The 54,505-nt window shown below is 61.1% G+C and carries 59 protein-coding genes, 6 pseudogenes and 1 other annotated feature (1 of these 66 cut by a window edge); of the genes and pseudogenes, 49 read left to right on the forward strand and 16 right to left on the reverse strand.

Annotated features, from left to right (window positions below):
- Positions 1-93: 93 nt before the first annotated feature.
- The 16 genes from AC5XE7_RS14525 (at position 94) to arsH (ending at position 11,616) form a co-directional block, all read left to right on the forward strand.
- Positions 94-609 (forward strand): terminase TerL endonuclease subunit, encoded by a 516-nt coding sequence (locus tag AC5XE7_RS14525; protein ID WP_495366679.1) that lies wholly within the window; start codon positions 94-96, stop codon positions 607-609.
- A gap of 27 nt (positions 610-636) precedes the next feature.
- On the forward strand, positions 637-1,935 hold the full coding sequence (locus AC5XE7_RS14530) for a phage portal protein (protein ID WP_495366678.1): 1,299 nt from the start codon (positions 637-639) through the stop codon (positions 1,933-1,935).
- Entirely contained in the window at positions 1,932-2,783 is an 852-nt protein-coding gene (locus AC5XE7_RS14535; protein ID WP_495366677.1) for a head maturation protease, ClpP-related, read from the forward strand. The genes AC5XE7_RS14530 and AC5XE7_RS14535 overlap by 4 nt, the downstream gene beginning before the upstream one ends.
- An 11-nt stretch (positions 2,784-2,794) precedes the next feature.
- Complete coding sequence (locus AC5XE7_RS14540) at positions 2,795-4,069, forward strand: phage major capsid protein (RefSeq protein WP_495366676.1); 1,275 nt, start codon at positions 2,795-2,797, stop codon at positions 4,067-4,069.
- 64 nt (positions 4,070-4,133) lie between these two features.
- Entirely contained in the window at positions 4,134-4,520 is a 387-nt protein-coding gene (locus AC5XE7_RS14545; protein WP_495366675.1) for a hypothetical protein, read from the forward strand.
- 75 nt (positions 4,521-4,595) lie between these two features.
- Positions 4,596-5,165: a head-tail connector protein gene (locus AC5XE7_RS14550; protein WP_495366674.1), complete on the forward strand. Its 570-nt coding sequence runs from the start codon at positions 4,596-4,598 to the stop codon at positions 5,163-5,165.
- Positions 5,165-5,512, forward strand: a complete 348-nt coding sequence (locus AC5XE7_RS14555; protein WP_495366673.1) for a phage head closure protein — start codon at positions 5,165-5,167, stop codon at positions 5,510-5,512. Before AC5XE7_RS14550 ends, AC5XE7_RS14555 begins: the two co-directional genes overlap by 1 nt.
- A 42-nt stretch (positions 5,513-5,554) precedes the next feature.
- Positions 5,555-5,842, forward strand: a complete 288-nt coding sequence (locus tag AC5XE7_RS14560) for a DUF6127 family protein (RefSeq protein ID WP_035029101.1) — start codon at positions 5,555-5,557, stop codon at positions 5,840-5,842.
- Positions 5,843-5,915: 73 nt separating this feature from the next.
- Positions 5,916-6,590, forward strand: a complete 675-nt coding sequence (locus AC5XE7_RS14565; RefSeq protein WP_495366672.1) for a YcbK family protein — start codon at positions 5,916-5,918, stop codon at positions 6,588-6,590.
- Positions 6,587-6,844: a hypothetical protein gene (locus AC5XE7_RS14570; protein ID WP_495366671.1), complete on the forward strand. Its 258-nt coding sequence runs from the start codon at positions 6,587-6,589 to the stop codon at positions 6,842-6,844. The genes AC5XE7_RS14565 and AC5XE7_RS14570 overlap by 4 nt, the downstream gene beginning before the upstream one ends.
- A 538-nt stretch (positions 6,845-7,382) precedes the next feature.
- A complete protein-coding gene (locus AC5XE7_RS14575) occupies positions 7,383-7,697 on the forward strand; it encodes a PadR family transcriptional regulator (RefSeq protein ID WP_121987334.1) in 315 nt (104 codons plus the stop codon).
- The gene (gene chrA, locus AC5XE7_RS14580; protein ID WP_121987333.1) at positions 7,666-8,892 is read left to right on the forward strand and encodes a chromate efflux transporter; all 1,227 of its coding nucleotides are present in this window, start codon (positions 7,666-7,668) and stop codon (positions 8,890-8,892) included. The genes AC5XE7_RS14575 and chrA overlap by 32 nt, the downstream gene beginning before the upstream one ends.
- Before the next feature lie 115 nt (positions 8,893-9,007).
- On the forward strand, positions 9,008-9,349 hold the full coding sequence (locus AC5XE7_RS14585) for an ArsR/SmtB family transcription factor (protein WP_121987332.1): 342 nt from the start codon (positions 9,008-9,010) through the stop codon (positions 9,347-9,349).
- Entirely contained in the window at positions 9,346-9,783 is a 438-nt protein-coding gene (gene arsC, locus AC5XE7_RS14590; RefSeq protein ID WP_495366670.1) for an arsenate reductase (glutaredoxin), read from the forward strand. Before AC5XE7_RS14585 ends, arsC begins: the two co-directional genes overlap by 4 nt.
- Complete coding sequence (gene arsB, locus AC5XE7_RS14595; RefSeq protein ID WP_495366669.1) at positions 9,780-10,892, forward strand: ACR3 family arsenite efflux transporter; 1,113 nt, start codon at positions 9,780-9,782, stop codon at positions 10,890-10,892. The genes arsC and arsB overlap by 4 nt, the downstream gene beginning before the upstream one ends.
- Positions 10,885-11,616 carry an arsenical resistance protein ArsH gene (gene arsH, locus AC5XE7_RS14600; RefSeq protein ID WP_495366668.1) on the forward strand — a complete coding sequence of 244 codons (732 nt, stop codon included), beginning with the start codon at positions 10,885-10,887 and terminating at the stop codon, positions 11,614-11,616. The genes arsB and arsH overlap by 8 nt, the downstream gene beginning before the upstream one ends.
- A gap of 349 nt (positions 11,617-11,965) precedes the next feature.
- Here the strand turns inward: arsH and AC5XE7_RS14605 are convergent, their stop codons facing one another.
- Positions 11,966-12,616, reverse strand: coding sequence for a DUF924 family protein (locus tag AC5XE7_RS14605; protein WP_367944472.1), 651 nt, complete (start codon positions 12,614-12,616; stop codon positions 11,966-11,968).
- A gap of 215 nt (positions 12,617-12,831) precedes the next feature.
- Between AC5XE7_RS14605 and AC5XE7_RS14610 the strand changes: the two genes are divergently transcribed.
- The gene (locus AC5XE7_RS14610) at positions 12,832-13,230 is read left to right on the forward strand and encodes a cupin domain-containing protein (RefSeq protein ID WP_035029077.1); all 399 of its coding nucleotides are present in this window, start codon (positions 12,832-12,834) and stop codon (positions 13,228-13,230) included.
- A 227-nt stretch (positions 13,231-13,457) separates the two neighbouring features.
- Positions 13,458-15,395, forward strand: coding sequence for a heavy metal translocating P-type ATPase (locus AC5XE7_RS14615; RefSeq protein WP_495366690.1), 1,938 nt, complete (start codon positions 13,458-13,460; stop codon positions 15,393-15,395).
- Positions 15,396-15,678: 283 nt separating this feature from the next.
- Here AC5XE7_RS14615 and AC5XE7_RS14620 read toward each other — a convergent pair whose 3' ends face one another.
- From AC5XE7_RS14620 to AC5XE7_RS14630, 3 genes are read right to left on the reverse strand one after another with little or no spacing between them, the layout of a single operon-like run.
- A complete protein-coding gene (locus tag AC5XE7_RS14620; protein WP_239800552.1) occupies positions 15,679-16,326 on the reverse strand; it encodes a response regulator transcription factor in 648 nt (215 codons plus the stop codon).
- The gene (locus AC5XE7_RS14625) at positions 16,323-18,134 is read right to left on the reverse strand and encodes a sensor histidine kinase (RefSeq protein ID WP_495366667.1); all 1,812 of its coding nucleotides are present in this window, start codon (positions 18,132-18,134) and stop codon (positions 16,323-16,325) included. Before AC5XE7_RS14625 ends, AC5XE7_RS14620 begins: the two co-directional genes overlap by 4 nt.
- Complete coding sequence (locus AC5XE7_RS14630; protein ID WP_239800554.1) at positions 18,131-18,754, reverse strand: putative pterin-binding protein; 624 nt, start codon at positions 18,752-18,754, stop codon at positions 18,131-18,133. Before AC5XE7_RS14630 ends, AC5XE7_RS14625 begins: the two co-directional genes overlap by 4 nt.
- A 79-nt stretch (positions 18,755-18,833) precedes the next feature.
- Between AC5XE7_RS14630 and AC5XE7_RS14635 the strand changes: the two genes are divergently transcribed.
- From AC5XE7_RS14635 to AC5XE7_RS14650, 4 genes are read left to right on the forward strand one after another with little or no spacing between them, the layout of a single operon-like run.
- Positions 18,834-19,817 carry a hypothetical protein gene (locus tag AC5XE7_RS14635; RefSeq protein WP_239800555.1) on the forward strand — a complete coding sequence of 328 codons (984 nt, stop codon included), beginning with the start codon at positions 18,834-18,836 and terminating at the stop codon, positions 19,815-19,817.
- A 23-nt stretch (positions 19,818-19,840) separates the two neighbouring features.
- Entirely contained in the window at positions 19,841-21,871 is a 2,031-nt protein-coding gene (locus AC5XE7_RS14640; RefSeq protein ID WP_495366666.1) for a vWA domain-containing protein, read from the forward strand.
- 2 nt (positions 21,872-21,873) lie between these two features.
- On the forward strand, positions 21,874-22,686 hold the full coding sequence (locus AC5XE7_RS14645) for an SH3 domain-containing protein (protein WP_354150205.1): 813 nt from the start codon (positions 21,874-21,876) through the stop codon (positions 22,684-22,686).
- A gap of 36 nt (positions 22,687-22,722) precedes the next feature.
- Complete coding sequence (locus AC5XE7_RS14650; RefSeq protein ID WP_495366665.1) at positions 22,723-23,193, forward strand: hypothetical protein; 471 nt, start codon at positions 22,723-22,725, stop codon at positions 23,191-23,193.
- 82 nt (positions 23,194-23,275) lie between these two features.
- Here the strand turns inward: AC5XE7_RS14650 and AC5XE7_RS14655 are convergent.
- From AC5XE7_RS14655 to AC5XE7_RS14670, 4 genes and pseudogenes are all read right to left on the reverse strand, one after another.
- Positions 23,276-23,701, reverse strand: a pseudogene (locus tag AC5XE7_RS14655) (trypsin-like peptidase domain-containing protein); the annotation flags it as partial.
- 133 nt (positions 23,702-23,834) lie between these two features.
- Positions 23,835-24,059, reverse strand: a complete 225-nt coding sequence (locus tag AC5XE7_RS14660) for a hypothetical protein (RefSeq protein WP_495366664.1) — start codon at positions 24,057-24,059, stop codon at positions 23,835-23,837.
- 71 nt (positions 24,060-24,130) lie between these two features.
- Positions 24,131-25,759, reverse strand: coding sequence for a chaperonin GroEL (gene groL, locus AC5XE7_RS14665; protein ID WP_495366663.1), 1,629 nt, complete (start codon positions 25,757-25,759; stop codon positions 24,131-24,133).
- A 56-nt stretch (positions 25,760-25,815) separates the two neighbouring features.
- Complete coding sequence (locus AC5XE7_RS14670) at positions 25,816-26,130, reverse strand: co-chaperone GroES (protein WP_495366662.1); 315 nt, start codon at positions 26,128-26,130, stop codon at positions 25,816-25,818.
- A 339-nt stretch (positions 26,131-26,469) separates the two neighbouring features.
- On the opposite strand from AC5XE7_RS14670, the gene AC5XE7_RS14675 reads away from it, so the two are divergent.
- Together AC5XE7_RS14675 and AC5XE7_RS14680 are read left to right on the forward strand one after the other, a co-directional pair.
- Entirely contained in the window at positions 26,470-26,814 is a 345-nt protein-coding gene (locus AC5XE7_RS14675) for a hypothetical protein (RefSeq protein WP_201744670.1), read from the forward strand.
- Positions 26,815-26,833: 19 nt separating this feature from the next.
- Positions 26,834-27,112 carry an usg protein gene (locus tag AC5XE7_RS14680; protein WP_091523882.1) on the forward strand — a complete coding sequence of 93 codons (279 nt, stop codon included), beginning with the start codon at positions 26,834-26,836 and terminating at the stop codon, positions 27,110-27,112.
- Here the strand turns inward: AC5XE7_RS14680 and AC5XE7_RS14685 are convergent.
- Positions 27,106-27,492, reverse strand: coding sequence for a DUF982 domain-containing protein (locus AC5XE7_RS14685; protein WP_495917814.1), 387 nt, complete (start codon positions 27,490-27,492; stop codon positions 27,106-27,108). The two genes, AC5XE7_RS14680 and AC5XE7_RS14685, sit on opposite strands and share 7 nt — an antisense overlap.
- A 33-nt stretch (positions 27,493-27,525) precedes the next feature.
- Complete coding sequence (locus AC5XE7_RS14690; RefSeq protein ID WP_495366661.1) at positions 27,526-27,741, reverse strand: hypothetical protein; 216 nt, start codon at positions 27,739-27,741, stop codon at positions 27,526-27,528.
- 217 nt (positions 27,742-27,958) lie between these two features.
- Here AC5XE7_RS14690 and AC5XE7_RS14695 point away from each other — a divergent pair, with 217 nt between their 5' ends.
- The 6 genes from AC5XE7_RS14695 to AC5XE7_RS14720 all read left to right on the forward strand — a co-directional run bounded on the left by AC5XE7_RS14695 (position 27,959) and on the right by AC5XE7_RS14720 (position 32,924).
- Positions 27,959-28,435: an Hsp20 family protein gene (locus AC5XE7_RS14695; protein WP_367717691.1), complete on the forward strand. Its 477-nt coding sequence runs from the start codon at positions 27,959-27,961 to the stop codon at positions 28,433-28,435.
- A 96-nt stretch (positions 28,436-28,531) separates the two neighbouring features.
- Entirely contained in the window at positions 28,532-29,044 is a 513-nt protein-coding gene (locus AC5XE7_RS14700; protein WP_495366660.1) for an Hsp20/alpha crystallin family protein, read from the forward strand.
- A gap of 98 nt (positions 29,045-29,142) precedes the next feature.
- Complete coding sequence (locus AC5XE7_RS14705) at positions 29,143-29,847, forward strand: NADH dehydrogenase ubiquinone Fe-S protein 4 (RefSeq protein ID WP_495366689.1); 705 nt, start codon at positions 29,143-29,145, stop codon at positions 29,845-29,847.
- A gap of 354 nt (positions 29,848-30,201) precedes the next feature.
- Positions 30,202-30,561, forward strand: a complete 360-nt coding sequence (locus AC5XE7_RS14710) for an SPW repeat protein (protein WP_495366659.1) — start codon at positions 30,202-30,204, stop codon at positions 30,559-30,561.
- 122 nt (positions 30,562-30,683) lie between these two features.
- Complete coding sequence (gene ftsH, locus AC5XE7_RS14715; protein ID WP_495366658.1) at positions 30,684-32,303, forward strand: ATP-dependent zinc metalloprotease FtsH; 1,620 nt, start codon at positions 30,684-30,686, stop codon at positions 32,301-32,303.
- A gap of 159 nt (positions 32,304-32,462) precedes the next feature.
- A complete protein-coding gene (locus tag AC5XE7_RS14720) occupies positions 32,463-32,924 on the forward strand; it encodes a Fur family transcriptional regulator (protein WP_495366657.1) in 462 nt (153 codons plus the stop codon).
- A gap of 584 nt (positions 32,925-33,508) precedes the next feature.
- Here AC5XE7_RS14720 and AC5XE7_RS14725 read toward each other — a convergent pair.
- Genes AC5XE7_RS14725 through AC5XE7_RS14740 form a run of 4 tightly spaced genes read right to left on the reverse strand, consistent with a single transcriptional unit; the run spans position 33,509 to position 37,021 of the window.
- Positions 33,509-34,354 carry a metal ABC transporter permease gene (locus AC5XE7_RS14725; RefSeq protein ID WP_287943104.1) on the reverse strand — a complete coding sequence of 282 codons (846 nt, stop codon included), beginning with the start codon at positions 34,352-34,354 and terminating at the stop codon, positions 33,509-33,511.
- Entirely contained in the window at positions 34,351-35,214 is an 864-nt protein-coding gene (locus AC5XE7_RS14730; RefSeq protein WP_495366656.1) for a metal ABC transporter permease, read from the reverse strand. Before AC5XE7_RS14730 ends, AC5XE7_RS14725 begins: the two co-directional genes overlap by 4 nt.
- The gene (locus AC5XE7_RS14735; protein ID WP_495366655.1) at positions 35,211-36,116 is read right to left on the reverse strand and encodes a manganese/iron ABC transporter ATP-binding protein; all 906 of its coding nucleotides are present in this window, start codon (positions 36,114-36,116) and stop codon (positions 35,211-35,213) included. The genes AC5XE7_RS14730 and AC5XE7_RS14735 overlap by 4 nt, the downstream gene beginning before the upstream one ends.
- On the reverse strand, positions 36,113-37,021 hold the full coding sequence (locus AC5XE7_RS14740; protein ID WP_495366654.1) for a metal ABC transporter substrate-binding protein: 909 nt from the start codon (positions 37,019-37,021) through the stop codon (positions 36,113-36,115). Before AC5XE7_RS14740 ends, AC5XE7_RS14735 begins: the two co-directional genes overlap by 4 nt.
- A 94-nt stretch (positions 37,022-37,115) precedes the next feature.
- On the opposite strand from AC5XE7_RS14740, the gene irrA (AC5XE7_RS14745) reads away from it, so the two are divergent.
- The 6 genes and pseudogenes from irrA (AC5XE7_RS14745) (at position 37,116) to AC5XE7_RS14770 (ending at position 40,701) form a co-directional block, all read left to right on the forward strand.
- Positions 37,116-37,643 carry an iron response transcriptional regulator IrrA gene (gene irrA / locus AC5XE7_RS14745; protein ID WP_353736841.1) on the forward strand — a complete coding sequence of 176 codons (528 nt, stop codon included), beginning with the start codon at positions 37,116-37,118 and terminating at the stop codon, positions 37,641-37,643.
- A 13-nt stretch (positions 37,644-37,656) separates the two neighbouring features.
- Positions 37,657-38,109, forward strand: a pseudogene (irrA, locus tag AC5XE7_RS14750) (iron response transcriptional regulator IrrA); the annotation flags it as partial.
- Positions 38,110-38,237: 128 nt separating this feature from the next.
- Positions 38,238-38,852: a carboxymuconolactone decarboxylase family protein gene (locus tag AC5XE7_RS14755; RefSeq protein WP_287943100.1), complete on the forward strand. Its 615-nt coding sequence runs from the start codon at positions 38,238-38,240 to the stop codon at positions 38,850-38,852.
- An 88-nt stretch (positions 38,853-38,940) separates the two neighbouring features.
- Entirely contained in the window at positions 38,941-39,480 is a 540-nt protein-coding gene (locus AC5XE7_RS14760; protein ID WP_287943099.1) for a peroxiredoxin, read from the forward strand.
- 12 nt (positions 39,481-39,492) lie between these two features.
- Complete coding sequence (locus tag AC5XE7_RS14765; protein ID WP_287943098.1) at positions 39,493-40,071, forward strand: DUF2753 family protein; 579 nt, start codon at positions 39,493-39,495, stop codon at positions 40,069-40,071.
- Between the two features lie 27 nt (positions 40,072-40,098).
- Positions 40,099-40,701: a superoxide dismutase gene (locus AC5XE7_RS14770; RefSeq protein WP_287943097.1), complete on the forward strand. Its 603-nt coding sequence runs from the start codon at positions 40,099-40,101 to the stop codon at positions 40,699-40,701.
- A 394-nt stretch (positions 40,702-41,095) separates the two neighbouring features.
- Positions 41,096-41,208: a sequence feature (AL1L pseudoknot), on the reverse strand.
- Here the strand turns inward: AC5XE7_RS14770 and AC5XE7_RS14775 are convergent.
- Positions 41,122-41,492 (reverse strand): annotated as a pseudogene (locus tag AC5XE7_RS14775) (transposase); the annotation flags it as partial. (Overlaps the previous feature by 87 nt.)
- 710 nt (positions 41,493-42,202) lie before the next feature.
- Between AC5XE7_RS14775 and AC5XE7_RS14780 the strand changes: the two are divergent.
- The 11 genes and pseudogenes from AC5XE7_RS14780 to AC5XE7_RS14830 all read left to right on the forward strand — a co-directional run.
- Positions 42,203-44,290 (forward strand): TonB-dependent hemoglobin/transferrin/lactoferrin family receptor, encoded by a 2,088-nt coding sequence (locus AC5XE7_RS14780; RefSeq protein ID WP_495366653.1) that lies wholly within the window; start codon positions 42,203-42,205, stop codon positions 44,288-44,290.
- Between the two features lie 56 nt (positions 44,291-44,346).
- On the forward strand, positions 44,347-45,189 hold the full coding sequence (locus AC5XE7_RS14785; RefSeq protein WP_287943095.1) for an MbnP family copper-binding protein: 843 nt from the start codon (positions 44,347-44,349) through the stop codon (positions 45,187-45,189).
- A gap of 2 nt (positions 45,190-45,191) precedes the next feature.
- The gene (locus tag AC5XE7_RS14790) at positions 45,192-46,349 is read left to right on the forward strand and encodes a methanobactin export MATE transporter MbnM (protein WP_287943094.1); all 1,158 of its coding nucleotides are present in this window, start codon (positions 45,192-45,194) and stop codon (positions 46,347-46,349) included.
- Complete coding sequence (locus AC5XE7_RS14795; RefSeq protein ID WP_287943093.1) at positions 46,346-47,212, forward strand: copper uptake system-associated protein; 867 nt, start codon at positions 46,346-46,348, stop codon at positions 47,210-47,212. Before AC5XE7_RS14790 ends, AC5XE7_RS14795 begins: the two co-directional genes overlap by 4 nt.
- A 613-nt stretch (positions 47,213-47,825) precedes the next feature.
- Positions 47,826-48,404, forward strand: coding sequence for a copper chaperone PCu(A)C (locus AC5XE7_RS14800; RefSeq protein ID WP_287943091.1), 579 nt, complete (start codon positions 47,826-47,828; stop codon positions 48,402-48,404).
- Between the two features lie 22 nt (positions 48,405-48,426).
- Positions 48,427-49,023, forward strand: a complete 597-nt coding sequence (locus AC5XE7_RS14805) for an SCO family protein (protein WP_495917818.1) — start codon at positions 48,427-48,429, stop codon at positions 49,021-49,023.
- Complete coding sequence (locus tag AC5XE7_RS14810; protein ID WP_287943089.1) at positions 49,020-49,253, forward strand: hypothetical protein; 234 nt, start codon at positions 49,020-49,022, stop codon at positions 49,251-49,253. Before AC5XE7_RS14805 ends, AC5XE7_RS14810 begins: the two co-directional genes overlap by 4 nt.
- 118 nt (positions 49,254-49,371) lie before the next feature.
- On the forward strand, positions 49,372-49,899 hold the full coding sequence (locus AC5XE7_RS14815) for a YcnI family copper-binding membrane protein (protein ID WP_495366652.1): 528 nt from the start codon (positions 49,372-49,374) through the stop codon (positions 49,897-49,899).
- A 60-nt stretch (positions 49,900-49,959) separates the two neighbouring features.
- Positions 49,960-51,573 (forward strand): copper resistance CopC/CopD family protein, encoded by a 1,614-nt coding sequence (locus AC5XE7_RS14820; RefSeq protein ID WP_495366651.1) that lies wholly within the window; start codon positions 49,960-49,962, stop codon positions 51,571-51,573.
- A gap of 25 nt (positions 51,574-51,598) precedes the next feature.
- Positions 51,599-52,093 carry a copper uptake system-associated protein gene (locus AC5XE7_RS14825; protein WP_495366650.1) on the forward strand — a complete coding sequence of 165 codons (495 nt, stop codon included), beginning with the start codon at positions 51,599-51,601 and terminating at the stop codon, positions 52,091-52,093.
- Between the two features lie 342 nt (positions 52,094-52,435).
- Positions 52,436-52,764 (forward strand): annotated as a pseudogene (locus tag AC5XE7_RS14830) (IS630 family transposase); the annotation flags it as partial.
- A gap of 3 nt (positions 52,765-52,767) precedes the next feature.
- On the opposite strand, the pseudogene AC5XE7_RS14835 reads toward AC5XE7_RS14830, so the two are convergent.
- Positions 52,768-53,450, reverse strand: a pseudogene (locus AC5XE7_RS14835) (IS5 family transposase); the annotation flags it as partial.
- A gap of 50 nt (positions 53,451-53,500) precedes the next feature.
- On the opposite strand from AC5XE7_RS14835, the pseudogene AC5XE7_RS14840 reads away from it, so the two are divergent.
- Together AC5XE7_RS14840 and ltrA are read left to right on the forward strand one after the other, a co-directional pair.
- Positions 53,501-53,596: pseudogene (locus tag AC5XE7_RS14840) on the forward strand (IS630 family transposase); the annotation flags it as partial.
- Positions 53,597-54,142: 546 nt separating this feature from the next.
- Positions 54,143-54,505, forward strand: partial view of a group II intron reverse transcriptase/maturase gene (gene ltrA, locus AC5XE7_RS14845; RefSeq protein WP_495366688.1) — the 5' portion only. 897 nt of this gene lie beyond the right edge of the window; 363 of the gene's 1,260 nt are visible here — the first part of the coding sequence; it begins with the start codon at positions 54,143-54,145; its stop codon lies beyond the right edge, outside the window.

Raw genomic sequence — 54,505 nt, forward strand, 5'->3', positions numbered from 1 at the left:
GCGTCGGATAACGCTCAGTAACGCCATGTCTATCACTCCAAAGTCCCCTGCAATCAACCAGCAGGGGTGGGTTCAAACATGGGTCACTTCTCAATGGAAAAATCCCTCAATCCCGGGTCAGCTCTCAGCGGAAATCAACACTATGATGTCTGGCGTGATCAGGGATTTCTGACCGCGACGCCCGGCAACGCCACCGACTTCGCCTTCGTCGAAAAGGAAATCCTCGATCTTGCCGGCCGTTACGATCTGCGCGAGCTCTCCTACGACCGCACTTTTGCCGGTGAAATCGTCCAGCATCTACAGGACGAAGGGCTGAGCCTGGTCCAGTTCGGGCAAGGGTTTTTGAGCATGGCCGCCCCGACGGCCGAACTGGAGCGGCTGTCAGTATCGCGCGCGCTTTGGCACGGTGGCCATCCGGTACTTAGGTGGAACGCCTCCAACGTTGCCGTGCGCCACGATCCGGCTGGCAACATCAAGCCGGACAAGGAACGCTCGACCGAACGCATCGACGGCATTGTCGCCATCTGCAACGCGCTTGGTCGGGCCTTGGCTCGCGACGTCAATGCTGGCCGCTCGGTTTATGAGTCCCGCGGCATCCTGATGCTGTAGGCGCAGGCGCGAAAGAAACGGGAAAAAATGGCATTCTGGTCGAACTGGTTCGGCGGGGCAAAACCGCCGGCTGCATCCCCGCGTGCGTCGTTCCAGGATGCTGGCGCCGGCTTGGTCATTGCAACGAGCCAGCAGTTGGAAGAGGCGCTCCGCTCCGGAGCGGTGACGGCATCGGGAACCACGGTGACGCCGAACAGCGCCATGCGGGTGGCGGCTGTCTATGCCTGCGTGCGCATTATCTCCGGTGCGGTGGCAACATTGCCTTTACACATCAAGTGCCGGGTGGATGAGCGTACCCGGCAGGACGCCTCCGACACGCCGATCTGGACCGTGCTGCGGAGAAAACCCAATCGCTGGCAGACGCCATCGCAGTTCCGCCGCATGCTGCAGGCGCATCTGCTCTTGCGTGGCAATGCCTATGCGATGATCGTGCGCTCACGCGGTCAGGTTCAGGAACTAATCCCGCTGCATCCGGATCGGGTCGAAGTAAAGCAGGCTGACAACCTGGGGCTGGAATACATCTACACCCGCCAGGACGGACGGCGCATCCGGCTCCATCAGGACGAAGTGTTCCATCTCGTGGGCCTGACGCTGGATGGCGTCCATGGTGTTTCGCCGATCACTTATGCCCGCGAGACCATCGGTCTGTCGCTGGCCATGGAAGATCACGGCGCTGCCACCTTCCGCAATGGCGCCCGTGTCAGCGGGGTGCTGAAGCATCCCAACAAGCTCGGGCCGGAGGCCGTCGCCAATCTCAAGGCCGGGCTCGAGGAATTCCGCTCCGGTGGCGAGCAGGAGGGAAAGAACCTGATCCTCGAAGAGGGCATGGACTATGCCCGCATCGCCATGACGGCCGAGGATGCGCAATGGCTGGAGGCCAGAAGGTTCAGCCGCACCGACATCGCCATGTTCTTCGGGGTGCCGCCGCACATGATCGGCGACACGGAAAAATCCACCAGCTGGGGCACCGGCATCGAGCAGCAGTCGATCGGCTTTGTCGCCTATACGCTCGAAGACCACCTGACCATGTGGGAAGAGGCGATCAACCGCGACCTGATCGGCCCAGAGGGAACGCGCGACGACAATCTCTATGCCCGCTTCAACCGGGCGGCGCTCGTCAAGGGCGACATCAAGGCGCGCTGGGAGGCTTACGTCAAAGGCCTGCAATGGGGCGTCTACAGCCCGAACGAAATCCGCGCGCTCGAAGACCAGAACCCGCGCGATGGGGGCGATGTCTTTTATCCGCCGCCCAACACGGCGGGAACGCCGATCACCGACGACAGCGACCACGACAGGTCGTCGCTCGAAGAGGACACTGACACATGAGCCTTCGCAAACTGCCCGAGGCGCAGGTCTTTGCGCGTCCGTGCAATTACCAGTGGGACGCACCCTCCGACGTGCTGACGAAATGGGCCGAGCACCCGCTGGCCGCGGTGCCCGGTGCAGATGGAGACACCACCATCTCGATATTCGACGTCATCGGCGAGGATTTTTGGACCGGAAGCGGCGTCACGGCCAACCGCATCTCGGCCGCACTGCGCTCGATCGGGAACAAGGACATCACCGTGCGCATCAACTCGCCGGGCGGCGACATGTTCGAGGGGATCGCGATCTACAATCTGCTGCGCGCCCATCCGGCGAAAGTCACGGTCGAGGTGCTGGGCTGGGCGGCATCGGCTGCCTCGATCATCGCCATGGCCGGTGACGACATCCGCATGGGGCTCGGCTCCTTCATGATGGTGCACAATGCGTGGGGCATGGTGATCGGCAACCGCCATGACATGCGCGAGGCCGCCGAACTGTTCGACCAGTTCGATGCGGCTATTGCCGACATCTACCAGGCCCGCACCGGCATGAAGCGCGCCGATATCGAACAGCTGATGGATGCGGAAACCTTCATGGCACCAGCACAGGCTGTCGAATACGGCTTTGCCGATGTCGTCGACGATGCCGAAATCCACACAGAGACCAATGCGTCCGCGCCGATCCGCCCTGAAATCCGCGCCAAGCGCCGCATCGATGCCGCCTTGGCGCAACAGGGTATCTCGCGCACGGAGCGGCGCAAGATGTTCAACCAGATTGCCGGCATGCACGACGCTGCCGAAACCGCCATGCACGACGCTGGCTCCCATGCAGCCGCCATCCAGCGGCTGATCGACACCATCAGATCATAGGAGATCCCGTCATGGGTATCGAATTCACCCCACGTGCGCGCGGGATCCTTGCCGTTCGCGCTGATTCCGGCAGCACCACAAAGATCCTCGCCGAACTGCAGAAGACTTTTGAGGACTTCAAACTCGAGCGTGACAAGGAGCTGGCCGACATCAGGGCCGGCATGGCCGATGTCGTCCAGACCGAAAAGGTCGACCGCATCAACGCCGAAATCACCACCCTGCAAAAGGCCCTCGACGAGACCAACGCCATGCTGGCAGCGGTGAAGGTCGGCGGTGTTGGCGGAGTGGAAGACCCGGACAAGCGCGAACACGCGCAAGCCTTCGACCGCTTCTTCCGTCGCGGCGTCGATGCCGGCCTGCGTGATCTGGAGGTCAAGGCCAAGCTGACGACGCAATCCGACCCCGATGGCGGCTATCTGGTGCCGGAAGAAACCGAGGCCGGGATCGACCGTGTTCTCGGCACGGTGTCTACGATCCGTTCGCTGGCCCGCACCATCTCGATCTCGACCAATAGCTACAAGAAGCTGGTCAATATGGGTGGCGCAACGTCCGGATGGGTCGGCGAGGAACAGGATCGTCCTGGTACGGCCACCCCGACCTTGCGCGAGATCGCCATCAATACCGGCGAGATCTACGCCATGCCCGGCGCCACGCAGACATCGCTCGACGATGCCCGCATCGATCTGGCGGCCTGGCTGGCCGATGAAGTGTCGATCGAGTTCGCCGAGCAGGAAGGGGCAGCTTTTGCCAATGGCGATGGCATCAACAAGCCGCGCGGCATTCTCGCCTATGACACGGTGGCCAATGCTTCCCATGCGTGGGGAAAGATCGGCTTCATTGCCTCGGGCAAAGCGGATGGCTTCCTCGCCGCGACCGCTTCGGTCAGCCCGGCCGATTGCCTGATCGATCTCTACTATGCGCTCAAGTCCGGTTACCGGAACGGGGCGTCGTGGCTGATGTCGGATGCGACCATGAACACGGTTCGCAAGTTCAAGGATGCGGAGGGTGCCTATATCTGGGCGCCACCTTCAGGCGCTGCCGAAGTCGCTACCATCCTCGGCAAGCCGGTCTACACCGACGACAACATGCCGGCGGTCGAGGCCAGCAAGTTTCCCATCGCCTTCGGTGACTTCAGCCGCTCCTATTTGATCGTCGACCGTATCGGCATCCGGGTGCTGCGCGATCCGTTCACCTCCAAGCCGAACGTCTTGTTCTACACGACCAAGCGCGTCGGCGGCGGCGTGGTCAACTTCGAAGCCCTCAAGCTTCTCAAGATCAGCACCTGATCGAACTGGCGGGCGGCTTCGGCCGCCAGCTTTCCTCTCATCCATCTTTAAAAGGACTTCTCCCATGAAGGACGGTATCTCCGGCCTCGGCCTCGTTGCATCTCTGGTTCCCGCCGTGGTCACGGCCACCACCAAGGGCAGCCATGCCGATCTGCAAGGCTTCAACGCGGCCACGCTGATCATCAACACCGGCGCGATTGCCGGCGATGGCCTCTACGCTATCGCCATGCAAGAGAGCAGCACGACCACGGATGGCGATTTTACCGATGTGGCGGTCGGCGATCTGCTTGGGGTCCTGCCGGCAGCGCTCGAGGCCAGCACGGTCTACAAACAGGGCTACAAGGGCACGAAGCGCTATATCCGCGCCGTCATCACCAAAACCTCCGGCACGTCGATTGCCGCCGGTGCGGTCTTTGCGCTCGGCCATCCCCACGACGCGCCGGTCACCTGACATCGTTCGAAGCGATCAGCCCATAGGTCGCCCGAACGGCTGGTCGCTTCTCTTTATTATAATGGATCGCAAAACGTGCTCGCACCCGTTCGCACCGCCGCCCCGGCCAACATGCCGGTGTCGCTCAGCGAGGCCAAGGCCCATCTGCGTGTTGATCATGATGATCAGGACGATCTGATCACCGCCCAGATCAAGGCGGCGACGGCATATCTCGATGGTTATGCCGGCATTCTCGGCCAGGCGCTGATCACACAGACCTGGCGGCAGGATTTTGCCGGCTTTGCCGATCGCTTGCCGCTGCCGGTCTCGCCGGTGATCGCGGTCGTCGGCGTCAGCTACTTCGACGCCGACAATGTGCAGCAGACGCTGGATCCCGGCTTCTACGATCTGTTTGCCGAGGCGCGCGGTGCCCATGTCACCCTGCGACCGGGGCAATCCTGGCCGGTTACCTTCCGTCGCACTGACGCAGTCTCCGTCACCTTCACCGCAGGCTATGGTGTGGCGGCCGACGTGCCTGAACCCATCCGCCAGGCCATCCTGCTGATCGTCCAGCGCCTGTTCGATGGTGCTGACACCGAGATCGACATCGCCATCGAGCGCACCGTTCATGCGCTGATCGCACCCTACCGAAAAAGTCCGCTCTGATGGCCAGGATCACCGGCAACGACCTGCGCGACCATGTCAGCCTGGAAAAGCGCGAGGAAATCGATGACGGCTATGGCGGGGTTGTCGGTCAATGGGTCACCCAGTTCGAGCGCAATGCCTGCATCCTGCTCTCCAAGGGCGGCGAGACCGTCATTGCCGCGCGTCTGCAAAGCGTTCAGCCGGCGCTGATCATCGTGCGCCACGATGCCGAAACCGCCACCATCACCGCCGCATGGCGGCTGATCGAGACACGCTCCGGCACCGTCTACAATATCCGCACGTCCGCCGACATGGAGCGGCGCGGCCGATTCATCACCATGCTGTGCGAATCGGGGGTGGCGACCTGAGCGCCAAGGGCAAGCCGGAACCAGAGTCTCGGGGAGACCGCCATGACACCATCCAAAGCCGGCGATCACTTCCGTGTGTCCGAGACTGAGCTTGAAGCGCTCCTGGTTCGCGCTTCCGAAACCGGCGCTCGCCGCGCCCTGCAAGAAGTCGGGCTTGAGGGCAAGGATGCCGCAGAAGATATCCGCGACCTGCGCTCGCTGCTGGCCGGATTCAGGCTGGCCAGGCGCACTGCCGTGCAGACGACAGTCCGCATCCTCACCACCGGCATCCTGATCGCGCTGATGGCCGGCTTCGCCATCAAGCTGAAGCTCTTCGGACCGACGCCTTAACCCATCCACCCGTCCCATCAGACCATCGCCTGCCCTCGCAGAGGAGCGGGCTTTTTATGCCTGGAGACCTGCGATGTCGATCATGACCTACAAACACTGGCGCGACGTGCCTGAGAACACCTGGCGCTGGCCGAACTTCTCTCCCGCCGAGATCGCCTGCCGCGGCACCGGCAAGCTGCTGATCAACAAGCCCGCGCTCGACAAGCTACAGGCGTTGCGCGACCGGCTCGGCAAGCCCCTGATCGTCCGTTCGGCCTACCGCAGCCCCGAGCACAACCGCGCCGTCGGCGGCGCGACCCGGTCGAAGCATCTCGACGGCGCTGCCTTCGACATCGCCATGGCGAACCACGACCCGGTGACCTTCGAGGCAGCGGCGCGGGAGGTCGGGTTCCTTGGCTTCGGCTTCTACCGGCGCTCGGGGTTCATCCATGTCGATCTCGGGCCCGCACGGCAGTGGGGCGAGCGGTTCCCGGTCCGGGCGACGGCATTTGCTGCCGAGACGCCGCCCGCGCGCGAGGTGCTGGCTGACAGCCGCACTATGAAGGGTGGTGGAGCGGCCGGTGTCGCCACGCTGGGCGCGGCCGGGGTCGAGGTGGCGCAGAACGTCCTGTCCGAGACCCAGACCGCGATCGTGCCGCTGGTGCCGTATCTCGATACGCTCCGCTGGGTGTTCATCGTCGTGGCACTCGGTGGCATCGCGGTCACGATCTACGTCCGGATCGACGATTGGAAGCGGAGCCAGCGATGATCACCGCTCTCCTCACCGGAATTGCCGCCAGCCCGTGGGCGCGGACCGCCCTGCGCTACGGCACCATGTCGCTCGCCGTGCTCCTTTTCCTGCTCTCGCTCCGACGCTCCGGTGAGCGCGCCGGACGCGTCGCCGAGCGCCTCGAAACTGTGGAGAGAACCCATGACGTTCAGCGTCGGATGTTGGAGGCTGCGGCTCGCCGTCCTCGTGATCGCGACGACCTCGCTGACCGCCTGCGCGACGGGCGGTTCTGAACCAGAACGCATTGCGGCGTGTCCGCCGGTAGTGGAATACAGTCGCAATCTCCAAGCGCGTGCGGCTGATGAGCTTATGCTGCTACCGGACCCCTCGGCGGTCGCCGAGATGATGAGCGACTATGCTGTCATGCGTGAGCAGTCTCGGAAGTGCGCCTCACCCTAAGGCCATTCCTGCTTCAGACCTCGAGCTCAGCCGCGCCAAGCACTGTCGTTCTTCCGCTCGTAATCGCTGAACGCCTTCTTCAGTCCGCCCAGCACCTCGGCGGCTGTCTCGAACATTGCCTTCAGCTGAGGTTCGTCCACCTTCTCGAAGTCCTCGCCAGGTGATCCATCGTCTCCTGCAGGCGCGTCTGCATTTTCTAGGTGTGGTGGCGCGGATCGCGATCTGCTTCGCTGACCGTGTCGCCCTCCTATCACTACGTCGACATCACCCGCCGGACCCTCCCCGGGCAGGTTGCACGGCGAACAATCCACTATACCATCGGTTCCCGAAATCGAGATTCGATAATGGGGCCGGCTTTGAGGACTTCAGCAGATGGAACATCAGGAGCTCCTCTCCGGATTCATTCGGCTCCACGTCCTGCACCATGCCGCCGAGGGCGACCTGTACGGACAGTGGATGATCGAGGAACTGGCTCGGCATGGCTACCGCGTCAGCCCGGGCACGCTCTACCCGATGCTCCACGCGATGGAGCGCAAGGGGTATCTCGAATCCCGCACCGAACGGGCGGGCCGCTCGCATCGGCGCATCTACAGGGCGACGCCCTACGGGACCGAGGCGCTGAACCTCGCGCACGACAAGATCCGGGAGCTATTTCGTGAGGTCGTTCCGGGAAGCGACGGCGCCTGAGCGTGCCGGCCCGCAGGGCTCGGCGGGCGAGGTGTTCCGAGCTTTTCTGAAGCTCGGGCTCACCTCGTTCGGCGGCCCGATCGCGCATCTCGGCTATTTCCGCGACGAGCTCGTCACACGACGCAAGTGGATCGACGAGGCGGGTTATGCCGACCTCGTCGCGCTCTGCCAGTTTCTGCCCGGGCCGGCCTCGAGCCAGGTCGGCTTCGCGCTGGGCCTGCTTCGCGGCGGTCCGCTCGGGGCAGCCGCGGCGTGGGCGGCGTTCACGCTGCCGTCCGCTCTGCTGCTCGTGCTCTTCGCGTTCGGTGCATCCGCCTTCGACGGGCCGATCGGAGCGGGCCTCCTGCACGGGCTCAAGATCGTCGCCGTGGCGGTTGTCGCGCAGGCTGTCTGGGGCATGGCCCGAACGCTCGCGCCCGATCGCGGGAGGGCCAGCATCGCCCTTGCGGCGGTGCTGATCGTGGTCTTCGCCGCCGGATCGGTCGGACAAATCGTGGCCATCGTCGTCGGCGGTCTTGCCGGTCTCTGGCTCTGCCGGGGCGGCGCCGCTCCGACGACGGGGCATCTGACCTTCGCGGTCTCCAGGACGGTGGGAGCCGCTGCGCTCGGACTGTTCTTCCTGCTGCTGTTTCTTCTGCCGGTCCTGTCGACAGCGGCGGGATCGCAGGGGCTGGCGCTCTTCGACGCTTTCTATCGGGCGGGCTCGCTGGTGTTCGGCGGCGGTCATGTCGTCCTGCCGCTGCTCGAGGCGGAGGTGGTCCGGCCCGGCTGGGTCGGCGAGGACGCGTTCCTGGCCGGATATGGCGCGGCGCAGGCCGTTCCGGGGCCGCTCTTCACCTTCGGCACCTATCTGGGCGCGGTCATGGTGCCGGAGCCGAACGGCCTTGCCGGCGCGGCCATCGGCCTCATCGCGATCTTCCTGCCCGGGTTCCTACTGCTGATCGGCACGCTTCCCTTCTGGGACGCCTTTCGGACGCGGCCGCTGGCGCAGGCGGCCATGCGCGGCGCAAACGCCGCCGTCGTCGGCATCCTCGGCGCGGCTCTCTATGATCCCGTCTGGACGAGCGCGATCTTCAGCCCGCAGGACTTCGCGCTTGCTCTGGTGGGGTTCGTGCTGCTGACCGTGTGGAAGGCGCCGCCGTGGGTAGTGGTGGTGCTGATCGCGACAGGCGGGATTGCGCTCGCTCTCCTCTGATCACCGGCATCGGTCCGCGCCTCAGCGCTGCAGGATCAGCCGTGCGCCGAGCTGACACCGCGGGGCGGCCGCAGGCGGGATTGATCTCGCTCTACATCTCCACTATTGTGGAGAGATGGAAAAACAGGCCACACTCGCTGCGCTTGCCGCGCTCTCGCAGGAGACGCGTCTCGACATCTTCCGCCTGCTGGTGGAGGCCGGTCCGGAAGGGCGTGCAGTGGGGCGGATCGGCGAGGCGCTGGATCTCCCTTCGGCCACGCTCTCGTTCCACCTCAAGGAACTGAAGCACGCCGGGCTGGTGACGGTCCAGCGCGAAGGACGCTCGCTGATCTACTCAGCGGACTTCGCCACCATGACAGGCCTCATCGACTATCTGACCCGCCACTGTTGCGCCGGCGATCCGGCAGCATGCGGGATCGCCCCCTCGACGCACGCCGCCCGGAAAGAGACCGCATGACCACCACGATCTATCACAACCCGAACTGCGGCACGTCGCGCAACGTGCTGGCGCTGATCCGCAACTCCGGCGAGGAGCCGGAGGTTATCGAGTATCTGAAGACGCCCCCGAGCCGCGAGCGGCTCGTGGCGCTGATCGCCGCGATGGGGATCCCCGTGCGCGACCTCCTGCGCCGGAAGGGCACGCCCTACGACGAGCTCAAGCTCGATGCCCCCAAGTTCTCCGACGACGAGCTGATCGACCTGATGCTGGAGCATTCCATCCTCATCAACCGCCCCATCGTCGAGACGCCGCTCGGAACACGGCTCTGCCGCCCCTCCGAGGCGGTGCTCGACATCCTGCCGAACCCGCAGCGCGGGGAGTTCCGCAAGGAGGACGGCGAGCTCGTGGTGGACGCCGACGGGCGCCGCGTAAACGAGAGCCCCGCCCGATGAGCAACGACACCTACGCGCCCACGGCCGAGGCCATCGCAGCGGCGCCTGCCGGCATCGGCTTCTTCGAAAAGTGGCTCTCTGTCTGGGTGGCGCTCTGCATCGGCGCCGGGCTGCTGCTCGGCAACGTGCTGCCGGGCCTGTTCGAGACGCTCGCCGCGCTCGAGATCGCGTCCGTCAACCTGGTCGTTGCCGTCCTGATCTGGGCGATGGTCTATCCGATGATGGTGGCGGTCGACTTCGCGAGCCTGCGCCACATCGGCGATCGGCCGAAAGGGCTCGTGCTGACGATCGTGGTGAACTGGCTGATCAAGCCCTTCACCATGGCAGGGCTCGCCGTCCTGTTCTTCGAGGTCCTGTTCGCGGACCTGATCGCACCGGCCGATGCGCAGCAGTACATTGCCGGTCTGATCCTGCTGGGCGCGGCACCCTGCACTGCGATGGTGTTCGTCTGGTCGCAGCTCACTCGGGGCGACGCCACCTACACGCTGGTGCAGGTCTCGGTGAACGACGTCATCATGATCTTTGCCTTCGCGCCCATCGTGGCGCTGCTCCTCGGCGTCACCGATATCGTCGTGCCCTGGGAGACGCTCATCCTCTCGGTCGGGCTCTACATTCTGATCCCGCTCGCTGCCGGCGCCGCCACGCGCCAGTGGCTCGCGCGGGGCCGACGGGGGGCGGACGCCGAGGCGGCGGTCGCGCGCTTCACGGCGGCGGTCAAGCCCTTCTCGGTGCTCGGCCTGCTGGCGACGGTCGTGCTTCTATTCGGGTTTCAGGGGCAGATCATCCTGGAGCAGCCGCTGCTGATCGCGCTGATCGCGCTGCCGCTCCTGATCCAGTCCTACGGCATCTTTGCGCTGGCCTATGCTGCGGCCTGGGCGTGGCGCGTGCCCTTCAACGTCGCCGCGCCCTGCGCGCTGATCGGTACGTCCAACTTCTTCGAGCTCGCGGTGGCCGTCGCGATCAGCCTCTTCGGACTGCAATCCGGCGCTGCGCTCGCGACCGTGGTCGGTGTTCTCGTCGAGGTTCCGGTCATGCTGTCACTTGTCGCCTTCGCCAATCGGACTTGTCACCATTTTCCCGCGGATGACGGAGGCGCGCGGCATGGCTGACCATCCCGTCCCGATCGAAGACCTGCCGAACATCGACCCAGCATCGCTCCGGCCGATCGACGTGGCTGCGCTCGCCGGGCCCGGCGCGCCGGCGCACCCGCCCCGCATCCTGATGCTCTATGGATCGCTCCGGACGCGCTCCTACTCGCGCTTTGCCTCGGAGGAGGCGGCGCGCCTGCTGCGCTGGTTCGGCGCCGAGACCCGCGCCTTCAACCCGTCCGGCTTGCCGCTGCCGGACGCGGAAGACCCCGACCACCCGAAGGTCAGGGAGCTGCGTGAGCTCGCCACTTGGTCGGAGGGCATGGTCTGGTGCTCGCCCGAGCGGCACGGCGCGATGACCGGCGTCATGAAGGCGCAGATCGACTGGCTGCCGCTGTCGCTCGGCGGCGTGCGGCCGACGCAAGGCAAGACGCTCGCGGTCATGCAGGTCTCCGGCGGCTCGCAGAGCTTCAACGCCATCAACCAGATGCGCATCCTCGGCCGCTGGATGCGCATGGTGACGATCCCAAACCAGTCCTCGGTGGCGAAGGCGTGGGGCGAATTTGATGAGGGCGGCCGCATGCGGCCGTCGCCGTACTACAATCGCATCGTCGACGTCATGGAGGAACTCGTGAAGTTCACCCATCTCACGCGCGGCCGTTCGGCCTATCTAACCGACCGCTACTCGGAGCGGGTGGAAAGCGCTGAGCAGCTGTCCAAGCGCGTCAACCAACGCTCGATCTAGCATTTTCCTCTGCCGCTGAGGTGCTTGCGCGGAGCGGGGCCATTAATATCGCAGCATCGCACTCACTGAGACGAGGCGCTTGTCGACATCATCGCAAGAGGCGCAGCGGGTCGCTCCCGACCAACAACTACGAAGAAGCGCTACATTGCGTTGATCGACGCAGCGCGCGTGGTCAGTCGAGGAACTCGGGCTACCCCCGGACGCGTACGCCATCACCGACCGCGCCCCGTCACGCCAGAGCGCCATGAGGACCAGTACTTTCTCGATGGAGAAACCGTGCCCCTGAACGGGGCGGATAAAGCGCAACGTGTGACGCGCCGCAGGTCTCCTCTGGGCCGGGGGCCAAGCATCACCCTTGAAACGCCCGCTCATGAGGGAAATCGCCTTCCTTCAGATATGCAACTTCCGCCCGCGACGAGCGGCGGCCAAGAACCTGATTGCGATGGGGATGACGGCCGAACGCCGCGATCACTTGCTTCACGTCCAGGGCCTGCTTCACGAGCGAACGGTAAATCGGCTGCAGGTGCGTGGGGGCTTCTGCGGCGATCTCCTCGCGAAGTCCGATGAGAAGGTCCAGGCGCTGGAGATGGTCTGGCCCTTCGCAGTGGCCGAGTGGCAGACCATGAACGACCTTGAACCATGGCGTTGATAGCGCGGCGTAGTGGCCATTCAACAATCCGTTCATTGCCAGCGCCAGCGCCGCCTTGTCCTGCGCGAAAGCGTGGGCATTGCCTCGCCAGACCGATCGCGAGAACTGATCGAGCACGATGATGAGCGCGAGCCTGCCTTCGGGATCGGAGGCCCAGTGGTCAAGATTTCCCGCGGCTCCTTCAACTGTGAGTTCCGCGAAGCGGGCCGTGATTTCGTCGTCCGCGCCGCCCCGCATCCGCCAAGACCAATGGCTGCGATGGACGTCCGCATCTATGTCGAACGAGTTCCCCTCAGGGAACCAGAATTCGAGTACGACCTGCCATTCATTGCGTTTGTTCGTGTTCTTCATCGCAAAACGTGTGCGCCGAGGGACTGAACATCGAGACTAACGCCCATCCATGTCAACAGGTCCAAAACGAAACACTCCATTTGGCCAACAGGTTTATACGAGGCCAATGTGGAGGCAAATTCAGGCCAGCTGGTGTCGCAGCAGCACGCGGACTGGTCATCCACACGTGATGGACCTATGGTTAAAGAGGCCTGCCAAAATACAAGGAGCACACCATGCGCGGATTTGTCGATGACATCGAAAAGTTGACCGAGGAGAACGCCGACTATCGGCGGGTCCTCTATACGGCGAGGAACATGCAGTTGGTCCTGATGGCGCTACAGCCCGGCGAAGAGATTGGCGAAGAGGTGCATGACGGTGGCGACCAGTTCTTCCGTGTCGAGAAGGGGCAAGGCGAGATCCTGATCGATGGCGCCGCACACAAGATAAAGTCGGACATGGCGATGATCGTACCGGCGGGCGCGCGACACAATGTCAGGAATACGGGCGACGAGCCCCTCAGGCTTTACACGATCTACAGTCCTCCCGAACATGTCGATGGCGTCGTCCATTCGACCAAAGGCGAAGCCGACGCTGCCCACGAGCACTTCGACGGAAAGACGACCGAAGAATAGCTCGGCTTTGCCGACTCTGTCGGAAACCGGCACCAGTCTCACTGACAGGAGCCAGCGGCGACCATCGTCGAACGTTCATGATCTCGTCGCTACGGCGGGCGGCGCGCGTTGTTGCGCCCGGAAGCATAGTTTCGGCATGAGAGCCTGCGCCGCGATTAGGAGATGAAGTGGGAAAAGCATTCGAGATCGATCGTTCGTTCGTTTTGACGGTCCTGACCGTCGCTGGGATGCTTCTGGCCATACTCGCTCTTTGGCCGCTGCAGGGTGCCGCCGCCGCGTACTTTTCCCTCGCAGGTCTGTTGCTCGTTTATCTAGCGGGCGGACTGCCAGCCGCTTGGCGGGCGGCCGCCACCTTGTGGGAGGAGCGGATCCTCGACATCGACCTCTTGATGGTCGTTGCAGCGGTCGCGGCTGCGGCCGTCGGGGCGCCTTTCGAGGGCGCCGTCCTGCTGACGCTCTTCAGCATCTCCACGACGCTGGAGGAACGGGCGCTCGGCCGCGCGCGCCGGGCCATCGAGGCGTTGATGGAGCTTCGGCCGGAGACGGCACTTCGCAAGGCGCCGGACGAGTCAGTCTCGGAAGTCCCTGCTGCCGATCTTCAGGTGGATGACGTCGTGGTGCTGCGGCCTGGCGCGCGGGTTCCGGCGGACGGGGTGATCGTCAGCGGCCGGGGCTCTCTCGATGAAGCCCATATCACCGGCGAGTCCATGCCCGTCGCCAAACAACCCGGCGCCCCGGTCTTCGAGGCGACGGTCAACCTCGACGGCGTGCTCGAGATGGCCGTAACGAAGACGATCGAGGAAAGCACCGTCGCCCGCATGATCGCACTCGTGACCGAGGCGCAGGCGGCCAAGGCTCCGTCGGAGCGCTTCAGTGCCTGGTTCGGGCAACGCTACACGGTCGCGGTCATGGTCGGAGCCGTCCTGGCCTTCGCCGCGTTCTACTGGCTGGGGCGCGACTGGGAGGAGGCGCTCTACCGATCAGCGACCCTGCTGGTAGCGGCGAGCCCCTGTGCAATCGTGATCTCCGTCCCTGCCGCGATCCTCTCCGCCCTGTCGGCTGCCGCGCGCGGAGGTGTATTGTTCAAGGGCGGCGCCGCGCTCGAGACGCTGGCGGCGGTCGAAACCTTCGCCTTCGACAAGACGGGAACGCTGACGACCGGCAGGGCCTCGATCACGAAGGTGGTGGCGCTCGACGGCAATGAGCGACGCTTCCTCTCGCTGCTGGCTGGACTTGAGGCCCACTCGGAACATCACAGCGCGGCAGCCATCCGGCAGGAAGCCGTCAGCCGCGGTGTTGAACCGGCCAAGGTACTTAACGTGATCACCCGGCCGAGTGCCGGCATCGTCGGCGACGACGGCGGGAGGCAGGTATGGGCAGGCAATCCGCGCCTCGCCAGGCAAATGGACGCTTCCATCGATCACTCGATGCTGAAGGCGTTGGCTGCGGACACCGAGACGGTCATCTATTTCGGGCGGGATCAGCAGGTGATGGGAGCTGTTACCATCGCGGATCAGGCCCGCCCGACCTCTGCGGCGGCGCTTGCCGCATTGCGGGAAGGTGGGGTCACCGCAATCATCATGATGACCGGCGATCGCCGTCCGGTTGCGTTGCGGATTGGCGAAGAGCTCGGATTGAAGCCCGAGGAAATCCATGCCGACATGCTGCCGGAGGACAAAGTCAGGATGGCGGGGGAGTTGGCTGCAAGAGGCAAGGTCGCCTTCGTCGGCGACGGGGTAAATGACGCCGCCGCGCTGGCCCGCGCCGATGTCGGGATCGCCATGGGTGCTGCGGGCTCCGACGTCGCGCTCCAGGCAGCCGATGTGGCGCTTCTGTCGGAAGACATGGGACGGCTCGCGGAGGCGCATCGACTGGCGCGGCGCACGGCGCGGATCATTCGGCAGAACCTCGCCTTCGCCATGGGTGCCATGGTCATTCTGGTGACGGGCGCGCTGTTCTTCGAGCTGCCTCTGCCGCTCGCAGTGATCGGTCACGAGGGCGGAACGGTTCTGGTGGTGCTCAACGGGCTGCGTCTGCTGCGGGACCCCATCCGCCGCAACGAAAACAAGTCAGCGTCACCAGATCAGGTGGTGACGGTCGACAGCATCAGCGCCCCCGTCCAACGTCATGCCTATCGCAGAAAAATCCCGCGGCGCGCGGGTTGAAGACAACGACTTCAACTCGTTTCCGGCCCAGAGAAGGTTGGACGTCAGGCCCATCCCCTCCGATTGATGGTTTTTCGCAAACGACGTTGTGCATGAGGCTCTGAATGGCAGTTGCCTGCCTTCATCGGTCGATAGCAAAGTCGAGACCTCCTATCGAGTGTGGTTATACTTTTGTCTCGGCACCTCTCACTTGGGAAGTAGCGGCAGTAAAAGAAACGGCGGAGAAAACACCGGCTCGGTGGTCACATGACGACCTCCATATACGAAAGCCTCGCAGGCGCTGTTATTTCTTGAGCAATAGAGCAACCAGTTCCGCCTGCCTGCCGGTATCAGTCTTCTGGAATATATTGCGCATATGGAAGGCAACGGTGGACCGGGATACACCAAGGTCAGCCGCGATCTGCATCAGCTTCCTGCCTTGTGTAAGCGCTTGGGTTATCCGTATTTCTGCGGGCGTGAGGCCGTATGACTGCGCCAGCGTTGAAAAATCTGGACCCGTCGTCTCCGGTGGGCGTGCCGAACGGATACGTTCGATCTGGCGCAAACGCGCTTCGATGGTCGCCAGCAACAGGTCATAATCGATTGGTTTGACAAGATAATCATCGGCACCAAGCCGCTTACCATCCACAATATGCCTTGGATCCGCAAGGGCAGAGAGGAACACGAACGGAATTTCGGCATAGTCCGGCCCCCTTTCATGCAGGGCCTTAAGCACGCCATAGCCGTTAAGTTCGGGCATGGAGATGTCGCAAAGAACCAGATCGGGGCAGACACGCGCCAGCTTGCCGAGCGCATGCTTGCCATTGTCGGCTTCTACCACATCATAGCCTGCCTCGACCAGTTCATCCCTGATGTCACGCCTCAGTTGCGCTTCATCCTCGATGCAAAGGATCACAAAGCGCTTCCGGTTCGGAGACGGCGCGAATGTCATGCCGGTTCCTTTCGTAGGGCCATGGCTGTAACGGAGCCGGAACCGGAGGCACTACTGGGCAGCAGCATCGCCATTCGAACCATGCCAGGCTCCGAATTTTGCAATTGCACATCACCGCCCTGCAAGCGGGCAAGCGCTCTGGCCATATAGAGGCCGACTCCGATACCGGGACGGCCTTCCGTATTGCTGCCGCGATAATAGCGTTCGAACAGCGCCTCCCGTTCGAATGACCCCTCCTGAGGTCCAGTGTTGGCTACTACGCATTCGATCTGCGTGCCGCTGTCGGTGAGGGTAATGCTTATCGGTGTCTTTGCCGGTGAGTATTTGACGGCATTGGACAGCAGATTGGTGAGGATGTGTTCCGCATGCACGGGATCACAATAGGCAATGGGAGAAGCGCCGTCTGGAAGCGTGACAGTGATCCGCCCCGAGCCAGTGTTTTCTGTCGACCGGGAGCAGATCTCTGCTACGAGGTCACCGAGATCGCAAAGCTGACTGCGGACTTCGATCTGGCCGGCATCGAGGCGTGCGGCGTCGAGGGTGCTTTCCACCAACCTGACCAGACGCGCGACAGCGCTGCGGGCTTCCTCGCCCCGTTCCAGGATTTCTTCCGGAGTCAGCCGGTCACGCCGGCGCATCAGGCGCTGAAGCGCGGAATCGACAAGGGCGAGCGGCGTGCGGAACTGGTGCGAGATCATGGTGCCGAAGTTCCGATAAAGATCCGCTGTAGCCCGCTCCCGGGTCAGGGCCGCGTCAAGCTCCTGCGTACGGGCCTGAACCAATTTCTCCAGATGATCGCGATGATCGGCAATCTCCCGTTGCGCCGCCCTGCGTTGCGTCACATCAGACGCCAACAGGATCGTGCCGATGATGCGTTCGCCGTCACGCAGAGAGAAGCAGCGCAAGTCGACATAAAGCGGCTCGCACTGGTGGGATGGGAAGAACGGTTGGTCCAGCAGTGCAACAGCCTGTCCCTGAAGGGCATCGCTGATCGCCTGCTCAATCCTGACGACCTCGAAAAAGCCTGAGACGTCGCTCAACATCGCGCCTGTAGCCACGTCAGCGTTAACCCCAAACAACCGTTCGGCAGCCTCGTTCCAGACCGTGCAGCGCCGATCCATATCCACAGCGATGATGCCTTCACCGCTGGAGCCGATCAAAAGTTCGGAGAACGCCTTTTCCTGGTTGAGCAGACGGGACCGTTGCCTTGCATCGCGGATCGCCAGCAGAAAATGGATGCAAAGCACGGTGCCCGCCAGCGATATGCCGATCATGGAGATGATGATCTGCCATAACTGCTTGCGTGTGGCGTCCAGCGTAGCGCCAAGATCGTCCCATTCGGCCACCATTGCCTTGTTGGCCGCCTGCGTGAGGGCGGCATTGTAAGGAGCAAGCAGAGCCCTGATGCGGGGTACTACCTCTGGTCTACCGCTCATCAACAGCGAGCCAAGTTCGGGCAGGCTTCCCCGCAGGGTACCAAGCGCGGCGGCGGCACCCAGCGCTTCCATCCGCCGCCGCTGCGGGCCATCATCAAGCAAGGCAAGCCGGCTGAGAAATACGTTGTAACGCAATTCCAGCTGCGCGTGATCAACCTCACCGGCAACGCTGCCTGCGGCGGCCTCGCCCAACTGGAGGCTTGAAATATGCGCCCTGGAGATCACCCACAGCATATTCTGAGTGGCCTCGATGCGCATATCCCGCTCAAGGTCGGAAAGACGCATCAGCGAAAACGCCAGCAGGGCAACGAAGATGACGATGGCCGAAACCGGCAGGGCGACGCCAAGCAATGCACGCGCCTGACGGCTCATTGAATATCCAGCCATCGCAATTGCCAGACCCAGCGATAGTCGAAGCGGATATCCTGCAACTCCGCATGCTGGTCACGCGGATAGATTATCCACAACGGCCCCTTGTCACTCGGCAACAACGGTTCGCCATCCATTTCATAGGCTACGAGGACATCAAACCGGTCGAATTCCTCGATCGCAATGTCAATTGCGTAATCGTTCAGGGCTCTCGCCGTCACGGTTGTGCCCCGGGCACCGATATGCGCCAGAAGGTCTCTCATCAGAAATCCGCTAAAGCGACGCACACCATCTGTGACGGCTGTCGCTGTTTCCAGCCGGGCGACAGGCAACGCCCTCAGCATCTCCATGTCGAAATACGCCGCTCCTTGCGTATTGATCCTGGAAATGGCACCCCGAACCTCAAGTATTGGGGGAGACATTGGCGGCGGGATTTTTTCCATGTCACGTCCATGGACGTCAGAGGAAAAGTGAAACAACGTGGCCGCCAGGATAGAAAAGAAAAATCTTCGCAAATTGACGCGCCGCCTCCCAGGCTTTTCCGTGTATTTTTTCTGCCAGTTTATTCCATCCGTTCTGCAGCTCGGATAGCTGGGGCCAATTATACCCAGGCTTGCCGGCATGTCCCTATCCAAATGAACGGGGCATATTGGGTTTGCGCCTGCTAAGCTTGCGCAACAGGCATATAGGGCGGAGCAGAGCATGTGGGATTTCAATGTCGGCAATGCGCTGGCAATGATGGCGCGGACCATGCCGTTCATCGTGCTGCGGATGGTCGTCTATTTCGGCATCGCCGCTGGCTACGTTCTGGTAACCGGAACCGGTGCGGGCATCGGCTATGGCGTTGGCGGCTTCGGTGACGAAGGATTTCAGGCCAATACGACCATGTGGGGCGCCATCATGGGGTTCGGCCTGTTTGGCGCCATCATGTACTGGGCGCGCGAATACATCCTTTATATCGTCAAGGCGGGCCATATAGCGGTGCTGGTCGAGCTGATCGACGGCAAGCCAATGCCAGACGGAAAGTCGCAAGTCAGCCATGCGACAGCGGTGGTAAAGGAGCGTTTCGCTCAGGCCAGCGTGCTGTTTGCCATCGATCAGCTCGTCAAGGGCGTGATCGGCGCGATCACGGGGCTGGTGCGCGGAATTCTGACCATCCTGCCCATACCTGGCGCGCAGCAGCTTTCCGGTATCCTGCATGCCTTCCTGCGGGTCGCCGTCGGCTTCATCGACGAGGTCATCCTCGCCTACGCAATTCGCACTGGTTCGACCAACCCATGGGGATCGGCCAGGGAAGCGCTGGTGCTCTATGGCCAGAATTACAAGGTGATGCTCAAGAACGCCGCCTGGCTTGCGATCATTGTCTACCTCATGAGCTTTCTCGTGTTTCTGGTCATGCTCGCGCCGGCGGCTCTCGTCGTCTATCTGATGCCGGGAGCCTGGGCGGCAGGCGGCTTCGTCTTCGCACTGCTGTTTGCCTGGAGTGTCAAGGCGGCGCTTCTGGAACCCTTCGCCATCGCCTGCATGATGCAGGTCTACTTCAGGACCATTGAAGGCCAGCAGCCAAACCCCGAATGGGACGCAAGGCTGGAACAGATGTCGGCCAAATTCCGCAAGCTGAAGGCCCGGGCCCTGGGTGAAGCACGACCTTCCGCCGCAGCCGAAAGCAGCTGGCGTCAGGCGTGACGCGCCATTCACGACAGGAGACAATGATGAAAGTTCTGAAGGCAGCGCTGGTCGCGGCCACGGCAGTCACGATGTCCATTTCGGACGCCTCGGCGGCTGAGGATGTGGTGATCGTCTATGACGCCTCCGGCTCGATGTGGGGCCAGATCGACGGCACCAGCAAGATCGAGATCGCGCGCGACGTGATGGCCGATCTCGTGACCGGCTGGTCCGACGACATCAATCTCGGCCTCGTCGCCTACGGGCATCGCTCGGAAGGCGACTGCCGCGACATCGAGACCCTGATCGAGCCGGGGCCGCTCGATCGGCCAAGCTTCATCAGCACGGTGAACCGCATCCGCCCGAAAGGAAAGACGCCGATTTCCGCCGCGGTTCAGCACGCGGCGGAACTCCTGTCCTATCGCGACAACCCCGCCACCGTGGTGCTCATTTCCGATGGTCTGGAAACCTGTCAGGCCGACCCTTGCGCGCTGGCCGAACAACTGGCCCGGCAGGGCGTGAAGTTCACGACCCATGTCGTCGGCTTCGACCTTGAGGATCAGGCCCATGAAAGCCTTGCCTGTATTGCCGAAAACACCGGCGGCGTGTTCGTTCCGGCGCAGAATTCCGATGAATTGAAGGCCGCACTGGCCCATGTCCAGTCGGTAATGGATTTGCAGCCAATGACGCCGCCAGAGGCCGAAGTGGCGCCTGAGCCGGAGCCGGAGCCACAAGCGGAAATAGCGATCCAGGCGCCGGAACAGGTGACGACCGGATCAAGCTTCAAGGTAACCTGGTCGGCGTCGATCCATCCGGAAGACTATGTCACCATCGTTCCGGTCGGAGCCGAGGAAGGAAAATACACCAACTATCAGCGCGTGCGTGATGTCACCGAAAACAGGTTGATCGCGCCCGCCCAGCCCGGTTTGTACGAGGTACGTTACGTCACACGGAAAGATGGCCATACGCTGGGAGCAACTCCCGTCGAGGTCGTCGAGGCCGAAATCGGTATCACTGCGCCGCAACAGGTGACCACAGGCGCAAGCTTCAAGGTGACATGGTCGACGTCGATCCATCCGGAAGACTATGTCACCATCGTTCCCACCGGAACCGAGGAAGGAAAATACACCAACTATCAGCGCGTGCGCGATGTCACCGAAAACAGACTGACCGCGCCCGCAGAGCCCGGCCTTTACGAAGTACGCTACGTGCTGCGCGAAGGAGGCCGCACCATGGCGTCTACCCCTGTGGAGGTCGTTGAGGCCGAGATAGGGGTCGCGGCACCGAAAGAGGTGACCACTGGTGCAAGCTTCAAGGTGACCTGGTCGGCGTCGATCCATCCGGAAGACTATGTCACCATCGTTCCAGTGGGAGCCGAGGAAGGAAAATACACCAACTATCAGCGCGTGCGCGATGTCACCGAAAACCGATTGATCGCGCCCGCAGAGCCGGGTCTTTACGAGGTACGCTATGTGCTGCGCGAAGGGGGACGCACCATGGCGTCCGCCCCTGTGGAAGTCGTTGAGGCCGAAGTGACGGTGAGCGGCCCCGATGTCGTCCGGGCCGGAACCAAGATTCAGGTGAACTGGTCGATCTCGATCCACCCGGAAGACTATGTCACCATTGTTCCCGCCGGGACTGCCGAGGGCAAATATGCCGACTATATCCGGGTTCGGGATGCACGTGCCGGCGAGATGAAGGCGCCAGCCGAAACAGGGCTTTACGAAATCCGCTATGTGTTGCGCGAAGGGGCCCGCACTCTTGCCAGCCACCAGCTGGAAGTGGTGGCGCAAGACGCGCCGCTGGATGACGGGGCTGGACTGGCGGCACCGGCAGAGGCCGGGGCCGGCGAGACGATCACCGTGTCGTGGCGCGCGGAAGCCGGCAGCGCGGACCAGCGCGTTGCCCTTGCCCGCGCCGATCAGGCCGATTTCAGCTGGATTGCCGCGCACAAGGTCGGAGCAGAAAAATCGCTGGAGCTGCAGATGCCGGCACAGGCTGGAACCTATGAAATCCGATTTCTTGACGTCAGCGGCCGCAAGGTTCTGGGCCGTGCGATCGTAGAGGTGAAATGACCATGCCACACACATTCAAGGCCACATTGCTTGTCATGGCGCTCGGCCTGGCCGTGTCTGCCGCCCATGCCGAAATCGATGGTCACGGACCGGATGCCTGGCGTGTCACGGGCGTCTCCGGCAACGATGTTCTCAACGCTCGGATGGGCCCCGGCACCAACTATCCGGTGATCGAGACATTCGCCCACAATGAACGCAACATGCAGCAGATCACCTGTGTTCCGTTCTACACCGCTGCCCACTACATGGCGATGACGCAGGCGCAAATCAGCGCGCTGCCGCCCCGCTGGTGTCTGATGCGCAACAAGGCGATGAGCAAGGCGGGCTGGGTGGCGCAACGCTATATCACCCCCGATGGCAGCGAGCCCATCGCCGCAGCGACGAAGCCCCGCCCGGCACAGCCAGCGCCCGAACCCTATGCAGCAGCCCCCGGCATCGATCCGGTTGCTCAGGCGCAGGACCTGGTGCGTGAGCTCTACGAACGCCAGTTCCAGTCGGAAAACAGCAATCTGCCGAGCGCATTCGATCCTGCCGTATCCAGAAACTACTTCACCGACGACATCGTCGCCTGGCTGGCCTCCGGCAATGTCGGTGCGCATCCTCTTTATGGCGCGCAGGACTTCGACGGCGCCATCGAAGACCCCATGCCCGACCCCGACCAGCCGATGCTGCGCGGCATGATCACCATCAATGTCGATTTCACCAATTTCGGCAAGGACCAGCGCGCGGTCTTCTACCTGCGCGCCGACACCACCAAACCCGGCGCGCCGTTACGCATTTTCCGCGTCGAACACAACGGTTGGTCCTATCCGTAGGCAATGGAGAAAGAAGTGATCACAGGAAACTTCGGAATGGACGAGCGTAGAACCGGATCCGTTGTCATGATCGGCTTGTTCAGCAGCTTGGTGCTGACAGGTTGTAGCGCGGAGGCGGAAGCGCCGACATCCGAAAGCGCCGCCGTCGCAATAAGTGTTTTGGAAACATCCGCAGGGCGCTACGAATTTACGCCGACCACATGCGGCATCCATAGCCAGGATGGTTTCGACGATATTGAAATCCAGGGGCCAGGGACGACACCGGATGGAGAAAAGTTCTTTTTCGAACTGTCGTCTACTGCAAATGCAATGACCATCGGCCTCGGCGTCGATGGCCCGTTCGCCAGTCCCGAGCGTCGGATCCAGGCCGGACGTGTCTATTCACAGGAGTTCACAATCGTGGCTTCCGGGAGACAGCTGTCCGTTGCCGGTCTGGTCTTGGTGGACGAAAATGGCGCATCTATCGATGACGGTGCTACACTAACCATCGATTGCGGCGCGCAGTAAGGAACAGGGTCTTGATTTCCTGCGAGGTTTAACACGTAGTTTTCGCCCAGAAATGAAAGCTTTCATGGATTGGGTTGCGTGTCTTGTCGCTGCCGACCAGTTCGGCATTGAAGCGGCGGCGATCTTTCAGCGTCACCGCGATCTCGCTCGCGCCGTCGACGACATGGTGGTTGGTGAGAATGTAACCCTTATCCGCGTCAACGATGACGCCGGACCCGGCGCTCATGCGGGGCCTTTGCTGCGGCATCTGAGACAGATCGAAGTAGCGTCGGAAATAGGGATCGTTGAAGAGCGGGTTGGTTTCGGCAGGCGCGCGCGATGTGACGGCGATGTTGACGACCGCCGGCGTGATCTCCTCCAGAACATCGGGCAACGAACGCTCGACATGCCTGCCGGATGCCACATCCTGTGCGGCAGCGGGCTGCACGGCGCCACCGGAAAATGACAATGTAAGGCACGTGACAAGGATGGCGGCAATCTGCGGGGCGCGAGGCAGGCCGATGAACATTGTCGATCTCCCGATATGGTTCCTTCGTGTTGGATGCGGCGATGCCGTCGCGCCGGAAGAGATCTTCCGGCGCCGCCCTTCGCGCATCTGGTTCGAGTGGAAATGAACCCCGCCCGGAGGCGAGGTTCCTGGATCATTGCGGCCGGCCGACTCGCGAGAGGGCCGACACCTGCCCCGCCGCATGGAACATCAGCGCGGAGGCCGCCGTGCGCCGATCCCATCCAGCCATCACGAGCCTGTCGAGCAGGGTTTCGATCAGCGGGGCCAATGCCGTCCGCGCCTCCGCATCGTGCGACAGGAACTCGGACGGCGGATGATGCGGCACAGGTACATGGTCAAAGTCTGGCATGAGGCTCATGTCAGTCTCCGATCTATGCGTTGCTCCTGACCGCTCCCGACATGGGAGCGGTCACTTTCCGCGCCAGATCGTCAGAAATCCATTCCGGCGCCCGCAGGCATCGCTGGGGCTGCTTCCTTCTTCGGCTTCTCTGCGATCATCGCCTCGGTGGTGACGAGCAGGCCGGCGACGGACGCCGCGTCCTGCAAGGCAGTACGCACCACCTTGGCCGGGTCTATGACCCCCTGTGCGAAGAGATCGCCATACTCGTCGGTCTGGGCGTTCCACCCGTAAGCAAAATCGGGCTTCTCCCGCAGCTTGCCGACGATGATCGAACCTTCGGCGCCGGCATTTTCGGCAATCTGGCGCACCGGTGCCTCGATGGCCCGGCGCACGATCTCCACGCCGTGCTTCTGGTCCGAGTTCTCGGTCTCTACGGCATCGAGCGCCTTCTGCGCACGCAGCAGCGCCACGCCGCCACCGGGCAGAATGCCTTCCTCGACCGCCGCGCGGGTCGCATGCAACGCGTCGTCGACGCGGTCCTTCTTCTCCTTGACCTCGACCTCGGTCGCACCGCCGACGCGGATCACCGCGACGCCGCCGGCGAGCTTGGCCAGCCGCTCCTGCAGCTTCTCGCGGTCGTAATCGGAGGTCGTCTCCTCGATCTGCGCCTTGATCTGCTTCACGCGGCCTTCGATCTCGGCCTTTGAACCGGCGCCATCGACGATGGTGGTGTTCTCCTTCTCGATCACCACCTTCTTGGCGCGCCCGAGCATCTCCAGCGTGACGTTCTCCAGCTTGATGCCGAGATCCTCACTGATCGCCGTGCCGCCGGTGAGGATGGCGATGTCCTCCAGCATGGCCTTGCGGCGGTCGCCGAAGCCCGGCGCCTTGACGGCCGCGACCTTCAAGCCACCGCGCAGACGGTTGACGACGAGCGTGGCCAGCGCCTCGCCCTCGACATCCTCGGCGATGATGACGAGCGGCTTGCCGGACTGGACGACCGCTTCGAGCACGGGAAGCATGGCCTGAAGGTTGGAGAGCTTCTTTTCATGAATAAGGACATAGGGATCCTCGAACTCGACCCGCATCTTGTCCTGATTGGTGATGAAGTAGGGCGAAAGATAGCCGCGGTCGAACTGCATGCCCTCGACCACCTCGAGCTCGGTCTCGGCGGTCTTGGCTTCTTCGACGGTGATGACACCCTCATTGCCGACCTTATGCATGGCTTCGGCGAGGAAGCGACCGATCTCCGAATCGCCATTGGCCGAGATGGTTCCGACCTGGGCGATCTCGTCATTCTTCGAGATCTTCCGCGCATTGGCCTTGAGTTCGGCGACAACCGCATCCACGGCCTTGTCGATGCCGCGCTTCAGATCCATCGGGTTCATGCCGGAGGCGACGGCCTTGGCGCCTTCCTTGACGATGGCCTGCGCCAGAACGGTCGCGGTGGTTGTGCCGTCGCCGGCGAGATCGTTGGTCTTCGAGGCCACCTCGCGCACCATCTGCGCGCCCATGTTCTCGAACTTGTCCTCAAGCTCGATCTCCTTCGCGACCGACACGCCGTCCTTGGTGATGCGCGGCGCGCCGAACGACTTGTCGATGACGACATTGCGCCCCTTAGGGCCGAGCGTCACCTTCACCGCATTGGCGAGAATGTCGACGCCGCGCAGCATCTTCTCGCGGGCTTCGGTGTTGAACTTGACTTCCTTGGCAGCCATTGGATCACTCCTTCAATAGGCAGCTTTCATTGACTGGTTGATGGTCGAAGAATCCGTCAGGCGGCCTTCTTCAGTGCGGCGGTCTGTTCGATCACACCCATCACGTCGCTTTCCTTCATGATGAGCAGGTCTTCGCCGTTCAGCCTGATCTCGGTGCCGGACCATTTGCCAAACAGAATGCGGTCGCCGACCTTTACGTCGAGCTCAATGATCTTGCCCGCATCGTCGCGGGCACCGGGCCCGACCGCAATCACTTCGCCTTCGCTCGGCTTTTCCTTGGCGGTATCGGGAATGATGATGCCGCCTGCGGTTTTCTCGTCGGCTTCGATGCGGCGAACCAGGATACGGTCATGCAATGGACGGAACGTCATATCGTTCTCCTCAAGGACAAACAGATTTTGAGAGGTCCCTCCGCTCCGGCCCGGTGAGAGCCGAAGCGGGGCCGCGCAACCCTTGTCGGCGTCACGCGCGTATCGATCTGGTTTTGGTGATTTTCGATTTCAAGAGGGGAATGCAAAATTTTCGGCACTCGCAGCCGTTAACTGCTAGTGCGATGTAATCGCAGCCGAAATTGACACCATTGAGCATCCGGGCACTTGAAAAATTCGCTCGATTGGCCGAACTTCCTTCTGTGCCGTGCCGGGAGGTGCGGTCCGGAGTCCTGATCGAAACGGAGTTTTTGGAACGGCTGAAACGGAAGGAGGACAGCGATGCGCCGAGCCGATTTTTCGACGATCATTCCCTCTCTCGCGCCACGAGCCGAAGACATTGCGCTCGACCGGCTCCTGTCGCCGGCGCGCCACTACAGGCATCCCGAGGATGTGCTGCGCGACGACACGCTCGAACGCAGCGAAAAGCGCGCCATTCTCTCGTCATGGGCATCCGACGCATGCGCGGTCGAATCGATGCCCGCACTGCGCCAGCCGCCGGGCGCGGAAAGCCCCATCCCATTCGATGTCATTATGGATGCGCTGCGGCGTCTTGATCACGGCGACATCGGGGCGGACGATGCCGTATGCGGATCCGCAGACCATCACCATCGTCTTCACGCATGAAACGACAAAGGAGAGACATATGCCAGCGATCGTCAGTCGTGAATTCCGGATGCAGATGGAAGGCTACGGCCTGACCACAGCCGAAATCCACTATCGTCTTCCAGATCACCCGAGCCTGTTGCAGGTCTATGTCTGGCAGGATTACGATCTTGCCCCGAAGTTTCCCGAACTGCGCGGCTTTCTCGACTACTGGACCGAGACGCTGGAGGGCGCGCTGCACTCCGTGCGCGTCGCCCACCATCGTCTGATCCAGCCCTCAGAATGGAAAGCCGTCGACGGGATCATATCCGTTCACTGAAGCCCGGCGGGAATTACCTGATAGCTACCGAGAGTACCCCGAACTCGCGTGCGTCGTGCTCCCTGAACGAGGCCCGCTCGCATTGCAGCCTTCATGAAGCTCCGGCGTGCCTCCTTCGCAGAGCGCCATCCATCGAGTGCGTCCCGACAGGCAGCAACGGCATTCCGCCAACGCCGTCCACGTGCCCAGTCCGGCCATTCGCGCTCGAGGCATTCCAGTGCTTCAAAACCTGTCGCCACCTTTCGGAGGCCAGTTTTTGGCATGCGCAGAATTACGGGTTCGTTGAACACGACATCAGACATCACTTCCTCCTTGTTTTCTGATCGTCTTTTGAGAGCAAGCAACTGATCGTTCTGTACGATCTCTTGTGATCTGGGCATACCGACGTGCCTCTTCAACCCTCCATCCGTAGCTCAGTCCACGCCGTCATCATCAGGTTCAAGCAGATCGATGAGTTGGCTGACGCGTGTGTCCGGGAGCGGTCGCCCGTCGCCCATCAGCGCCTCGTCATTGTTAAGCCAGTTCCACGCTTCTCGAAGTTCATCAACACTCGCCCCGGTTGCGATAAGCCCCGCCGCCAGATCGTCGTCTATGGAGCCGAGCACTGAAACGATGTCGTCATAGGTCATGGCAGGTCTCCATTCATTTTACCAACCAACTCATCAGATGGTGGAGTTGTTCTCAATTTCCAACAGTCTGAAATCGCTGTAGAAATTTTCTGCCGTCACCCTCTTGAAACTCTGAAATGAAGGAACCAGATCGATTGTGCGCCGCTGCCACTACGGGGCGGCGCCGGCCAAAAGCCGCACAATCTTGTACCCATGTTGCTTCAAGGAGGATGTGGCTATGAGAACCACTTTCGATTTTTCTCCCCTGTTCCGGTCGAGCATCGGCTTCGACCGTCTGGTCAATGCGCTGGAGGCAGCCAGCCGCGTCGAGAGCATCGACAACTGGCCGCCCTATGACATCGCAAAGACTGACGAAGACGACTACCGCATCACCATGGCGGTGGCCGGCTTCAGCGAAGACGAGCTTTCCATCACGCAGGAGCAAAACATGCTTCTCGTGGCGGGCAGCAAAACCACCGACGAGAATGCGCAGTATCTGCATCGCGGCATTGCCGGACGCTCGTTCCAGCGTCGCTTCCAGCTCGCCGACCACGTACGAGTTGAAGGCGCGACTCTCGTCAACGGCCTCCTGACAATCGATCTTCGGCGTGAGATCCCGGAGGAGATGAAGCCTCGTCGGATTGCGATCTCGTCGCAGGAGAAGACGATGCAGATTGAAGCCCCTTCGCACACCAACGAGCAGATCGCAGCCTGACGCTTTTGTCAGTCTACGGATCGCCAGCGCCGGGCCGCGCGTCCGGCGCTACCGGCGAAGCTGTGCCCAATTGTAAAGAACAGAAGGAGAATAACCATGAACGTACGTGACCTGATCCCCTGGGGCCGTGACACGAGCAGCAATCAGGCTCCCGCTGTCTATCGTGAAGAGGACCGCAGTCCGTTCCTGTCGCTGCACCGGGAAGTCAATCGCCTGTTCGACGATGTCTTTCGCTCGTTTGATCGAAACCTGCCAGCTTTTGACTCTCTGGCCTCCTTCGGACGGGGGTGGCCGAGCGTCGAAATCTCCGAGACTGAAAAGGAGATCCGCATAACCGCGGAAGTGCCAGGTCTGGAGGAAAAGGACATCGAACTGGTTCTGGATGACGGTGTGCTGACGCTGCGCGGCGAAAAGCGATCTGAGACCGAGGACAAGGACAGGCAGTTCTCGGAACGCTTCTACGGCCGTTTCGAGCGCCGTATCCCGGTTGGAAGGGAAATCGTCGAGGACAAGATAGACGCCAGGTTCACAAATGGCGTGCTGAGCCTCGTGCTTCCCAAGACCGAAAAGGCACAGTCGCAGGTAAAACGCATAGCGATCAAGAGCTGACGAGGGTTTCGGCGCCGGCGGGTTCGTTGCGCCCGTCGGCGTCGATCTTCACCGATCACGGAGGAAGAACCATGAACATTGCTGCAAGAAGGACATCAATGGCAGATGGTCCTGTCGACCGGCCCGTGCCGGGAGCCAACGACAATCGTCGCACGATGCTGTCAATGGGACGCTCCTTATTCCCCAGCGATGCCGTGGCCCGGATCTACCGCCCATCTCGCTCGGCGACTACCAGTGCTCCGTCGCGCGATCAATGGAAGCTCGTGTTCGAGGCGCGCAGCCCGTCTTTTATCGAACCGCTCATGGGCTACACCGGCAGCCGGGACACACTGAAGCAGGTCGAGCTTAAGTTCCCGACGCTGGCGTCTGCGATCCGTTACGCGCAGCGGCAGGGTCTTTGCTATGTCGTGGACGTACCAAAGGATAAGGCTAGGATTACCATGGATAAGTCTGGAGAAAAGCGAAACACATTCTCCGATGCGACGCTCGGCAAGCTTGGCCTCGCCGGGCTTTCGGACAAGTACCGTCGGGCCATGTCGAATGACGCCAATCGCAGTGATGGGGATGGCAGCTGGGCTTCGCCGATGGATGTCGTGACTGACAACCGGCTCCCCCTTGATGCGAGGCGGTCGATCCTGATGAACTGGGCCTGGACCGAATTCCTGATCGATCAGGCCACCAACGAGGGCATGCCTGAGAACGGCCGCCCCTCGCGCCTTGATGAGGTCGAGCAGGCGTTGCTCGCTCTCGAAAGAGGCGTGGATGCCCAGTCGGCTGGTCCGGGGCATCTCGAAGCAGCATGAGGTGATTCCATGGATCCATTTGTCACGATCGATGCACAAAAGGTTCTGCCTAACAGGTTCGGGCTGGCTCTCGCAGGGGCCATGCGTTGTAGAGCGCTGAGGCGGGGCGATGAGCCTCGACTGGCGCTGGAAGGAATGACAACGCAGGATCTTGCGCTGCATGAGATTGCTGCGGGTGCTTTCACCGATGCGGAGCTCGCTCCGTTCCGTATTGGACAGCAGCCTGTGGGGCGTCTGCGCGCTCCACATCAGCAGTTGTGTGCCGGCTTCCCATCTCGTGACACCGGCACCTGCGTTCCGCCCGACAGGTGGACCGCTCATTGACGACGCATCAAACCGGAAAGGAGGAAAACGATGCTGAAGACATTCGAAAACCGCTCTGCCTTTGATGTTGTGAATATTGCCGCCGGCCTCGGACTGGCCATAACGCCATGGATTCTGGGTTATGCGGCTCTAACGACTGCGGCCTGGAACGCATGGCTTGTAGGAGCGGCGATCGCCGTTGTTGCATGCATTGCGCTGTTCGCGTTCAGCGAATGGCAACAGTGGGTTAACACGGCGTTAGGCGTCTGGTCGGTCGCGGCGCCATGGGTGTTGTCATTCTCGACCAACAGCAGCGCGACGATCTCCCATGTCGTCGTCGGCCTGATCGTGGCTGCTGCTGCGGGCTACAGCCTTTGGAACGGCTCCAACAAACCGTTCTCAACGGCCTGACCGAGGGGCCCGGCTCTGCCGGGCCCTTTCACGTTGATCTGCCTCAAACGAGGACAGGGTGGTCTGGCTAAAGTGATGTCGGTAGGGGCGGCGTACCCCACGCAGATGCATGGCGATAGAGAATGGACAAGAAGACGCAGTTCAATATCTGGTACTGGATCGCGGCCTTTCTCGGCCTGATGGTCTTCCAGTACCTCTTCGCGGCGGCGACGCAAGTCGCGCAGATTCCCTACAGCGAGTTCCAGACCTATCTTACGCAGGGACGCATCGCCGAGGTCGCCGTCTCCGACCGCTTCATACAGGGTCGCTTCACCGAACCGGTGGACGGCCGGCCGATGTTCATCACCACCCGCGTCGAGCCCGATCTGGCGCGCGATCTCCAGCAGCACGACGTCGTCGTCACCGGCCAGGTCGAGAGCACCTTCCTGCGCGACCTCCTGTCGTGGGTCGTTCCCGTCGCGCTGTTCGTCGGGTTGTGGATGTTCATCCTGAGGCGAATGGGCGGCGGCATGGGCGGCGGCCTGATGCAGATCGGCAAGTCCAAGGCCAAGGTCTATGTGCAGACGGACACCGGCGTGACCTTCGCCGACGTCGCCGGCGTCGACGAGGCCAAGGCCGAGCTGCAGGAGATCGTCGATTTCCTGAAGGACCCGGAGGAGTACGGCCGGCTCGGCGGGCGAATGCCCAAGGGCGTGCTTCTCGTCGGCCCGCCCGGCACCGGCAAGACGCTGCTCGCGAGAGCGGTGGCCGGCGAGGCGGGCGTGCCCTTCTTCTCCATCTCCGGCTCCGAATTCGTCGAGATGTTCGTCGGCGTCGGCGCCGCGCGCGTGCGCGATCTGTTCGAGCAGGCGCGCGCCAAGGCGCCGGCCATCATCTTCATCGACGAGCTCGACGCGCTCGGCCGCGCCCGCGGCATCGGTCCGATGGCCGGCGGCCACGACGAGAAGGAGCAGACGCTCAACCAGCTTCTGGTCGAGCTCGACGGCTTCGACCCGTCGAGCGGGCTGGTGCTGCTCGCCGCCACCAACCGGCCGGAGATCCTCGACCCGGCGCTGCTGCGCGCCGGGCGCTTCGACCGGCAGGTCCTGGTCGACCGGCCGGACAAGCAGGGCCGCATCGCCATCCTGCATGTCCACATGAAGAAGGCGAAGCTCGCGCCGGACGTGTCGCCGGAGCAGATCGCGGCGCTGACGCCCGGCTTCACCGGCGCGGACCTCGCCAACCTCGTCAACGAGGCGACGCTGCTCGCCACCCGCCGCAAGGCCGACGCGGTGACGATGGAGGATTTCAACAACGCCATTGAGCGCATCATCGCGGGGCTAGAGAAGCGCAACCGCCTGCTCAACCCCAGAGAGCGCGAGATCGTCGCCTATCACGAGATGGGCCATGCGCTCGTCGCGATGGCGCTGCCGGGCGTCGATCCCGTGCACAAGGTGTCGATCATCCCGCGCGGCATCGGCGCGCTCGGCTACACCATCCAGCGTCCGACCGAGGACCGTTTCCTGATGACGCGCGAGGAGCTTGCGAACAAGATGGCGGTGCTACTCGGCGGCCGCGCCGCCGAGTGGATCGTCTTCGAGCACCTTTCCACCGGCGCTGCCGACGACCTCGTCAAGGTCACCGACATCGCCCGCGCAATGGTCACGCGCTACGGCATGACCGAACGGCTGGGCCATGTGGCGCTGGAGACCACTCCTACGTTTCTGGCGACCGCGTCTATCCCGATGTTCATTTCGCGATGAAAGTCTTGAAGCACTGGCTGCGCGCTGGTTGTCAGAGCCGCCGTCGGTCTAGAATCCTGCCGCTCGGATGGTGCCACTTTGCAACTGCGATGCAAGAAGCATAGAATCCAGACGAACGTTGCGAGCAACAGGCTACCACATCATTGATTAGGAGTGCCCGTGCAACCGGATAAGGATTTGACATCTCTGTACCAGGAACAGGGTCTGCGCCTGACACGACCGCGGAGGGTCATTCTGGAGGTTCTCGCCGGATCCACGGACCATCCCGATGTTATCGAACTGCACCGGCGAGCCACTGAAATTGACCCAGGAATTGCGCTGGCCACCGTCTACCGGACGGTCCGGCTGCTTGAGGACAAGTGCATTCTGGAGCGGCACACCTTTGCCGATGGGCGCTCACGCTATGAGCTTGCGGAACAGGAACATCATGACCATTTCATCGATGTCTATTCAGGGCGGGTGGTGGAATTCCGGTCAGACGAGATCGAGCGCATGCAGGAAGAGATTGCGCGTGCACATGGCTTCGAGATTGTGAGTCACAGGCTGGAAATTTATGTCAGGCCCCTGAAGAAACGCCGCAGGCAGCGGCGAGAAGCGCATGGCAGCAAACCAGACAGGTAAAATTGTGATCACCTCCCTGTCTCACCGGCCGCCCCAGCGGCGCAAAGAGCTTTGCAAAGACGCGATCAAAGCCTGTTTCCTGAGCCGGTTGATCTCTTCGGCGCCGATGTCGACCCCACGCTTCTCGGAGGCAGCGGCATTCTCATCGCAGATATGGGGTCTGGCGCAATCAGCGTCATGGACGGGATTTGCCGATCCTGCGGGAGCAACGAACGAGTCTCCGAGCAGACGCTGCACGACCCGTGTGCGAAAGAGAAGCGCGCCCAAGGGGCGATAGCGCGGCCGAAACATCCCTGGCTGGAGAGTATTTCCAGTTGGAGTTCTCATGGGACTGGAGGATGCCGGTGTGCGATTTGTTTCATGCCGGTTATTCATATGGAGGGCCAAGCGCTGAAACCAGCGCCCATTAAGAATGAGATGGGCAAGCGCCGGTATTCGTGGCTGACGGGCAGGAGGTTCCCCTGAAATCCGACCTGCCTGATGATGTGCCTGCCTGGTACGGCGACTGCCCATGATCACCGCTTCCTCCTATGCATCATGAGATGCGGCGGCCGGCCTGCTGCCGTCCGCCGTCAGTATTGTTGTCAAAGCGCTTCCTGCGACTGGATCCTTGCCGCCTTGCGCGTGGCATAGAAATAGGCAGCGACAAAGACAACGGTCATCACGAGCACGATTGTTGGTGCTGGCGCGCTGTCGATCAGGAAAGACAGATAGACGCCAAGGAAGGACGACGTGACCGCCACGACCAGTGACAGGACAAGCATCCCGGCAAAGGTGCGTGCCAGCAGGAAGGCAACCGCTCCGGGTGCGATCAGGATGGCAATGGCCAGGATGATGCCGACGGCCTTGAGTGCACCCACAATCGTCAGCGAAAGGATCGAGAGCAGGCCATAGTGGAGCACGCGCACCTTGAGCCCTACCGCCTGCGCCTGTGCCGGGTCGAAGGCGTGCAGCAGCAGGTCCTTCCATTTTACCAGCAGGATGACCGACACCAGCGCGGCGATGATGGCGGTTTCGGCAATGTCTGCCCAGCCCACGCCCAGCATGTCGCCGAACAGGATATGGTCGAGATGGACGTTGGTTTCGATCTTGACATAAAGCACCATGCCAAGCCCGAACATGCCGGAAAACACCACGCCCATGATGGTGTCCTGCTTGATGCGGCTGTTCTCCTTGAGAAAGCCGGTGGCCAGTGCGCAGGTCATGCCGGCGGCGAAAGCTCCGAGCGCCAGCGGCAGGTTGACGATATAGGCCAGCACCACACCCGGCAGGATGGCGTGGCTGATGGCGTCCCCCATCAGCGACCAGCCCTTCAGCACCAAGAAGCAGGACAGCAGCGCGGCGGGAACTGCCACCAGCACCGAAATGATCATGGCATTGACCATGAACTCGAACTGGAAAGGGGCAAGAAGTGTGTCGAGAAGGGTCATGGCGCGGCACTCCTCAGGGCCTGGGCAGCCCGACGGCGGGCCGCCAGCATGCCGTGCTTGGGTGCAAGGAAGAAGACAAGCAGGAAGATGGCCGTCTGCATGACAACGATGACACCACCGGTGGCGCCGTCGATGAAATAGCTGACATAGGCACCGATGAAGCTGGTTGCCGCGCCTACGATTACGGCAATGGTGAGAAGGCGTGGAAACCGGTCGGTCAGCAGATAGGCGGTGGCGCCGGGCGTCACCACCATGCAGATGACCAGAAAGGCGCCGACAGTCTGCAGGGCTGCCACGGTCGAGGCCGACAGTAGTGTGAAGAACACGATCTTGAGCAGCGTCGGGTTGAGGCCGATCGAGCGGGCGTGGCTTTCATCGAAGAAGGTGACCATCAGGTCTTTCCATTTTACCAACAGGACAGCCAGCGAGACGAAGCCGATAATGGCGAGCTGCAGCGTATCTTCCGGGGTGATGGCGAGGATGTTGCCGAGCACGATGGTCTGGATGCTGACCGACATGGGAGAAAGAGACACCATGAACAGCCCCAGCCCGAAGAAGGAGGAGAAGATCAGGCCGATGATGGCGTCTTCCTTCAGCCGGGTGCGCTGGTTGAGAAACAGCATCGCCGCTGCGGCAAGGCCGCCGGAGAAGAAGGCGCCGATGGAGAAAGGCAGGCCCAGCATGTAGGCACCGGCCACGCCCGGAACGATGGAGTGTGAGAGCGCGTCGCCGATCAGCGACCAGCCCTTGAGCATCAGATAGCAGGACAGGAAGGCACACACACCGCCGACCAGCGCCGACACCCACATGGCGTTAATCATGTAATGGTAGGAAAAGGGCTCGAGCAGAAGCGTCGTCATCTCTTCGATGCTCCTGCTGCCACGAAACTTTGTGAGGCCACCTTGCCCTCCTTCAGGATCAGCGGGCGCTCGTCGTCACTGTAGACCGAGACCGGCGTCGGCTTGCCGTTCTGAGCCTGGTTGAGGACGAAATGACGCAAGACTCCGCCGAACGCCCTTTCCAGATTGTCCTGGGTAAACGTCTCGACAGTTGGGCCATAGGCAAGAATGGTGCCCTTGATGAGGACTGTACGGTCGCAGAATTCCGGTACCGAGCCCAGATTATGGGTGGAGACCAGCATCACTCTGCCTTCGTCGCGCAACTCACGCAACAGCGTGATGATCTGCTCCTCGGTTTTGACGTCGACGCCGGTGAAGGGCTCGTCAAGCAGGATAACGCGGCTGTCCTGCGCCAGCGCTCGGGCGAGGAAGACGCGCTTTTTCTGGCCGCCCGAAAGCTCACCGATCTGGCGCTTGCGGAACGCGCCCATGTTGACGCGGGCAAGCGCGGCCGCCACCGCCTCATGGTCGGCGCGGCGGGGAATGCGCATCATGCCCATATGGCCGTAGCGGCCCATCATCACCACATCCTCGACCAGCACGGGGAAGTTCCAATCCACCTCCTCGGCCTGCGGGACATAGGCGACGAGATTTTTGCGCAGGGCGTTCGCGACCGGCATGCCGAGCACCGAGATTTCGCCTTTAGCCAACCGCACGAAGCCCATGATGGCCTTGAACAGCGTCGATTTGCCGGAGCCGTTGACGCCGACGAGAGCGGCGATGGTGCCGGTGGGAACCTTGAAACTGGCATCGCGCAGGGCGGTATGGCCGTTGCGATAGGTTACCGTCGCTCCGGTCACAGCAATGCCAGACCCCGCATCCGAAGATGCGGGGAGAGCGGCGTTGTCCAGGTAGGCAGTCACTGCGTGAGCCCCTTTGCAATCGTGTCGGACGTTACACGCAACAGGTCGATATAGGTTGGCACGGGACCATCGGCCTCGGTCAGCGAGTCGACATAGAGCACGCCGCCATATTTGGCGCCGGTCTCGCGGGCGACCTGTCTGGCCGGCTTGTCGGAAATGGTGCTTTCGGAGAACACGACCGTGATCCCGTTTTCCTTCACGGCATCGATCACCTTCTTGACCTGCTGGGGCGTGCCCTGCTGGTCGGCGTTGATCGGCCACAGGTAAAGCTCCTTCAGGCTGAAGTCGCGGGCGAGATAGGAGAAGGCGCCTTCGCTCGATACCAGCCAGCGCCGGTCCTCCGGAACCGCGTCGAGTTCGGCCTTGATCGGATCGATGACGGCCTTGATCTTGTCCTTGTAGGCCTCGGCATTGGCTTTGTAGGTCGCGGCGTTCTTCGGATCGTGCTTCACGAAGGCATCGCGGATGTTATCGACATAGATCAGCGCCGAAGTCGGCGACATCCAGGCGTGCGGGTTCGGCTTGCCGCTGTAGGGGCCCTCGGCGATGCCCATCGGCTCGACACCGTCGGAAACCACGACGCCGGGCACGTCCTTCAGGTTCTGGAAGAATTTCTCGAACCAAAGTTCGAGGTTGAGACCGTTCCACAGGATCAGGTCGGCACCCTGCGCGCGCTGGATGTCGCCCGGCGTCGGCTGGTACTCATGGATCTCGGCGCCCGGCTTGGTGATGGATTCCACGATGGCCGCATCGCCGGCGACATTCTGCGCCATGTCGGCGATCACGGTGAAGGTGGTCACCGCCTTGAATTTTTCTGCCGCCTGGGCCGGCATAGCCATCATCAGTGCGGCGAGGGCACCACCTGCCATTCCGGCAAGGATTGAGCGCCTGAGACTGTCGAACATACGAATTTCCTTCTTGCGATTGGGTCCTGATTGCTATGGCTGTGCGCACAAGCACAAACTGCAATTGCAAATGAGTTGCAAGATGGCTTGACGGATGCGCTTTTACCCTTATTCTGCATTTGCGAATGAATTGCAAGTGACTCGACCCAAATGCAGGAAGGGGGTGGCAGTGGCAACACAACGGACGTGTGAAATCCCCGCCCGCCAAATGCTCAATGAGGCCGGTCTCCGGGTTACCCGCCAGCGATTGGCTCTGGTCGGGCTCCTTTTTGGAAAGGGCGAGCGGCATGTCACTGCGGAGGGACTGTACCGGGAGCTTGCGCGTTCAGGTGCGCCGGGGTCGCTTTCCTGTGTGTACAATACGCTTCGCCGCTTCAGCGAAATCGGCCTGCTCAGGCGGGTGCCCATCTATGGCGCGGCAGCCTATTTCGATACCCGCATTGGCCATCACCATCACTTCTACGCCAATGACGAGGACCGGTTGATGGATGTGGGCACTGATATTGCGCTCCAGGCCGTTCCTGTTCCGCCGCCCGGCTACGAACTCGTCAGCATCGACGTGCTGGTGCGCGTACGCCGCTCGGTCTCCAGCCACTCCAGCGCAGCGGTCGCCTGCGCATGAAACGGATAGCCAAATGCTTCTTGTTCCAGAAGAAACCCGAAAACGTCTGATCGCCGAAAGGGCAGCGGAGTTCGTCACCGGTGATGAGGTGCAGCAGCGCTTGCGTCAGGCGGGACTGCGGCCAACGCGGCAGCGCATGGCGATCGGTCGGTTGTTGTTCGGGTATTCCCACCGGCACGTCACTGTAGACGATCTTTTTCAGGAGGCGCTGGCAACAGGCGAGCGCCTGTCGCTGGCCACGATCTACAACACGCTGCATCATTTCAGCGAATCGGGTCTCGTGCGCCGTATCTGCACGGGCGGGGAGCGCGTCTATTTCGACACCGACACCGGCGACCATCATCATTTCTATGTCGAAGCAGAAAGCCGTGTCTTCGACGTGCCGGAAGGCAAGGCTACTATCGCCCACATCCCGGCACCTCCTCCCGGATACGAAATCACCAAGGTCGACGTGGTTATCCATATCAGGGCTCTCGAGATGTCGGCCACTAATGGGGAAATGCAGGGACCGTGCAATCGCTGTCAGGGATGTGATCGGTCTGGCACATCGGAGTGTGCAGCCGCCAGCCGGGAAATCCTGGCGGGAGCCACAAAATGACGGCAAGCGCCCTGATCACTCCACTCGAAACGCTGCGGCGGTCGCTTCCTGATACCGCGCGGGACATCAAGCTCAACATGGCAGCATTGGTGACCACTCCGTCGATCAATGCGCTGACGGATTCACAGAGATGGGGTGTGGCGCTGGCAGCGGCCGTCGCGGCGCGCTGCCCCTCGCTGACCCAGGCAGTCCGTGAGGATGCAGCCTTGCTGGTTGACGACAGGGTCTTCGATGCGGCGGCCACCGCCGCCAGCATCATGGCGATGACGAATATCTACTACCGCGCGGTGCATATGGCCGGCGATTCAGATCTTGCCGGCCTCCCGGCCGGCTTGCGGATGAATGCGCTGGCAAAGCCAGCCGTCGACCCGGTTGATTTCGAGCTGTTTGGATTGGCGGCCTCTGTCGTGAACGGGTGTGAAGGCTGCACGAAAGCACATGTCAGCGGCGCCCGCAGGCATGGCGCCACGACAGAGGCAATCCAGACGGCCATCAGGATTGCAGCCGTGCTTCATGCGGTCGCGACCGTACTCGACGACAACCAGACAACGTCGCCAGCCACGTCTCAAGCAACCACCATGCTCCAAGGCATGGCAGTCGCGCCTAGCTGATCATTCCAGAAACTTGCGGCCGCCTTTCCGGACGAGGCGATCAGTTCCGCTTTGCAGTCCGCACACACCACACAAAGGAAAATATCGCATGCTGGCCATCGGCGCATCCTTCCCCGAATTCGATCTTCAGGCCGTCGTTTCGACTGAGGCGGCAAACGCCTTCAGCCGCATCACTCATGAAAGCGATGCCGGAAAGTGGAAGATCTTCTTCTTCTGGCCGAAGGACTTCACATTCGTATGCCCCACCGAGATCGCGGCCTTTGGCCGGCTGAACGACGATTTTGCAGAGCGCGATGCCGTCATCTACGGCGTCTCCACGGACAGCGAATATGTGCATCTGGCCTGGCGCCAGCATCACCCGGACCTCAGGGAACTGCCGTTCCCGATGCTTGCCGACATCAAGCGTGATTTGAGCAGCGCGTTGGGCATCCTTCACCCGCAGGAAGGCGTGTGCCTGCGTGCCACCTATATTGTCGATCCGCAAGGCGTGATCCGGTTCGTTACAGTCAACGATCTCAGCGTGGGTCGCAATCCAAATGAGGTTCTGCGCGTTCTCGATGGTTTGCAAACCGATGAACTGTGCCCCTGCAACTGGCAAAAGGGCGACGATGTCCTCAAGGCAGCCTGACCGGAGGATGGTATGGCCATTTCTGATCTGTCGACAGGTGATAGCCGGTCACCGGCAAAATCCCCCGGTTCCCTCCCGCACCCTGCTTTGTCCGGTAGCGATCGTCGCGGGAAGAGGCTCACCGACCAGGGCAACGAAGCCTATGCGCAAGGGGATATTTCCCTTGCGCTGGCCGCCTATACGGATGCGTTGACAGAAGCGGAGCGCCTGTTCGATGCCGTCGCCGGCGATCGTGGCAGTGTACCTGTTCCCGTCATTTTCAACATCTCCTGCCACAATCTGGCAGAACTGTTCGAAAGGTCAGGTGAAACGGCAAAAGCGGAAGCCTGTTATCAAATGGCCTATGATCGCCTACTCGAAACGGCGCGCTGTCCTTCCGGACCGCTGGAATTGCGCATCGTGTGTGCGCAACACCTCAAGCACGCGCTTGCCATGCTCGTCCAACATCTGCACCGGCACGGCGCCGCTGACGACAGGATCGGCGCAATCATCAGCAAGGCGCATCACGCCGTGTATGCCGTGTATCAGGTTGCCGAGCATGCGGCGCAGGCAGACGACAGCTGCGCCCATTGCAATGTCACCCGTTCCTGAAATCCCTCTGAAAGTGAGAAAAGCAAAATGTTCGAACTTCCCGAGTTGCCCTATGCGCTCGACGCCCTTGCTCCCTACATGTCAGCCGAAACGTTGGAGTTCCATCACGGCAAGCATCACCAGGCTTATGTGGACAAGCTCAACGAACTGGTGGCCGAGGGCCCCTACAAGGGCAAGGCACTTGAAGACATCATCCGTCAGGCTGTCGGCAAGCCCGAAGACCGGGTTCTGTTCAACCAGGCAGGCCAGCACTGGAACCACAGCCATTTCTGGCTTGGCATGAAGAAGGGTGGCGGCGGCAATATCCCCGGCACACTCGAAAAGCAGCTTATCACGGATTTTGGATCAGTTGACCGCTTCCGGCAGGAGTTCAAGGCTGCCTGCATAGCACAGTTCGGCAGTGGCTGGGCCTGGCTCGTGTTCGACGGTGAAAAACTCGCAATCACCAAGACTGGCAATGCCGACACGCCGCTGACAGACGGTCACGCCGCGCTCCTGACTTGCGACGTCTGGGAGCATTCCTACTACATCGACTACCGTAATCTGCGACCCAAATATGTTGATGCCTTCCTTGAAGGTCTTGTCAGCTGGGAGGCGGTGGCGGATCGTTTCGAAGCAACCGTGCAGTAGCTGTTTGGTTGAAATCACCGGAATGGACGACGCTGCGCTTGATGAAAAGTCTTGTACCCGGTCGATGCGCTCGTCGAAAGCGAAATGAGGGTCGGGGCTGTAGTAAAGCTTGTTCGGCAGCGGAATGTAACGACCTTCATCATTTTGCGTGGCTAGGCTCAGGACTTCGGTAACGAGGCCGTCCCAGTCAAGCGATTTTGGGCGTGCGTAGTCGTCCGCCTGGTGGCGGACGTTACGGCGGCGATCTGATGCTGAGCGGCGCAGTGTGTGCTTAGAGCCGCGGCCTTCCTGTAAGATCACCCGGGTGCATGCTTCGGTCCGTGGTCAGCGCGCGAGCTGCCAACATGATGCTGGTTCGATGCAGTTTCCGATGTGCCCATCTCATTGGCGTGCTCGACGGAGATCGGCAACAGTCCTGACCTCGGCATCATGCGCCTCGCGGTGATCGTCAATGAACGCGATCATCGCTTGAATGGGCGGTCGAGCTCCGCCTGGGCAAAATAAGCGCTCGCCTTGCGCAGAATCTCGTTGGCCTGCCGAAGCTCCCGATTCTCCCGCTCAAGAGCCTTCATCTTCGCCGCCATATCCGTCGACAAACCGGCCCGCTTGCGGGCATCGATCTCGGCTTTCTTCACCCAATCCAGCAGCGTGTGCGTCGAACAGCCGATCTTGGAGGAAATCGACTGGCAGGCAGCCCAGCGGGAAGGATGATCAGCTTCGTGATCCAACACCATCCGAACCGCACGCTCGCGCACCTCAGGGGAAAACTTGTTCGTCGTTTTGCTCGTCATGGCTCCATCCTATTTGGAAGTTGGAGCCTCCGGCAAACCCGGGACGGTTCAGTTTCCATTCAAGGAACGGTTTTCATACCTACTTTCTCCTGTTAAAGAATTCATCTTGGGGGATTTTGATTGGGATATTTGAGGGTCAGGAACGCACGACGTTGGACCGCGCTTGCCGCGGCCTATGTGCTTGTTGTTCAGGCTCTCCTTGCATCACTCTCAATCGGCGCCTCCGCAGCAACGCTGCTCCTGGATGCGTTTGGAAATCCGCTCTGCATCACGAGTTCCGATGCGGATGGCTCAGGCTCGGACCGCCGCCCTCACGAGGTCGTCCCGGATTGTTGCACTATCGCATGCAGCATGTTCGCACCGGTCGCAGTCGACGACCGCGAACCAACTGTTTTCTGGAACCCCCACGAGGGTTCCCTGGCACAGCCGCTGAGCACGTTCACGTCGGTCGAACAGAGCCGGCATCTTTGGCGTAGTCCGGGTAGCCCGCGCTCGCCCCCTCCCGCAGTCTAGAGATTTCAGCCGCGGCCACTTTCCTGGTTCGAGCAATGCGTTCGAAGCGCTGATCTCGACAACCAGGCGTTCCGCCAAGCGACCGCACGTGCTCCGGATCGACAACTGCCAACCGCATGAGCGGTATGCAGTCCTGAGGTTCGGTTATCATCATTCAAAATGGCAATGGAATTGCCTAGTGGGGAGAGGGTCCGATCGTGTCAGGACTTTTATTGAAAGATACATATATCAGCAGCACCGCAAGGCCGGGGTATTTTCAGCTACGCACGTCCGCGTCCCTAGGCGCGCTGACGGCGATACTTTTTTCCGGATCGGCGGGCGCTCAGTCGCTGCTGCTCGATCCTGATGAAGTCACCATCCTTGAGACGATCACGGTCACGGCGACGAGGAGCCCGAATGACAGCTTCCAGGTCCCTGCGTCCGTCTCGGTCGTTGACAGACAACAGATCGAGGACGCACAGGCAAACACACTTTCATCGGTTTTGCGTCATCTGCCCAATGTCAACTATGGCGGCGGGCCGCGCTCTGCCGCGCAAAGTCCGGCAATAAGAGGGTTTCAGGGGCCGAGGATCATCCTCACCGTGGACGGCGCCCGGCGCAACTTCGAGGGAGGCGTGCACACGCCGCTACTGCTCGACCCGGACTTCGTGCGGCAGATCGACGTCGTTCGCGGCCCGATGTCGGCAAGCTACGGCAGTGGTGGACTGGGCGGCGTGATGGCGTTTGAAACCATCACGGGGGATGATTTCATCGAGGAGGGCAAGAACTATGGTGGCCGCGTCAGGACGGGATATCGAAGCGCCAACGAAGAGTTCTCTACAAATCTGACTGCGGCCATGCGAGCGGGCGATTTCGACGTCCTGGCAAGCGGCACCTACCGAGACCTCGGAACTATCCGCACCGGAATGGGTGAAGATCATGCGACCTATCCGAATGACGGAAACCTCAGGAGCGGATTGCTCAAGGCATCCTACAGGCCTAACGATCTCAACGATTTCGTTCTGTCCTATCAACACTTCAACGACAGGCATGTCGGACCAACCAATCCCGGCGGAAACCTGCTGTTCCCGTTTTCGCAGGAGCTATCCCGTCAGCAGGATCAGTTCACGGGAAACTGGTCGTTCCGCGACGAGAATCAAAGCTGGCTCGACGGAAAGATCACCCTTTATCACACACGCTTCAAGCTCGACGGAGAAAGCCGTTCCGGAGCGGACGATACATCGTTCGAGACAGAAACGTCTGGTTTGAGCCTTCAGAATAGCAGCCGCTTCGAGACCGGCTCGTGGGCAAGCCATCGTCTGACTTATGGCGTCGACTATTATCGGGACACCTACGCAAACCTGTCTAACAGTACCCCAAATTCGGTCGCACCCGATGGGAACATGGCTGCATTCGGCGGTTTCGTACAAGATGAAATCTCGGTTCTGGATGATTGGACAGTCATAGCGGCACTGCGCCACGATACCTACGAAATGTCCTCGCCAGGGCAGCAGAGCGCACGTCATAGCCGACTCTCACCAAAGCTGACCGTCAAGTACCAGCCGTGGGATTTCCTCGGGGTCTACGCAAGCTATGGACAGGCGTTTAGGGCACCGACTGCGACAGAGATGTACAGCCATTTGGATACAGACCGGGCACTGTTCAACTTCCGCTCGAACCCGGATCTGAAACCGGAAACCAGCACGACGTTCGAAGTCGGCGCCATGCTGTCCCTCACTGACCTGATCGCAAACGGCGATCGCCTGCAGGCGAAGGCCACATACTTCTCCGAGGACGTCAAGGACCTGATCGACCAGCAGGTCATTGGCACCTACATTCGTCAGCCGCCCTTCTCCGGCACCGGGCTGATCTTCCAGCGACGCAATGTTGCCAAAGCCGAGCGGCACGGAGCTGAGATCGAGCTGGCCTATAGCTGGGACGCACTTACACTCGGCCTTGGCTACGCGACGGTGAGGTCCAGGAACAGCGCCAATGGCGACAATCTCTATGCCCCGCCCGACAAGCTTGCGCTCGGCGCACAATACCAGATCAACGAGAACTGGTCGGTTCGCTATCTCGGACAATTCGTTGCAGCCCAAGATTACGACGCAACAGAGTTGCGTCGTCGCGATTCCTATACGCTCCACGATGTTGGTCTAACCTACGAGAAAAACTGGTTCCGGGCGGATTTCAGCGTCACCAACCTCTTCGACGAGGGATACGCAACCTACCAGCAATCCCAGGCCAACACCTTCGCTTATGAAGAGGGCCGCAGTTTCAACCTCACGCTCTCAGCAAAATTCTGATGGCCAAACCAGCCGCACCTGGTTTGGCCGCGCATCATCCAGATTGGAGATTTCGCATGAAGATTACATTGTTCGCCGCTTCCATGATTATCACAATGGCCGTGCCTGCTCTTGCCGATCAGGCAATAGAGATAAAGTTCGCAGCGGAAATCGGCGGTATGACATTCAATTGTTCCGAGACCTATCCGGGCCTCGGAAAGCCTGAAGCGTCGGTGCGCGGCATCGATTATCGCGTGTTTGTGCATTCCCCTGCACTCGTTCGAGCCGATGGCAGTCTTCAGCCGATTGTGCTCGAGCAGGACGGAAAGTGGCAACACGAGAACCTTGCCCTGCTTGATTTCGAGGATGGAACCGCGGGATGCAACGCAGCAGGCAACGCAGACCTTAACACCAGCCTGCGTGGGACCGTTCCAGCGGGCGAATACAAAGGCCTGGCGTTTGACGTGGGGGTGCCGTTCGAGATGAACCATGTCGATCCGACACTGGCGCCGGCGCCGATCAATACGACCGCGATGTTCTGGAACTGGCAGAACGGCTTCCGCTTCATCCGCATAGACCTCGTCCCTACCGATCGGACCGAGGACGGTCCGAAAGGCTGGTTCCTCCATCTTGGATCCACACAATGCGCAGGGGAATCGAAGACCGAAGCACCATCGTCCTGCAAGAACCTCAACCACATGAAGGTGGCGTTTGAGGACTTCGATCTGCAAAACAACGTCATCGTGATCGACCCGGCTCCCGTCATTGCGGAAGCGGACCTGCGCGTGAACGCCCCAGACACGTCCCCCGGCTGCATGTCATTTCCCGGCGATGCAGACTGCGACACCGTCATGGGCAAGCTCGGCCTCCCCTATGGGGAGCTACCGGCCGCAGAGCAATTGCTCCTGAAGGTCCGGTAATCGTGCGCCTGCTCGCGGCCGCGTTTAGCGTCGTCATTGCCTCGGCAGCGATCGCTGCCGGGGTGCCGGACCATTTCGTATGGCCGATTCCCGCCTGGATGCCGCCCCCGCCGGTGCCGGACGACAACCCGATGACAGCGGCCAAGGTCGAGCTTGGACGCCACCTTTTCTACGATGCAAGACTGTCTGCTGACAACACGATCGCCTGTGCTTCCTGCCACGCTCAGAAGCTGGCGTTCACGGATGGCCGCGAGCTGGCCGTCGGCATCAACGGCACTGTTGCGTTCCGCAATGCACCATCGCTTGCAAATGTCGGTTATTTTCCCTTGGTGACCTGGGCCAATCCGCATGTGGGGAGCCTCGAATTTCAGGCGCTGATTCCGATCTTCGGAGACAATCCGGAGGAGATGGGATTAAACGGCAAGGAGAACGAAATCTTCGCGCGCCTGCGCGCGGACCCATTCTATGCGGAGGCTTTTCCGGAGGCATTTCCCGAGCGCCCGGATCTGGACCTCTTTACGGTCACCCGCGCCCTTGGCGCGTTTCAGCGGACCCTGATATCGGTCAACAGCTCCTATGATCGCTTCAAGTATGCAGGGGAGAAGAACGCCTTGTCGGACGCGGCGAAGCGCGGCGAGCAGCTTTTCTTCGACCACAGATTTGAATGCTACCACTGTCACACGGGCATTCATTTCACGAACAATCTGCAGACGTCCCGCAGCGCCTTCGCCGAAACAGGCATGCACAATACGGGCCTCTACAACATCGGCGGCACAGGCGACTATCCACGGCAAGCGACGGGCATGATCGAGTTCACCGGCGCCCCTTCGGATATGGGAAAGTTCCGCACCCCATCCCTGCGCAATGTCGCGGTGACCGCACCGTATTTCCATGACGGATCAGCCAGGACGCTGCGCGACGTGATCGATCACTACGCAGCCGGCGGCCGGACAATCAAGGATGGACCCTATGCCGGCATCGGGGCGAGAAGCCCCTACAAGGACGGGATGATCGCGGGGTTCCAACCTACCGACAAGGAGATCGACGACCTCGTCGCCTTCCTCGAGAGCCTGACAGATGAGGATTTCCTGTCCAATCCCGCCTATTCTGATCCGTGGCCTGCAGGCCATCCTGCGACCATCGAACGGGTTTCGCCATGACAAAGGTTGGCTTCCTGCTGATTGCAATTCTTGTGACAATACAACCGGTGCTGGCTCATGAATTTCGCCTGAACAATCTCCAGATCATCCATCCCGCGATTCCGGCGACGAGCCTTAACGCGACATCGGCACCGATCTATATGGTTCTTGCGAACGAAAGCGACCAAGCCGAACGGCTGCTGGCGATCGAAACTGACTTCGGGACCGTGACGTTTCAGCGGCCCGCAATTGCTGACGACGGAACCAGTCGCATGGAGGTCGTTCCCCATATCGATATTCCGTCGGGGGAAATCGTGCACCTGGCACGCGGCGAAATTCGTGGGGTCGTTGACGGGCTTTCGCGTCCGATCTTCGAAGGCGGGTTGCTTCCCGCAGTTCTGGTCTTCGAACGCAGGGGACGCTTCGAGATGTTCTGTATGGTCGATCCGCCTGACGACGATGAAAATGAAACCCTGGAGGACGCAGCGAATTCGGGCGACAGAACGGATCGCGCGGCGGATCTCCTGGCCATCAACACGGTATTGCGCGCGGAGCTGGGAAATAAGCCGGATATCGTCATTGCACCGGTCGTTCTGGATGGCGCTTTCGCCGTGGCGGGCTGGACGCACGGAGAGGCAGGTGCGCGTGTTTTGCTTCGCCGTGACACAAACGATGGATGGTATGTGGAGATGTGGTCTGGTGAAAGCCTTATGTTGCCTGCGACTCTCAGCAGTATCGGCGTACCAAGATCAGCCGCCGAAACCCTCCGTCGTGAACTATCAGCCTCCGAGGCGTTGCTCGGGCGTCCATTCACGGAGCGGTTCGACAACTATCCTGGCACTGTCGTCATTGGACGAAACAGGAGTTCCTTCGCAATCCCCTGAAACATCTGTCCTAGGTTGGAATTTTCGACACTTGGAAGAGAATCGGTGAAGCGCGGCACAAACGCGCAAGCTCAAGTTCATATTCTCAACTTGTCTAAAGCCTGTTAGATATTCCATTTTGGAGGAAGCGGATTGCGATATCGTGGGCTGAAGTCATGGAACATGGGGGTTGCGCTCGTCGCTTCCTACATGCTCGTGCTTCAGGCGCTGATCGGAGCTTTTGCACTTGGGGCGGCGGCGGCATCTCCGATGCTGGATGCCTTCGGCAATCCTCTTTGTATAACCAGCACTGATTCCACTGATACCGGCTCTGACCGTACCAGTCACAGCGCTATGCCGGACTGTTGCACGATAGCATGCAACATGTTCGCGCCGGTAACCACGGACGAACGCGCTCCATCGTCGGTCGCCAACCCGCTTCCCTTGGCCGTGGAAAAGCTCACTCCCGATTTCATTACTGTGGGACGTATTCTCTCTCCGGAAGAAAGCCCCGGAAGTCCCCGCTCACCTCCTCTGGCCGCTGCCTGAACTGGTCGCCTGACGGCGATTTTCAAGCAATAGCTTTGCGCCTCGCGGGAGATGCCGCGACTAGGCGCGCAAGAGGAGAAATTCAATGCAACTCTCATTCCGTGCGGCCGCACGTGCAGCCGCTTATCCGCTCATTCGTTTTCGGTCCATCGAGGAGCGACTGGGCATTATCGGATTCACGCTCGCCCTTCTGTTCGTGATGACAAATTCTATTATGGCGCACGAGTTCAAGGCCGGCGACATCGAACTCGTTCATCCCTGGTCCCGTGAAACTCCGCATGGAGCCAAGGTGGCAGCAGGTTACGTGAAGATCGTCAATCACGGCTCCGGGGCTGATCGACTTATCTCCGCTACCGGCGAAATCGCTGGCCGCACCGAAGTCCACGAGATGGCAGTCGACGACAAGGGCGTCATGACGATGCGCCCGGTCGAGGGAATCAATGTTCCCGCCGGCGGCGAGGTCGAACTCAAGCCGGGCGATTTCCACATTATGTTTCTGGACCTGACCGGTGCAAAGAAGAAGGGCGAGAAATTTGCCGGGAGCCTGACCTTCGAGAAAGCCGGCACCATCGAGGTCGAGTTCTCGGTGGACGCTATGGGCGGCGATACAGGGCACGGCTCCGGCCACGACAATCATGGTGGTCACGACAGCCATGGAGGATGACGGTCGCTCCCGGCGGCTGCGCATGGCTATTGCTGTTCTGGGGATACTCGCTTCCGTTCTGATACCGGCGACCGCCTGGGTCCTGTTCAGGCCTGGCGGTCCGCTGGTCGCGCAATCCCAACCCGCCGTGGACATTGGTGGGCCGTTCACGCTCGTCACCCACAAGGGCGATACGCTGAGCGATCAGGATCTGACCGGCCAGCCATATGCTGTGTTCTTCGGCTTCACCCACTGCCCGGAAATCTGCCCCACAACCTTGTGGGAGATGTCGGAGGCGCTCAAACAACTGGGGCCTGATGCTGAAAGGTTGAGAGTGCTGTTCATCAGCGTCGACTCGATGCGCGATACGCCTGAGTTTCTCGATAACTATCTGCAGTCCTTCGATCCACGGATCGTAGGACTTACGGGCAGCGAGGAAGAGATCGCAGCCGTCGGCAAGGGGTATCGTGCCTATTGGGAGAAAGTGCCAACCGAGGATGGCGACTACACGATGAACCATACTGCTTCCATCTACCTGATGGACGGCAGGGGACAGTTTGTCGGAACAATCGCTTATGGCGAACAGCAAACAGTGCGGATGGAAAAGCTGCGCAAGCTGCTTGCGGGAGCATCTATATGAGCGATGCTGCGAACGCACTGACAGCAATGGCCGCGACCGTTCTTACTGGGGCAGCCGCCGGGGTCATCGTCTTTACGGGCTCCGCATGGCTAAACCCCGCAGCGGCAGCGCTTGCCTTCGACTGGCTCGGTGACGGTCTGGGGCTGTCGGACGCGTTAATCCCGGCCTGGTTCCTCGGACATGTCGCGCTGATCGTCCACCACATCCTGCCTGGCATCGCCCGGTCATGAATCGCTAATTTGCACCCGCGCACCAGTGCGGGTGCAGCATCACACGGCTGCAAAGTGATCGCAACCGTTCCAACCCTGCCGGCAGGGCATGCCGGCTTACTTAAAGAAGGAAAAATCAATGTTGAAAAAACTCGTGCTTGCGCTCGCTGTGACAGCCATCACCGCGCCCGCAATGGCCCATGTGAGCCTCGAAACAAAGGAAGCGCCGGCTGGCTCGACTTATAAGGCCGTCTTCCGCGTTCCACATGGTTGCGAAGGCAAGCCGACCAACGTGGTTCGCGTGCAGATCCCCGAAGGTGTGATCTCGATCAAGCCGATGCCGAAAGCTGGCTGGACGCTGGAAAAGGTCCGCGGCGAATATGGAAAAAGCTACGATTACTACGGCTCGCAGGTCAGCGAGGGCGTGAAGGAAGTTGTTTGGTCAGGCGGCAATCTCGGCGATGACGAATATGACGAGTTCGTTCTGCGCGGCTACTTTTCGGCCGACCTTAAGGAAGGCGCCACGGTATATTTCCCGGTCGTTCAGGAGTGCCCGGACGGTCTGACCGAGCGGTGGATCGAGGTTCCGGCTGAGGGCCAGAGCAGTGACGATCTCGAACTGCCTGCGCCAAGCGTGAAACTCGGAAAGGCTCACGGCGGCCACTAAGCCGACAAACATCGGGTCGGCGGCAACGCCGACCCGCTCTTCTCGCTACGGAACAAAACTATGCCGCGCACTCTCCCATTCGCATCTTTCAGGCATTCAGGTGTCGTCCTCATCGCCATCATCTTCGCATGTGTTGCGATGTGCTCGCAGGCGTTGGCCCACGCTGCCCTGACCGGAACAAGCCCGAAGGATGGGGACGTGGTGCAGTCGGCACCATCGCGGCTTTCGCTCTCATTCAGCGAACCCGTGTCCCCTCTGGCGCTGAACCTGATCAAGCCCGACGGCACAACCATTGCGCTTGAAGATTTTGTATTGCGTGACCGCACCGTTGACATTGAAACTCCGCTGGATCTCGGCGCTGGGACGCACGTCGTGACATGGCGTGTCGTCTCCGAAGACGGCCATCCGGTAGGGGGATCGGTGATCTTTTCCATTGGTGAACCAAGTGCAGCCCCGCCGCCTGTTGCAGAACCCATTGATCCAACGGTCCGAGCAGGGCTCTGGATCACCAAGGTCATGCTCTACCTGGGGGTGTTCTTCGGCATAGGCAGCGCTTTCGCAGCTATCTGGCTCGTCCCTCAATCGCGATCGGGGTCGGCGGTGGCAGTTGTCGCGATCATTACTGGCGCTGTCGGAACCGCATTGTCCCCGGGACTACAGGGGCTCGATGCTCTTGGCGCGGCGGCTTCCCGCTTTTTCGATCCGCTGATGTGGGCAACGGGAATGAGCACCAGCTATGGACGGACAGTCGTGCTGCTATTGGTGGCGCTTGTATCCGCCCTGCTCGCACTAAAAGCAGGCTGCACCTGGTCGAGGTTATTGGCCGTTTTCGGCCTTCTTGGAGGGGCTGTGGCCCTGTCGCTGTCGGGGCATGCCAGTGCTGCCGAACCGCAATGGCTGATGCGTCCGGCGGTATTTGCACACGCTGCCGCGATCACTTTCTGGATCGGCTCCTTGTTGCCTATGGGCATTGCGCTGCGCACAGGAGCCACGGATGCCACAATCGCGCTGCGACGTTTCTCGAAGGCGATACCCTACGTCCTGCTGATCCTGATTGCCTCAGGACTTGTGCTGGCTGCGATACAGGTTCAACGGCCAGCGGCTCTCATCGAGACTGCCTACGGCCGGCTGCTTCTGGCAAAACTTATTCTTCTTGTCTTGCTGTTTGGACTTGCCGCGTTCAATCGCTGGAAATTCACAAAACCGGCCGAAAAGAGCGAACCCGTCGCGCGTCCTCATCTCGTGCGCTCCATTCTCGTCGAGACGCTTCTTGTGCTCGCGATCTTTGGCATTGCCGCGGGTTGGCGCTTCACGCCTCCGCCACGCTCCCTTGCCATCGCCGCTGCGCAACCGGCCGAGATGCATATTCACACCACCAAGGCCATGGCGGACGTTACGGTTCTGCCCGGAAGAACCGGTCTGGTTTCGGTAAGCGCGGTCTTGATGACAGGGGAGTTCGGGCCACTCGACGCCAAGGAAGTCACCTTCGTCTTCTCCAATCCGCAAGCAGGTATCGAACCCTTCCGACGCAAGGCCGAGAAACCGGGCGATGGAATATGGCGAGCGGACGACGTCGTCCTGCCCCTGCCAGGCAAATGGACCGTGCGCCTCGACATTCTGATTGCCGATTTCGATCTGGCTCGCATTCAGGGCGAGATCGAAATCCGACCATAGAGAAACGCAATACCGGAGGAATGCGATGCTCAGCCCTGCTACCCTTAGCCGATCCGCAGCGATTGCTGTCGCGATGGTCCTTTCAGTTCCATCGTTTGCTCACGATGATGCCGGAGCCATCCGCAATGTTCTAATGGAAACATTTGATCGCCCCGACGAGCGGTTGATCGTAGATCCCGTGACCGTCGAAGGAGACATCGCTGTCGCCGGATGGGCGCAGGGTGAGATGGGCGGTCGTGCCCTTATGCGTCTCAACGACGATCACTGGCAGATCGTCCTGTGCAGCGGTGACGCGCTGAAAGAAGCGCGAGCCTTGCAGCAATTTGGGCTCACCGCCGAACAGGCCGATGCGATCGCCAAAGCCGTTGCGGAGGTCGAGGCGAAGCTCGACCCGGCTCTTGTCGAAAAGTTCTCACGCTTCAACGGGGTCGTCCAGATGGACGCCGATGGCAGCCATCCTCCAGTGGCCGGCGACGGCAAACCGCACCAAGGCGGCCACGGCGCAGACCACAGCGACTGACACCATCGCAAAAACGGCGCGGCTGTCGGGAGCGCTCCAACTAGGCTGATTAGGGGACACAACATGGTCCACGCAACCCATGGAGCGGATACTCCTTGGGCAGCCCAATCTGCCAATAAGTTCTATTTGATAGCTTGGCGCTGGCACTTCTATGCAGGGCTGTACGTCATTCCGTTCCCGATCAGGTCGGCCACAACAGGCCCGGTCATGCTCTGGATATCGTGGGGTGCAGGTATCGACGGTGAGCGTATCGCTGTGAACCCGCAAGGCCAGCAATTGCCAATCTCCGTTCTTGTCGCAGCCGCTGAAGTCGGTGTGCCAGGTGGGAGCGCTTCACAGTATGTGGCGAGAGCACTGAGCGAGGATCTTCGGTCCCGTGTGTTGAAAGCTTCGAACGAAGGCCTGTCCGCTCGGCAAGCGGCAGCACGGTTCGGGATTGGCGTGTCGAGCGCAATCCAGTGGATAGCTGGGGCAACGCTCGGTGAGTTGAAGCCACGCCCACAAGGCCGAGGCCGCGCGTTCCGGCTTGATGAACATGAAGTTTCATTGTTGCGCTGATCAACGAGCGCAAGGACATCACGTTGAACGAGATGGTGGTGCGGTTGATGGCGGAGCGCGCGGTGCAGATCAGCCGCAGCGCGTTAAGTGCGTGGCTTCGCGGCAATGGCTGGGGCTCGCATGGCGATGCGCTTGAACTCCTTTAGCTTGCAGAAGAAGTTCTCGATGAGGTGCCGCCATTTGTAGAGTTCGCGATCGAGCGGCAAAGGACGCGCCCTGCGCGGATGTTGCGAGATGACGACCTTTGCGCCGCGTTCGTTGAGGTCGGCGACGATGGCGTCGCTATCGAAGGCCTTGTCTGCGATCAACCCGCCAAACTCGATGTCTTCAAGCAGCGGTTCGACCCCGATCGTGTCGAAGCGCTGGCCGGGCAGCAGTTCGAAGCGCACGAGATTGCCGAGCGCATCGGTCAGCGCCAAGATCTTGGTGGTCATGCCACCCTTCGAGCGGCCTATGGCCTGGCTCTGAGTCCCCCTTTTGCGCCCTGGCCATGGCGATGGATCTTGACGATGGTGGCGTCGACCATGGCGTATTCCATGTCCGGCTCGTCCGAGCAGGCTTCGAACAGCTTCACGAACACATCGGCCCTGCGCCAATCGCTGAAACGACGAAACGCCGTGCTCCAGTTGCCAAAATGCGCCGGCAGGTCACGCCACGGACTGCCCGTGCGGGTGATCCAAAGAACCGCCTCGATGAATAACCGGTTGTCACTGCCGCTGCGTCCGGGGTCGGTGGGCTTGCCCAAACAGTGCGGCTCAATCTTCGCCCATTGGGCGTCCGTCAACACAAATCGTTCCATCCAAATCTTGAATCACAGACAAGCTTCAATGTGAATCCTCACAGACCTTGGAGCAGGATCGTCCCGACTTCCTGAGGCGCCGTCGCGCCTGGTTCGACGGCCAACTCGATCTCGATCCGGCAAAATTGGTCTTCATTGATGAGAGTGTGCTGCAGAGCAGCGGAAGGAGTTCAACATGAACTAAGACCGTAGCGTGAAGCTGCGTGAATGATGGAGGACGGCCCTCCGGGATCGGCTTTCAGGGGCAGGTCCCAAACCAGTCCGAGCTGCTGCGGTAAAGAGCCGTGGTGGTGAGCGTCGGATGAAACGTTCGGGCGAGACCCGAGCAGGTGCATGTCCAAAAGACGAACGAAAGTGAACCCTCCGAGGACGCGTCGTTATGAACGTAAGTGTCGTCGAAACCAGGACCGTTTCGTCATCCTGGGACAAGTCCGCCAGACGCCTGATGACCGGGCGGGCGGCGACCGGCGTAGAGGGGGGCGTGAGTTGGACATAGGCTTTCACGCGGAACTGCAGGAACCAGGCTCCTGATGCAAAGGGAGAAGCTCAAGCGGAGCAAACCGCAAGGCGAGAGTACCGATGCAGGAGACCGGGGCGGACCGACCCGTATGAGCGTTTGAAGGCCCTGTAATGGGGCTGGAGCAAAGGGGTCGGATCAGGTGGTCGTACTGTTTGAAACAACTGGAAACAGGATGACTTCGGAAAGTACGACAGACAAGCCGTTTCGAATAGAGAAACGTCAAGTGTACGAAGCTTACAAAGCGGTCAAAGCCAACCATGGCGCAGCCGGGGTGGACGGGCAGACTCTGGAGATGTTCGAAAAGGACCTTGCAGGAAACCTCTACAAGGTCTGGAATCGGATGTCCTCAGGGACGTACTTCCCACCGCCGGTTCGCGCTGTCTCCATTCCGAAGAAGAGTGGAGGCGAAAGGGTTTTGGGTGTGCCCACCGTCAGCGATCGGATCGCGCAGATGGTGGTCAAGCAGATGATTGAGCCGGATTTGGACTCCCTCTTTCTTCCAGACTCCTACGGCTACAGGCCTGGAAAATCAGCC

It is taken from the genome of Aquamicrobium sp. YD-1-mutant5, from assembly GCF_059509755.1.

Excerpts from the sequence above, each read along its gene's own strand:
- AC5XE7_RS14545 (WP_495366675.1), top strand. The coding sequence starts at position 4,134 with ATGAAGGACGGTATCTCCGGCCTCGGCCTCGTTGCATCTCTGGTTCCC.
- AC5XE7_RS14725 (WP_287943104.1), bottom strand. The coding sequence starts at position 34,354 with ATGACCCTTCTCGACACACTTCTTGCCCCTTTCCAGTTCGAGTTCATG.
- AC5XE7_RS14630 (WP_239800554.1), bottom strand. The coding sequence starts at position 18,754 with ATGCCGGCAAGCCTGGGTATAATTGGCCCCAGCTATCCGAGCTGCAGA.
- arsH (WP_495366668.1), top strand. The coding sequence starts at position 10,885 with ATGGCTGACCATCCCGTCCCGATCGAAGACCTGCCGAACATCGACCCA.
- arsC (WP_495366670.1), top strand. The coding sequence starts at position 9,346 with ATGACCACCACGATCTATCACAACCCGAACTGCGGCACGTCGCGCAAC.
- AC5XE7_RS14805 (WP_495917818.1), top strand. The coding sequence starts at position 48,427 with ATGGCTATTGCTGTTCTGGGGATACTCGCTTCCGTTCTGATACCGGCG.
- AC5XE7_RS14640 (WP_495366666.1), top strand. The coding sequence starts at position 19,841 with ATGATGAAAGTTCTGAAGGCAGCGCTGGTCGCGGCCACGGCAGTCACG.
- AC5XE7_RS14645 (WP_354150205.1), top strand. The coding sequence starts at position 21,874 with ATGCCACACACATTCAAGGCCACATTGCTTGTCATGGCGCTCGGCCTG.
- irrA (WP_353736841.1), top strand. The coding sequence starts at position 37,116 with ATGCGCTTTTACCCTTATTCTGCATTTGCGAATGAATTGCAAGTGACT.
- AC5XE7_RS14710 (WP_495366659.1), top strand. The coding sequence starts at position 30,202 with ATGCTGAAGACATTCGAAAACCGCTCTGCCTTTGATGTTGTGAATATT.
- AC5XE7_RS14695 (WP_367717691.1), top strand. The coding sequence starts at position 27,959 with ATGAGAACCACTTTCGATTTTTCTCCCCTGTTCCGGTCGAGCATCGGC.
- AC5XE7_RS14650 (WP_495366665.1), top strand. The coding sequence starts at position 22,723 with ATGGACGAGCGTAGAACCGGATCCGTTGTCATGATCGGCTTGTTCAGC.
- AC5XE7_RS14565 (WP_495366672.1), top strand. The coding sequence starts at position 5,916 with ATGTCGATCATGACCTACAAACACTGGCGCGACGTGCCTGAGAACACC.
- AC5XE7_RS14795 (WP_287943093.1), top strand. The coding sequence starts at position 46,346 with ATGACAAAGGTTGGCTTCCTGCTGATTGCAATTCTTGTGACAATACAA.
- AC5XE7_RS14810 (WP_287943089.1), top strand. The coding sequence starts at position 49,020 with ATGAGCGATGCTGCGAACGCACTGACAGCAATGGCCGCGACCGTTCTT.
- AC5XE7_RS14700 (WP_495366660.1), top strand. The coding sequence starts at position 28,532 with ATGAACGTACGTGACCTGATCCCCTGGGGCCGTGACACGAGCAGCAAT.
- AC5XE7_RS14625 (WP_495366667.1), bottom strand. The coding sequence starts at position 18,134 with ATGAGCCGTCAGGCGCGTGCATTGCTTGGCGTCGCCCTGCCGGTTTCG.
- AC5XE7_RS14620 (WP_239800552.1), bottom strand. The coding sequence starts at position 16,326 with ATGACATTCGCGCCGTCTCCGAACCGGAAGCGCTTTGTGATCCTTTGC.
- AC5XE7_RS14730 (WP_495366656.1), bottom strand. The coding sequence starts at position 35,214 with ATGACGACGCTTCTGCTCGAGCCCTTTTCCTACCATTACATGATTAAC.
- AC5XE7_RS14540 (WP_495366676.1), top strand. The coding sequence starts at position 2,795 with ATGGGTATCGAATTCACCCCACGTGCGCGCGGGATCCTTGCCGTTCGC.
- AC5XE7_RS14570 (WP_495366671.1), top strand. The coding sequence starts at position 6,587 with ATGATCACCGCTCTCCTCACCGGAATTGCCGCCAGCCCGTGGGCGCGG.
- AC5XE7_RS14815 (WP_495366652.1), top strand. The coding sequence starts at position 49,372 with ATGTTGAAAAAACTCGTGCTTGCGCTCGCTGTGACAGCCATCACCGCG.
- AC5XE7_RS14685 (WP_495917814.1), bottom strand. The coding sequence starts at position 27,492 with ATGCCCAGATCACAAGAGATCGTACAGAACGATCAGTTGCTTGCTCTC.
- AC5XE7_RS14635 (WP_239800555.1), top strand. The coding sequence starts at position 18,834 with ATGTGGGATTTCAATGTCGGCAATGCGCTGGCAATGATGGCGCGGACC.
- AC5XE7_RS14585 (WP_121987332.1), top strand. The coding sequence starts at position 9,008 with ATGGAAAAACAGGCCACACTCGCTGCGCTTGCCGCGCTCTCGCAGGAG.
- AC5XE7_RS14660 (WP_495366664.1), bottom strand. The coding sequence starts at position 24,059 with ATGAGCCTCATGCCAGACTTTGACCATGTACCTGTGCCGCATCATCCG.
- AC5XE7_RS14615 (WP_495366690.1), top strand. The coding sequence starts at position 13,458 with ATGCTTCTGGCCATACTCGCTCTTTGGCCGCTGCAGGGTGCCGCCGCC.
- AC5XE7_RS14670 (WP_495366662.1), bottom strand. The coding sequence starts at position 26,130 with ATGACGTTCCGTCCATTGCATGACCGTATCCTGGTTCGCCGCATCGAA.
- AC5XE7_RS14705 (WP_495366689.1), top strand. The coding sequence starts at position 29,143 with ATGGCAGATGGTCCTGTCGACCGGCCCGTGCCGGGAGCCAACGACAAT.
- AC5XE7_RS14560 (WP_035029101.1), top strand. The coding sequence starts at position 5,555 with ATGACACCATCCAAAGCCGGCGATCACTTCCGTGTGTCCGAGACTGAG.
- AC5XE7_RS14760 (WP_287943099.1), top strand. The coding sequence starts at position 38,941 with ATGCTGGCCATCGGCGCATCCTTCCCCGAATTCGATCTTCAGGCCGTC.
- AC5XE7_RS14535 (WP_495366677.1), top strand. The coding sequence starts at position 1,932 with ATGAGCCTTCGCAAACTGCCCGAGGCGCAGGTCTTTGCGCGTCCGTGC.
- AC5XE7_RS14740 (WP_495366654.1), bottom strand. The coding sequence starts at position 37,021 with ATGTTCGACAGTCTCAGGCGCTCAATCCTTGCCGGAATGGCAGGTGGT.
- ftsH (WP_495366658.1), top strand. The coding sequence starts at position 30,684 with ATGGACAAGAAGACGCAGTTCAATATCTGGTACTGGATCGCGGCCTTT.
- arsB (WP_495366669.1), top strand. The coding sequence starts at position 9,780 with ATGAGCAACGACACCTACGCGCCCACGGCCGAGGCCATCGCAGCGGCG.
- AC5XE7_RS14530 (WP_495366678.1), top strand. The coding sequence starts at position 637 with ATGGCATTCTGGTCGAACTGGTTCGGCGGGGCAAAACCGCCGGCTGCA.
- AC5XE7_RS14605 (WP_367944472.1), bottom strand. The coding sequence starts at position 12,616 with ATGAAGAACACGAACAAACGCAATGAATGGCAGGTCGTACTCGAATTC.
- AC5XE7_RS14785 (WP_287943095.1), top strand. The coding sequence starts at position 44,347 with ATGAAGATTACATTGTTCGCCGCTTCCATGATTATCACAATGGCCGTG.
- AC5XE7_RS14610 (WP_035029077.1), top strand. The coding sequence starts at position 12,832 with ATGCGCGGATTTGTCGATGACATCGAAAAGTTGACCGAGGAGAACGCC.
- AC5XE7_RS14675 (WP_201744670.1), top strand. The coding sequence starts at position 26,470 with ATGCGCCGAGCCGATTTTTCGACGATCATTCCCTCTCTCGCGCCACGA.
- AC5XE7_RS14575 (WP_121987334.1), top strand. The coding sequence starts at position 7,383 with ATGGAACATCAGGAGCTCCTCTCCGGATTCATTCGGCTCCACGTCCTG.
- AC5XE7_RS14755 (WP_287943100.1), top strand. The coding sequence starts at position 38,238 with ATGACGGCAAGCGCCCTGATCACTCCACTCGAAACGCTGCGGCGGTCG.
- AC5XE7_RS14690 (WP_495366661.1), bottom strand. The coding sequence starts at position 27,741 with ATGACCTATGACGACATCGTTTCAGTGCTCGGCTCCATAGACGACGAT.
- AC5XE7_RS14555 (WP_495366673.1), top strand. The coding sequence starts at position 5,165 with ATGGCCAGGATCACCGGCAACGACCTGCGCGACCATGTCAGCCTGGAA.
- groL (WP_495366663.1), bottom strand. The coding sequence starts at position 25,759 with ATGGCTGCCAAGGAAGTCAAGTTCAACACCGAAGCCCGCGAGAAGATG.
- AC5XE7_RS14800 (WP_287943091.1), top strand. The coding sequence starts at position 47,826 with ATGCAACTCTCATTCCGTGCGGCCGCACGTGCAGCCGCTTATCCGCTC.
- AC5XE7_RS14825 (WP_495366650.1), top strand. The coding sequence starts at position 51,599 with ATGCTCAGCCCTGCTACCCTTAGCCGATCCGCAGCGATTGCTGTCGCG.
- AC5XE7_RS14820 (WP_495366651.1), top strand. The coding sequence starts at position 49,960 with ATGCCGCGCACTCTCCCATTCGCATCTTTCAGGCATTCAGGTGTCGTC.
- AC5XE7_RS14680 (WP_091523882.1), top strand. The coding sequence starts at position 26,834 with ATGCCAGCGATCGTCAGTCGTGAATTCCGGATGCAGATGGAAGGCTAC.
- AC5XE7_RS14770 (WP_287943097.1), top strand. The coding sequence starts at position 40,099 with ATGTTCGAACTTCCCGAGTTGCCCTATGCGCTCGACGCCCTTGCTCCC.
- AC5XE7_RS14765 (WP_287943098.1), top strand. The coding sequence starts at position 39,493 with ATGGCCATTTCTGATCTGTCGACAGGTGATAGCCGGTCACCGGCAAAA.
- AC5XE7_RS14525 (WP_495366679.1), top strand. The coding sequence starts at position 94 with ATGGAAAAATCCCTCAATCCCGGGTCAGCTCTCAGCGGAAATCAACAC.